This window comes from Paraburkholderia sp. ZP32-5 (assembly GCF_021390495.1).
In the GTDB taxonomy this organism is placed as follows: domain Bacteria; phylum Pseudomonadota; class Gammaproteobacteria; order Burkholderiales; family Burkholderiaceae; genus Paraburkholderia.
Window position 1 is genome coordinate 688,229 of sequence record NZ_JAJEJP010000002.1, and the last position, 56,702, is coordinate 744,930.

Genomic DNA, 56,702 nt, shown 5'->3' on the forward strand with positions numbered 1-56,702 from the left:
CCGGCTTATCCGGATTCGCCTGCGTGCGATAGGGCAATTGCGCTGAATGTACATTGGTAATCGTGTTGTCGATTACCCGTTCGACGTCCGCCGTTTTTGTCAGTTCGGACAGAAAGGTCTTCTTATCGAAACCGGGCGCGACGCACCCTTCGACATAGATAAATCGCCGCTGCAACGTGAGCCATAGCGTCGACTGTTCGCGCCAGTGCAGCGCGGCATTCAGATTCGCGAGCCGCCGTTGCACGCTGTCGGCGATCTCCGCGTCGTATAGATACGCATTCGGCAACCGGCAGCGGCCTTCTATCCAGCAGCTATTGCCGCGCTCGATCCGGTAATGGCTGTCGTCGAGCCATTCCTTTTCAGTCTCGAACGGGCCGAGCGGCGTCGGGCAATTGGCGATCGCTTTGGAGATCTGTATGAATGGATCGTGACCGCGATTGACGCGCGCCGGATCGCTCTGCGCATGAGCCGTCGTGGCGCAGAGCAGCAGGCCGGCGAGGAGTTCGAACAGACGTTTCATGTTCAGGCCGCTCCAGATGTTCGCGCCATTATCGCGCGGCCAGAAATGTCAGCGGCGCGTGCGGCGATGTTCGACCGCAAACTTGATCAATTCCGCCTGACCTTCTATATCGAGTTTGCGCTTCAGATTCAAGCGATGCGTTTCCACTGTGCGCACGGAGAGATCATTGCGCTGCGCGATCTGTTTGCTCGACAGTCCTTCGGCGAGCGCGTCGAGAATATCGAGTTCACGCGGCGTCAGACGTTCGATCGGCGATTGCGTTGCCGATGCCTGAATCAGCCGCGAACTCAATTCCGCGCTAAAGAAAGTTTTGCCGTCGAGTACCGCGCCAATCGCCTGAATGATCTCGATCGCGGGCGAATCTTTCAGCACATAGCCGCTTGCACCTGCACGCACCGCCTGGGTCACGTATTCGAGGTTGTCGTGCATCGACAGCATCAGCACACGAATTGCCGGAAAGCGTTCGTGGAAAAGATTCGCCAATGCGATGCCGTTCATGCCATTCATGCCGACGTCCATCAACGCGAGGTGCGGCGTTTCTTTCTCGGCGAGCGCGAGTGCTTCCTGCGCATTGCCCGCTTCGCCGACCACTTCGAAATGACGCACTGCTTCGAGGCGGGCGCGCAAGCCGTCGCGCACGAGCGGATGATCGTCGACGAGCAGCAGGCGTGCGACAGCAGCGGTGGTGTCGTTCATGAGCGGACTTCCTGCAAGGACGGCAATGGCGTGCCGGTTGTATGCAGCGGGACGCGAGCGCTGACCGCAGTGTGACCCGTTTGCGAACTCAGCGACAGGCTGCCGCCGAGCGCTTCGAGCCGCTCGCGCATGTTGCGCAGACCGACACCGGAGCGTCGGCCGACGAACGCGTCGGTCACGTCGAAGCCACGGCCGTTGTCGGAGATCGTCAGCGTGACCGCGTCGTGCGAGATTTCCAGTGCAAGCGATGCACTCGACGCATGCGCATGACGCACGATATTCGTCAGCGCTTCCTGGGCGATACGAAACAGCACGGTATTGACGGCATCGGGCAACGTCGCCGCATGCGTGTGCGAGATCTGCGTGAAGCCGATAGTGATGCCCGACTCGTCGCCCAGTTCGCGCGTCAATTGTTCGAGCGCGGCAGCCACCCCAAGATCGTCGAGCATCGACGGACGCAGCGCGTGCGAAATACGCCGTACCTCGCGCAGCGTATCGCCGAGCCGCGCAAGCCCGGTCGATAAAGCAGCTTCGGCGGCAGGCTCGCGCGCGTCGCTGCGTTCGAGCCGCGCGAGCGCGGATTCGAGCAGCAGTTTCACCGATACCATCATCTGACTAATGCCGTCGTGCAATTCGCGCGACAGCCGCGCGCGTTCGTGTTCCTGCGACTCGACGACCTGCCGCGCGAGCCGCTTCAGCTTCGCGTCGGCGCTGCGGTATTCGCTCACGTTGAGCACCAGCGCGCACAGCGCGATCACCGCGAGCCCGGCCACCGCAATCGCATCGATCCATTGCATCGTGCGATCGATATTGGCGGCTGCTTCGGCATCGATATGCGCGAGCGCCGCGTCGACGTCGTCGAGATAGATGCCGGTGCCGATCATCCAGCCCCAGCGCTCAAGAGGCACGACGTAGCCGAGTTTCGACGCGACCTTGCCGGTCGACGGCCGATGCCACAAATAGCGCACATAGCCGCCGCCGCGCGCGGCCGCCGCGAGCAGTTGCTGGATCGTCGGCGTGCCCTGGCTATCGCGCAGCGACCACAGATCGCGACCCACCAGATCGGGCTCGCGCGGATGCATCAGCGTGCGGCCATGCATGTCGTAGACGAAAAAGTAGCCGTCCTTGCCGAAATCCATTTTCTCCAGCACGTCGAGCGCGCGTGTGCGCAGCAGCGCATCGTCGCGCGCGTTGTCGCTGCCGGCGTCATACAGCGGTGCAATTGCGGTGGTCGCGAGCTCGACGTAATGCTTGAGTTCGAGTTCCTTGCTCGCCATGTACGCGGCCTGGGTGATCGTGTGCTGGCGCTCGGCGAGCGCGGTGGCTTCGCGGCGCACGCCGGTTTCGATCGTGGCGATCGCGGCCAGAAAGGGCACGATCGCCAGCAGGACAATCTTTGCTTTGAGTTTCATCGTGAGGATAAGCGGCCAGGCTACGTAGTAACACGTAGAACACGTACGTAGTTGCGCGCTTGTGGGGACGCTCGTGAAGGCGAATACTACATCCCCGCGGCGTGGCGCGCTTCGCGGAGCCTCGCGCGTCGCATTTGCGCCAGCCGTTTTTCCGCCTGACCTCAGGCATCCGGACACTCGTATTGGCCAAAAGCCGCGATACGTGGTGTCGATAATATCTAGGAGACGTTCGTGGAGACCTCCCCGTCGGCCGGCCGTTCATGGCTATGGCTTATCTTGTTGATCCCGTATGTCGCGCTGCTGTGGCTGCCGTTCTATAACGACACGCATCCGCCGCTCGCGGGCTTTCCGTTCTTCTACTGGTATCAGTTTTTGTGGGTGCCGTTGACCTCGCTGCTGATTTACATCGTGTATCGAGGTATCAAATGAGCGACCTGAATCCTGTGAACCCGGTTTCGATGTCGGTTTTCATCGCGTTCTTTATCCTCGTGACCGTGATCGGCTTTTTTGCCGCGCGCTGGAAACGCGGTGACCTGACGCAATTGCACGAGTGGGGTCTTGGTGGCCGTCAGTTCGGCACGCTGATTTCGTGGTTTCTGGTCGGCGGCGATTTCTACACGGCCTATACCGTGATCGCGGTGCCCGCGCTCGTGTACTCGGTGGGCGCGTATGGCTTCTTCGCGTTGCCGTACACGATCCTCGTGTATCCGTTCGTGTTTGCCGTAATGCCGAAGCTGTGGAAAGTCGCGCATGCGAAGAATCACATCACCGCGGCAGACTACGTGCATGGCGAGTACGGCGGCAAGTGGTTCCCGGCGGCGGTCGCGCTGACCGGCATCGTCGCGACGATGCCGTATATCGCGCTGCAACTGGTCGGCATGCAGGTCGTGATCAAGGGCCTCGGCGTGGGCGGTGAAATGCCGCTGATCGTCGCGTTCGTGATCCTTGCGCTGTATACGTATGCGAGCGGTCTGCGCGCGCCGGCGATGATCGCTTTCGTCAAGGACATCATGATCTATATCGTCGTGATCGCGGCGGTGTGGCTGATTCCGGTGAAGCTCGGCGGTTATGGGCACGTGTTCGATCTGGCCGATGCGCACTTCCAGGCGAAGGGCGGCGCGACCGGCATTCTGCTGAAGCCGACGCAGTACACCGCGTTCGCATCGCTCGCGCTGGGTTCGGCACTCGCCGGCTTCATGTATCCGCATACGATGACGGCGGTGCTGTCGTCGGCATCGGCGAAGACCGTGCGCAAGAACGCGATCTTTCTGCCGGCGTACACGCTGCTGCTCGGTCTGATCGCGTTGCTCGGCTATATGGCGATTGCCGCCGGCGTGAACGTGAAGTCCGCCAGCGATGTGGTGCCGGTGCTGTTCGGCACGCTGTTCCCGTCGTGGTTCGTCGGCTTCGCGGCTGCTGCGATTGCGATCAGCGCGCTGGTGCCGGCCGCGATCATGTCGATCGGCGCGGCGAACCTGTTCACCCGCAACCTATGGCGTCCGCTGGTGGCGCCGAACATTTCGCCGCAAGCGGAAGCGGCCAATGCGAAGCTCGTGTCGCTGGTCGTGAAGTTCGGCGCGTTGCTGTTCATCGTGTTCCTGCCGACGCAGTACGCGATCGATCTGCAACTGCTCGGCGGTGTGTGGATTCTGCAGATCTTCCCGGCTGTGGTGTTTTCGCTGTACACGCGCCGACTCAATACGCCGGGCCTGTTCCTTGGCTGGCTGGTCGGTATCGTGCTCGGCACGGCGCTCGCGATCTCGCAAGGTCTGAAGCCGGTGTATGGGCTGCATTTCGGCCACGAGAACTATCCGCTGTATATCGGCCTGATCGCGCTGGCGGCGAATATCGTCGTGAGCTTCGTGGTGTCGGCGTTCTCGCCGCGCCGCGCTGCTGTGACGGCCTGATTGCCGATCTGGTTGTTTGATTGAATGAAAAACGCCGCGAAGCGAGTGCTTCGCGGCGTTTTTTTATGGTGTTCTTTACTGGCCACCTTCTAGAACCGTTCGACCCGAAACGGCGCTGGATCGACCAGTGTTTCCTCGCCGGTCATCATTTCGGCGATCAGCCGGCCGGTCACCGGGCCGAGCGTGAGCCCGTGGTGCGCGTGCCCAAATGCGAACCACAAGCCCTGATGATTTGGCGCCGGTCCGATGATCGGCATCATGTCCGGCGTGCACGGGCGGCGGCCCATCCATGGTTCGCTGTCCAGACGCTCGCCGAGCGGGAACAGCGTGCGCGCGATCGGCTCAACCGCATCGAGTTGCACCGGCGTTTTGTCCGCGTCGGGGCGCGCGATTTCGGCGCCCGTGGTCAGCCGGATGCCGCGCGCCATCGGCGCGAGCACATAACCGTGTTCGACGTCGAGAACCGGATGATTGAGCCGGGCCGTCTGGCGCGGCGCATAGTGCATGTGATATCCGCGCTTCACCGCGAGCGGCAGCCGATAGCCGAGCCGTGTGACCAGCCGGTCCGACCACGGCCCGAGCGCCACCACCACCGAGTCGGCTGTCACGGGTTCCTGCTGCGTGTCGACTTGCCAACCCTCGCGCAGCGTCGCCGCATCGCCGAAAAAGAACCGTCCGCCGAGCGTTTCGAAATAGCGCGCGTATGCAGTGACCAATGCGTTCGGATCACTGACGGAATCGGATTGCGGATAGCGCAGACCGCCTTGCAGGCGTTTGTCCAGATCGGGTTCGAGTTGCTGCAGACGCGGCGCGTCGAGCGCTTCGAACTCGACGCCATATTCGCGCTGCCATTGCTCGGCGAGGCGGGTTTCGGCCTCTCTCGCCACGTGGCTGCGAAATACCTTGATCCAGCCGATCGGCCGCAGCAGCGCGCTCGCGCCGGCCGCGGCGGCGAGCGCGCGATGTTCGGTCACGCAATGCTCGATCAGCGTGGCGTACGACTTCGCGATTTCCGCGTGCTTCGCAGGATGAGAATTGCGCCAGTAGCGCCACAAAAACGGTGCGGCTTCAAGCATCGCATCGGCGTGGTAGCGAACGTCGGGCGACTGGTTGCGCGCATAGCGCAGCAAGGTGCCGAGCCCGCGCGGAAACGCGTACGGATAGACCCCTTCGCGCTGGATCAGTCCGGCGTTACCAAACGAGGTTTCATTGCCGGGCAGCTTGCGGTCGATCAGCGCGACGGCGCGCCCGCGTTGCTGAAGATGCGCGGCCACGCACACGCCGACAATGCCGGCGCCGAGCACCACGGTATCGAATTTCATGCTGCCCGCCCTGTATGTGTCACCGCGTTTGACGCTCCGGGTCGCGGCCTCCGTGTAGCGAGGATGCGGATCGAAGCAAGCTTTCATCTTATAAGGGATGAGCGTGCTTATCTATTGGCGAAAAACCGTGTTCAGGAGGACACATGGAAGCGTTGCGGAGGCGGTCGAAACGGCGTTCCCGACACAGCTTGAACCGGTGGACCTCGGCCTCGCGAGCGTCAGCGTGTAAACTGCTGACTTTTTTGCTTCCGGTGGTATGTCGCAAGCCCCTCAGCGCAGCGCTCTCAGCGGGCCCGCGCTCGTTCGTTTACTGGCCCGTCTCGCGGATATCGACGCCGCCGAATCGCGGCAATCGCTGTCGGACCGGCTGAGCCAGTGGCTTGGCTGGACCGACGCGATTGCGCTGTCGTCGGCGTTGGATGGCAAGCCGCCGGCCGTCGCCGCGGGCGCACGATCGTTCGGTCAATCCGATGACGATGAGTGCACGCGGGTGCGCCGCGCGCTCGTCAGCGCGATTGCCGGCGACAGCGTATTTGCCGCCGCGCGGCGGCGCGGGCCAGGCCAGATGTCCGCGCAGCGCGTGGCCGTCGATGCGCCGGCCGACTACGCGCTGTTTCGCCAGCGCTATCTGGCGTTGCAGCAATCGATGGAAACGGCGATTGGCACATTGCGCGGCCGTCTGCGCGCGCTGCTGGCCGCGCGAACGCCGGAACTCGCGCGGCTCGCCGTCGTGGATGCGGTGATGGAGCGCGCTCTCGGCGAACGCGAGCGGACGTTGCTCGCGGGAGTGCCGGGGCTGCTGAGAGGGCATTTCGAGCGGTTGCGCGAGGCTGCGCAGCGAGAAGCGGCTGAAGCTGAAGCCGCGGCTCATGCTGCGGCTCATGTCGCCGCTCATGTCGCCGCTCATGCCGCCGCGCCGACCGAGACACGCACCGCCGACAGGGCTGTCGTAACCCCCGGCCACGCCGCGCCGACTTCGCTCGACGCGGCATGGCTCGACGTATTCCGCAAGGACATGCAGAGCGTTTTGCTCGCCGAACTGGATGTTCGTTTTCAACCGGTCGAAGGGCTGCTCGCGGCTTTTCGCGCCTGCTAACTGGGACCCCATGTCCAGATATCGTATCGATCTCGTCGTGTTTTTCGCTGGGCTGGCCGTGGCATGCTGGATCGCCGCCGGTTATGCCGTCTCCAATCCGCTCGCGTTGGCGGTCACGCTGCTGATCGGCGTGTTCTACATCGCGGGCGCGCTCGAATTGCGCCGCTATGGCGAGGCCACCGCCACGCTGACGCGCGCGCTCGCCGCGCTGTCCGGGCCGCCGCCGAGCGTCGCCGCATTTGTCGAACCCTTGCATCCGAGCCTGCGCAACACGGTGCGTCTGCGTATCGAAGGCGAACGTGTCGCGTTGCCGGGGCCGGCGTTGACGCCGTATCTGGTCGGCCTGCTGGTGTTGCTCGGCATGCTCGGCACGCTGCTCGGCATGGTGATGACGCTGCGCGGTACCGGTGTCGCGCTGGAAAGCGCGAGCGATCTGCAGGCGATCCGCGCATCGCTGGCGGCGCCGGTCAAGGGGCTCGGCTTCGCGTTCGGCACGTCGATCGCCGGGGTTGCGACGTCGGCGATGCTCGGGCTGCTGTCCGCGCTGTGCCGTCGCGAACGTCTCGACGCGGCGCAACAGCTCGACATGAAGATTGCGTCGACGTTGCGCGTTTACTCGCAGAGCCATCAGCGCGACGAAAGCTTCCGGCTGCTGCAGCGCCAGGCCGATGCGATGCCGCAACTGGTCGACCGTTTGCAGACGATGATGGGCGCGATCGAGCAGCAGAGCATCGCGTCGAATGAACGGCAGATCGCGAGTCTCGACGCCTTTTACGGCCGCACCGAAGCCGCGTATCTGCGCCTGGCCGGCGTGATCGAGCAATCGCTGAAGGACAGCGTGACCGGCAGCGCGCGCGCCGCGGGCGAGGCATTGCAGCCGGTCGTGGCGGCGACGATGAGTGGTCTCGCGCGCGAGAGTGCCGCGTTGCACGAATCGGTGACGCAGGCGGTGCAACGGCAGCTCGACGGTATGTCGAGCGGCTTTGCGGCAACCAGCGCGAATATCGCCGGGATTTGCGACACCGCGCTCGCCGGACACCGACAGGCGGGCGATGAACTGGCCGCGCATCAGCGCGCATCGCTCGAGCGTACGGCCGAAGCGTTCGAACAGCGCTCGGCCGTGTTGCTCGAACGTATATCGACGCAGCTCGAAGCGACCGCAAGCGGCATGTCGAAGGCGTGGGGCGACGCGCTGCTGCAGCAGCACAGCACCGGCGACAAGCTCGCGACGGCCAACGAGCAGGCGCTCGCTCGCGCCGCCGCGACGTTCGAGCAGCATTCGGCCGCGCTGCTGGGCACGCTCGGTCAGTCGCATACGGCGTTGCAGTCGGAGTTGGTTGCACGTGATGAGCAGCGCCTGAACGCGTGGGCGGAAACGCTCGGTGCGATGAGCGTGAAGTTGAACGATCAATGGCAACAGACGGGTGAGCAAAGCGCGAACCGTCAGCAGCAGATCTGCGACGCGCTGGCGCAAACCGCACGCGATATCTCGACACAAACGCAGACGCATGCGACTGCAACGATTGGCGAAATCGATCGCCTCGTACAAGCGGCGGCCGAGGCACCGAAGGCTGCGGCGAATCTGCAGGCTGAGCTTGCCGCGCGTGACGAACAGCGCTTCACCGCGTGGACCGAAACGCTCGGCGCAATGACCGCAAAGCTGAACGAGCAATGGCAACAGACGGGCGCGCAAACCGCAGACCGTCAGCAGCAAATCTGCGACGCACTGGCGCAAACCGCGCGCGATATCTCGACACAAACGCAAACGCATGCGACTGCAACGATCGGCGAAATCGATCGCCTCGTGCAGGCGGCGGCCGAAGCACCGAAGGCCGCGGCAAATCTGCAAGCTGAACTCGCCGCGCGTGACGAACAGCGCTTCACCGCGTGGACCGAAACGCTCGGCGCGATGACCGCAAAGCTGAGCGAGCAATGGCAACAGACGGGCGCGCAAACCGCCGACCGTCAGCAGCAAATCTGCGACGCACTGGCACAAACCGCGCGCGATATTTCAGCGCGAACGCAAACGCACGCGAGCGAGACGATCGCCGAAATCGATCGTCTCGTGCAGGCGGCAGCCGAAGCACCAAAGGCCGCTGCAAATCTGCAGGCCGAACTCGCCGCGCGCGATGAACAGCGTTTCACTACATGGACCGGAACGCTCGGTGCAATGACCGCAAAACTCAGCGAGCAATGGCAGCAGACAGGCGCGCAAACCGCCGACCGTCAGCAGCAAATCTGCGACGCACTCGCGCAAACCGCGCGCGATATCTCGACACAAACGCAGACGCATGCAAACGCGACGATCGCCGAAATCGAGCATCTCGTGCAGGCCGCCTCGGAAGCGCCGAAGGCCGCCGCCGAAGTCGTCGCGGAATTGCGTCAGAAGCTCTCCGACAGCATGGTCCGTGATACCGCGATGCTCGACGAGCGCAGCCGTCTGCTCGCGACGCTGGAAACCTTGCTCGACGCGGTGAACCACGCGTCGACCGAACAGCGCACGGCGGTCGACGCGCTCGTCGCGACGTCGGCGGACCTGCTCGAACGCGTCGGCAATCGCTTTACCGATCACCTCGAACACGAAACCGGCAAGCTCGGCGAAGTCGCCGCGCAGGTCACCGGCAGCGCGGTCGAGATTGCGAGCCTCGGCGAAGCATTCAGCGCGGCCGTCAGTGTGTTTGGCGAGTCGAACGACAAACTGGTCGCGCATCTGGAGCGTATCGAAGCGGCGCTCGACAAATCGCTCGCGCGCAGCGACGAACAGTTGGCCTACTACGTCGCGCAGGCGCGTGAAGTGGTCGACCTGAGCGTGATGTCGCAGAAGCAGATCGTCGAAGATCTGCAACTGCTGGCCGCGCAGCGTGCGACCGCTGGAGCCGACGCGGTATGAGCGACGAAATCGACGGCGGCGTGGAGACAGCCGCGCCGATCTGGGCCGCTTTCGGCGATCTGATGTCGGTGCTGCTCGGCGCGTTCGTGCTGATTCTGGTCGGTGTGATCGGTGTGCAGCTCGAGTTGTCGAGCAAGCTGGATCAGGAGGTCAAGCAGCGCCAGGCCGAAACGCAGCGCCGCAAGACGCTCGAACAGGCACTCGCGGGGCCACTGGCGGCAGGGCGCGTGACGCTCGTCAACGGCCGCATCGGCATTAGCGGCAACGTGCTGTTCGCGTTGAATTCCGATCAGTTGCAGCCCGAGGGCCGTGCGCTGCTGAAGAGTCTTGCCGGACCGCTATCCGCGTATCTGCATGCGAGCGATCAGATCCTGATGGTGAGCGGCTTTACCGACGATCAGCGTTTGCGCGAAGGCAATCGCCGTTTCGCCGATAACTGGGAGTTGTCTGCGCAGCGCGCGTTGAAAGTGACCCGCGCGCTGATCGACGAAGGCGTGCCGGCGTCGTCGGTTTTCGCTGCTGCATTCGGTTCGCAACAGCCGGTCGGCTCGAATGCCGACGAGCAGGGGCGCGCAAAAAACCGCCGCGTCGAAATTGCGCCGGTGCCGCGGCCGTCGAGCGGGGCTGCGACTGCGACGGAGAATGCCGGTGCTTGACGATGAGCGCCGCGAAGACGCCGACGGCACCGTGACGAACAATATGAGTGGTCACCCGGCCCGCGCGACGCTCGATGCATGGCGCGCGAGCGGCGCGGACCACGTCGACCCGTTGCGCTTTCATTTCATCGACGCGCTCGCGCGACGCGCGGCGGCTCACGGTGGCGCGGCGCGCCGTGTTCTCGACGACCGATTGTCCGCGCTGCTCGACGAATATGCAGCAATACTCGAAGAAGCTGCCAGGCCGAAGGCCGCAGTTGATAGCGCGCCGCAAGAATCTGCCGCAAGCGCGGCCGATGACGTCACGCTCGCGGCACTGATCGAGCAAATCGCCGCTCATGCGCGCGGCAATAACGACGTCGCCGCCTATCCGGAACTCCCCGCGCTCGATTACTTCAGGGACGTCTGGTCGAAGGTTCGCGCCGAAAAGCAGTTGCGTCAGTCGCTCGCGCCGGTGCCGGGCAACGCGGGGCCGCTCAATTCGAGCAGCCTCGTGCATCGGTCGTTGTCGTTGATGCGCGAATTGTCGCCGGGGTATCTGAAGCAGTTTCTGTCGTATGTCGATACGCTGTCGTGGCTCGAGCAGATGAATGGCGGCATGCCTGCGGGCAAGGAGCGCGCGCGCAACGTGGCGGACGCTTCCGCGCGAAGAAAGTAATTCGCGCGGCTCCTGCCCGCTCAGTGCTCGGTTCAGCGGCTCTCCCGAGCCAGTGCCGTACCAGGCCGTGCGTTTCCAGTGCGTGCTTGCGGCGAGCGCGTGACCAACCAGATGCCGCCGCAAACGAGCACCAGCGCGACCAGATTTTTCAACTCCATGATGTTCTCGTTCAGACATATCGCGGATAACGCGGTACCGAACACGGGCACGAGGAAGTTGAAAACCGTGACCTTGCCCACCTGATTGAACTTCAGCAGAAGACTCCACAGCGTAAACGCCGCCGACGACAGCAGCGCCAGATAGCCGAGCAACGCAATCGATGCCGGCGTAAATGCGCCGGGCGCGCCGCCCGTTGTGTAACCCGCCACCAGCAGCACGGCGCCGCCAAAGCCCAGTTGATAGCCGGTCATCACCATCACGTCCATGCTCTGCGAGATGCGCTTTCCGTAGATCGACGCGGCGGACAGCACGAACGCTGCAATGACGATGAAGCCTTCGCCGAGCAACGTGAACGCGAAATCAAACAGGCCGTCGCCGAAATTGACGACCATGACGCCCACGAATCCAAGCAGACATCCGGCCGCCTTACGCGGAGAAATTCTGTCGTTTTGGTAAATGAAATGGGCGAGCAATACGCTGAAGAACGTGGTCGTCGAATTCAATATGGAGCCGCGCACGCCAGTGGTGTACGCAAGACCGATATAGAAGAACACATATTGAATGGCCGTTTGCGTGAATCCCAATAGCATCAACTGGCCGCCGTTGCGCAGATTCAGTTTGAAAATCGGCTTCTTCAGCAACACCGCGAGTATCAGCAAAAACAGCCCGGCGAGCACGAACCGGTATCCGGCGAAGATCAGCTTTGACGGGATATCTTTTTGCGTAATGTCCAGCAATGCATAGCCGATCTTGATTGCCGGATATGAACTGCCCCAAAGCAGGCAGCATAGCGTCGCCACCATCACCAGCACTTTGGGTTGCGTAAAAAACCACGCGGAATCGCGCGGCCCGGCTGCTTTCGAGGGGACGGTCATGTTTCTGATGAGATGGTTGTTGCGCACAGCGTGGCGTAGTGTGAATTAGCCACGAACGTGCCTCTCTTTATTGCTTTATCGTTTTGCGTTTTTATTTGACAGAAATGCCGCGGCTTTCCATTCGGTAGACGGATTGAAGGGCGAAAAACGAGGTGGTTTCAAATAAATCGGCGGGCGGCAATAATGCGAAGGCTGGCCGAAATTATATATCAATGAAAATGTAATGTCAGGGTGGGCGCGTGAGCATTTCGCGCCGCACCCTGACACCGGCCGGACAACCGTGCCGTTGTCCGAAGCGCGCCGGCATGGTCAATCGAAATCGAACATGTCGAAAATCGAGCGCTTCTTCCTATAGCCGCGCTGGTCCGCGCGACGCTCGTCGTAGTGACGATGTCGCTCGTTTTCATGCGCGCGCGCCGGGTGCCTCGAGTCGTCCATATCCTGCGCGATCAACTTGTCCAACTCGCCGCGGTCGAGCCATACGCCCCGGCAGTCCGGGCAGTAGTCGATCTCGACCGAACGGCGTTCGGTCATCGACAGATCGGTCGTTTTGCAGACAGGGCATTTCATCGTGACACTCCTTTAAGGTCCGCTATTGCATCGCGCGTCAGTGCGCGTCGCCATCCACTTGCTTCGTTTTCGCGCGCCGCGACAGCATGTTCATCGACTCGACGAACGCTGAGAACGCCATCGCCGCGTAGATGTAAGCCTTCGGCACATGCGAGCCGAAACCTTCCGCGATCAGCGTCATGCCGATCACCAGCAGGAAGCTCAGCGCGAGCATCACGATGGTCGGATTGCGATCGATGAAGCGCGCGAGCGGTTGCGCGGCAAACAGCATCACCATGATCGACACGATCACCGCTGCGAACATGATCGGCATGTGCTCGGTCATGCCGACCGCGGTGATGATGCTGTCCACCGAGAACACGATGTCGAGCACGATGATCTGGCCGATCGCCGCGGCGACACTCAACTGGACTGTCGAACTTGCCTTCGCGGGTGCATCGTCTTCGCGCGTCACGTGATGGCGGATTTCACCGGTTGCTTTCCACACGAGAAACAGACCGCCGGCAAGCAGGATCAGATCGCGCCACGAAAAGCCATGGCCGAATACGGTGAACGCGGTTTCGGTCAACTGCACGATCCACGCGACCGTGCCGAGCAACGCGAGCCGCATCAGCAGCGCGAGCAGCAGGCCGGTGCGCTGCGTGCGCACGCGCTGCGCCGGTGGCAGCTTGTTGCTGAGGATCGAGATAAAGATCAGGTTGTCGATGCCGAGCACGATTTCCATCACGATCAGCGTGACGAGCGCGGCCCACGCAGTGGGATTGGTGACGAGTTCGAGCAGATAGTCCATGACGTAACCGGGAAGTGACTCGCCGAAGCAGAAGGAACCGCCATCATCGCTGCGTTCGCGGTTCGGATAAATCAGTGCTACGCTGAATGACATATCGGTTTTTTCGAAGTGTCAAATCAGCATGCTTAACTACCGTCATCTGTACTATTTCTGGATCGTCGTGAAGGAAGGCGGTTTTGCACGGGCGGCCGAAAGGCTCGACATGGCGGTGCAGACCATCAGTGCGCAGGTGCGCGAACTCGAGAAATCGCTCGGACGTCAACTGTTGAAGCCCGCCGGGCGCGGCGTCACGATGACCGAAGCCGGCGAGCAGGCGTTCAATCGCGCGGAGCAGATCTTCCAGCTCGGCGAGGTATTGCTCGACGAGATGCGCGAGGCGGCGGGCGAGCGCGCGGTGCGTTTCGCGGTCGGTCTATCGGATGGATTGTCGAAGCTCGCCGCGCATGCGCTGCTCGCTCCGGTGCTGGCGACGCCATCGCTCAGGCTGCTGTGTCATGAAGGCGAGCCCGCGCAGCTATTGTCGGAACTCGCGCTGCATCGGCTCGATCTGGTGCTTGCCTGTCAGCCGGCGCCGCACGGCGCGGATTTGCGCGTGGTGAGCCAGCGCGTCGCGGGTTCGCCGGTGGACTGGTATGGGCCCGCGCAACTCGTGCGCAAAGCGTCGCGCGCGGGCTTTCCGCAATCTCTGGCGGAACTGCCGGTGTTGTTGCCGACCCATCACGGCGCGTTGCGCGCGCGGCTCGACAGATGGTTCGACACACAAGGGATACGCCCGCGCATCGTCGGTGAATTCGAGGACAGTGCGTTGATGGCGGTGTTCGCGGCGCGCGGGCTCGGCGTGTTTCCACTCGCGGAACTCGGCGCGGAAGAATTGACTTTGCTGCGGGGACTACGCCCGCTTGGTCGCGCGGACGGCGTGATCGAGGAGATTCACGCGGTCCGCTCGCGGCGCGGCCAGCATCATGCGCTGGCATCGCGGGTGATCGCGGCGGCACGACCGTAAGCGCGTACGAGCGCTCACAGTCGCGTGCACCGCGAACGATCAGAACGCGTGGCGCATGCCGACGGTCACCGCAACCTGCGTATTCGTCGACGAAGGCGACAGCGTGTTGATCATCGCGTGCGACAGCACCGAATCCGCCGGCGCGCCGTGCGCGTTCTGGTACACGCCTTCCAGATAGAAGTCGGTGCGTTTGCTGATCGCGTAGTCCGTTTGCAGCATCGCGGTGTTCCAGTCCGGCGACGAACCGTTATACGCGCCATGCGTGTACGTGTACGAGCCCGACACGCTCCATGCCGGCGTCAGCGCGTACTTGGTATTGATCTCGTAGTTGTCGAGACGCAGCGAGCCGCTGAGCGTGCCGGTCGGATCGCCGGCCGCGCCGAGGTAGGTGCCCGTGCCGAACGAGAACACGCCCGACACGTTGTCGATCTGCGTGTGGCTCCACAGCAGCCCGACCGTCGCCGGTCCGAACGTGTAGTTGCCGCCGAGCGACCAGATGCGCTGACGTTCGGCGATGAAGTTCGCGCTCGCGTCGCTGGCGGTCACGGCACCGGTGCCGTTGCCCGCATTGTTGAACTGCAGGTAGCCGGCTGCCAGGTTCAGTGGGCCTTCCGCGTACGACAGCGCGAAGCCGTACGAGCGGTTGTTCGCGAAGTCGCCGGCCTTGTTGCTGAACGAGTACATCGTTTCGAACGTGACGCCGTGGAAGACCGGGCTCGCGTACTTGACCGAGTTGTTGATCACGACCGAGTTCGCGGCGAGGTTGTCGTTCTCGAACGGGTGCGCGGCAAGGCTGCCGCCCCACGTGTTGAAGGTCGACGAGATCGGGCCGACGAGGTCGTTCATCACGTCGAACTGCCGGCCGAACGTCAGCGTGCCGTACGGATCGCTTTGCAGACCGACCCATGCCTGCGAGCCGAAGCCGTCGCCGGAGAATGCCTGCGCGCCGTTGTTCAGCAGGAAGCCCTGCTCGAGCTTGAAGACCGCGTGCAGCCCCCCGCCCAGATCTTCCGAACCCTTCAGGCCGAACACCGTGTTTTGCGTCGAGCTGCTGTTGAGCTGCCAGTTGCTATGGCCGAGCTGGTTGTTGGTGTAGACGATGCCGGTGTCGATCAGGCCGTACAGCGTGACGCTGCTTTGTGCATGCGCGGACATCGTGACGGCACCGCACAGCGCGGCGGCGAGCAGGGTCTTTTTCATAGCGAGTCGTTCCTTGATTAAAGCGATTGTTGTTGAGTGAATGGAGTGCTTTGCGCTATTCGCGGCGACGTTGTTCGTGAATTGCACAGGCGCTATCGCTTTATTGCGAAATTCGAAAAAAATTGCTTAATTCATTGATGGTTCGTTGCGCTTGATGGCGGGCGAAACTTCTTGCATTTGAATTGTCGACGACGCTTGAATGGTTTGGCGGAGCAGATGCAAGCATGCACCGTGCCAGGGCCAGCCAGAAGTGTGTGACAGCCATGTGGCGCAGCAAATAACGCGAGGATTTCGACGAACGGTCTGATGGCGGAAAACGGCTAGGGGGCGAAGCTTACCCTGTTCCGGCGCGCGCCGGGCGGGACCGTGGTGCAATTGGCACGATCGGGGTGCATGCGATGCACGGTGTCGGACGTTCTTGCCGCTTCATCGAGACATGGCATATTGATTGGCACCTGCGATCACCGGGAGTCCCATCATGCGCATCCAGACAGCCTTTCTTTTCGATCTCGACGGCACGCTCGTCGACAGCGTCTACCAGCATGTGCTGGCGTGGAAAGAAGCACTCGACAGCGAAGGGATTTCGCTGTCGGTGTGGCGGATTCATCGCAAGATCGGCATGAGCGGTGGGCTGTTCACGAACCAGCTGCTGCGCGAAACGCACGGCGAAATCAGCGTCGAACGCGGCGAGCGGTTGCGGCAAGCGCATGCGGCCGCGTATCAGCGGATGCGCGCGCAGGTGTGTCCGCTGCCGGGCGCGCGGCAATTGCTCGATGCGCTGACTCAGGCCGGCACGCCGTGGGCCGTCGCGACCAGCGGGCGCATGGAAACGGCCGCGCTGAATCTCGCGGCACTGGGCATCGACCCCGCGACAGCGGTGGTCGTGACGCGCGACGACGTCAAGTACGCGAAGCCCGATCCGGATCTGTTCGTCGCCGCGGCCGAGCGGCTGGGCGTGCCGATCGAACATACGGTCGTGGTCGGCGACAGCATCTGGGACATGCTCGCCGCGCGACGCTGCCGCTCGCTCGGTGTCGGTCTGCTGTCGGGAGGCTACGGCACGGAAGAGCTCGAGCGCGCGGGCGCGCTGCGTGTGTATGACGATCCGGCGGACCTGCTCGAACATCTCGATGAGGTGGCCTCGCGGCCGTGAGCGATCGGCGCGAATGCGCGCGGCGCACGGTTTTCCGTATTGAGCCTCGTCCAGCGTGAGTAGCTGGGCTTTTTTGCGGCGGGCGTCGCGCGAAAATGGCGCTTCCTTACGCGTCGATTTCAGTGCTTCAGAATCGGCGGCTGTTGCTGTTGCATCGGCGGCTGCGGTACGGGCGCCTGTTGTATCGGCGCCACTTTCGAGGATTCCCTCACCAGCTGCTCGGTCATTGCCGATGCGACAGGATTCATCGAGCCGCGGCCGGGCGGCGTTTGGGTTTGTATGCTCGGCAGGCTGGTGCCGGACGGCATCGGCAGCGACGGATCGGGTTTCGATGATTCCCTGACCAGCTGATCCGTCAGCGACGCGGCGACCGGATTCGAGCCGCCCGGATGCGGCGTAGCGGCGTACCGGCGGGTCTTGTCGATACGTGGGCCGGGCTTCGGCTGCGCTTTCTGCTGCGCGGTGGACTGCGCTTTCGGCTTCGCCTGCGCGGCGGGCTGCACCGTAGTGTCGATGCGTCCGGTGGCGATCTGGCCGGAATTGGGCGCCACGCTCGGGGCGGGCACGAGGGCTGTTACCGTTGGCGCTGCGGGGGCGGACGGCGTCGGGGCTGCTGAATTCGCGGCCGATTGCGTGGGCTGCGGTGACACCGCACCCAGCGAGGGTTGCATCGGCTGTTGCGGTATTGCACCCGCCACGGGCTGCATGGCCTGCTGCGGCACCAGGCCCGCCGGGGACTGCCCAGGCTGCTGCGACCCCGAACTCCCGAAAGACTGCGCGGACTGCGCCGGCAAGCCACCCATCTGAGCCCCAGCCTGCGGTGTCGCGGACGGCGGCGCGGATGGCGCCATCGCCACCTTATCGGCCGGGTTCACCGGCGCAGCGGGAACCGCTGGCTTCGACGGAACCTCCGGAATCACGCTGCCGCCGGCGACGCGCACGGAGCCGCTCCGCTCACCCTGCGCGGCCTCGTCGATGCTGCCGACCACTACGCCGCTTGCCGTCGGCGCGCGCTCATCGTCCTTGGGAAAAAGCAGATAACCAGCGACGCCCGCGTCGATCACGAGCAGGCCGATTATCAACAACTTGCCGGTATTCGTCATATCTAAGCAACAATATTCAGGAACTGCGAATGTCGATGATAAACGACAGTCCGGCCGGCGACGCTTTCCACCGGCCACGATGACCTCTCGCGATAGCTGATGTCGGAATAGGCCTGGCACCAAAAAAGCGCATGTGCGATGTCACTACCATTACGCGGACGCCGCCGCAATCCGATGTTTTTTACGCTTGCTTCGCTATTGTTTTTTGCCCAGATTAATCGTCGCGCATTCGCGATGCATGTATGCGACGGCAATGCGACGCAAGTTGCACAGCGAATTGCGCGGAGCCTGTACTATACGAATCAGCGGAGACGACCGGGAGCCACGCTTCGCTTATCTGGCGCGTAAAACTGACCATCAGAGCACGCGCCGGCACGCTGGTAAAAAATGCGTGCGACGCGTGGGGTTGACCGGAAGTGGCGGCAATAACCCATTGACCATGCGAGACCCGCGGGCGAGACATCGCCTGGCATTCCTTGGGCTGTCGTGCGGCGAGCTGCGATACGGATCAGCTGGACCGGAGGGTCGGCAGCGGCGACGTGAGAACCACTTGAAAATATGAACAACTTTATTCGACCACCCGTTTTCTATCCGTCCACGGTTGTGTTCGTGGACGATAACGACAGCTACCTCGACGCGCTGCGCCGGTTCTTCCCGGACACCCATACCAACCTGTTCTTCACGCGGCCACAAACCGCGCTCCACTACATCCGCCAGCACGCGCGCGAGAATTCGCTGGATTTCGCGGCGGCGTCGGCGTGTCTGAGCGAGCCGGGCGTCGAGCGTTTCGTCGAAACCTCGGCGGAGCGCGATATCGTCGCGCGGCCGTCGCGCTTCGAGGAAGTGGCGGCCGTCGTGGTGGATTACGACATGCCCGGTATCGGCGGCGTCGAGTTTCTGGCGTCGATTTCGCATCTGCGTTGCGCGAAGGTGCTGCTCACCGGGGTGGCCGATGAAACCGTCGCGGTCAAGGCGTTCAACGCGGGCATCGTCGATCTGTACCTGCGCAAGACCGATCCCGATTCGGCCAACCGTCTCGTGCACTTCCTGAAGGATGCGAAGAGCCGGCATTGCGGCGAATTGGGCTGGCTCGCGCTCGGTGAAAACGGCATGACCTACTGCGATCCGCGCACGCGCAAGGTGATCGACGAAGTCGTGGCCGCGCAGGGCATCGTCGAGTATTACTGGCGGCCCGAACAGAACGTGATTCTGATGTTCGACGCCGCCGGCAATCCGAGCGTGTTCGTCGCGTGGGCCGAGAACGACTGGATTTCGCAGGGCGAGATCGTCGCCGACGAGGGCGGCCCGTCCGACCTGCTCAAGCAGCTCGCGGTGCGCGAGGTGATGCCGCTGTTCTGGCCGGATCTGGCTTACCGCGCCGGCATGCAGTTCCGCACGCTGACGCCGCGTGGCATCCCCGGCTGGGACGACGGCTTCTACGGCTGGACCCGCATCGAGCCGGGCGAAGTCGGGCTCGATCTGGTGACGTTCGCGCGCTGGCGCAGCGAGCACAATCGTTGAAGCGGGCCGGCGCTACGCCGGCTGCATAGCGCGATCGCGCAGAAAATCGCACACCGTCCGATGCATCGCCTGCACGCCGGGGCTCGTTTCGAGCGCGCGCCAGCATCCATGCACGAGGCCCGTGCCGATCATCAGTTGCGCGTCGCCTCCGGCCGCGCGGATACGCTCGACGAACACGCGCGCGTCATCGCGTAGCGGGTCGTGTTCGGCGCCGATCGCGAGTGTCGGCGGCAAGCCGTCGAAGCGGTTCCCGGCGAGCGGGATGGTCCATGCGGGGCCGTGTGCCGGGCTGCCACCGTGCTGTTTGTTCTCCTCGTTTTTCCCCCAATAGGCGTCGCGAAACGCGTGCACGTCGGCAAGCGTCAGCATCGGCGCCTGCGCTTCGGTATCGCGCGCGGGCGGTTGCGGATCGGTGCCGAGCATCGGATAGACCAGCGCGATACCGCGCACGCCAGCCACACCGTCATCGCGCAAGCGCATCGCGATGCTCGCCGCCAACGTGCCGCCGGCGCTATCGCCGGCGAGTTGCAGCGTGGCATCGGCGGGCATGTCGAACGGCAGGCGTCCGCCTAGCGCGGCGAGCGTGACCGCAAGACAGTCGTCATGAGCGGCCGGCGCGCGATGTTCGGGCGCGAGCCGATAGTCGACCGCGATCACATCGAGGCCGGTGTCCATCGCGAGACGTGCCGTCACCATCTGATGACTATCCAGCGAGCCGAGCACGAAGCCGCCGCCATGGAAATACAGCACGGTGCCGCGGATATCGCCGTGTTCACGCGCCTGTGCCTGGCGGCGATAGAGACGCAGCGCGATCGTATGACCCGCATCGGTCGTCAATCCTGCGTCCCGCACGACGAGGTCGCGCGGCAGCGGTGGTGTCAGCATCGCTGCGTAGCGGTCGTACAGCGCGCGTTGCTCGCGCGGGGTCAGCGCCGCGCGATGCGACGGATAGAGCGTGCTGGCTCTATCGATGAATGCGGCGATTTGCGGCTCAAGCATGTCCCCTCCGTTGCTGTTGCTCCTGCTCTTCCGTTGTTTGCCGTGCGGTGGCCGGCAGGCCGATCACGTGTCCAGCGAAGCGAGCCGGCGGCAACGTTGCATGCGCATGCGCGAGTTCGCGCACACGTGCTTCGATGTCGGCATCGAACGCGATGCCGCGCGGCCCGCTGGTATCGACGTGCAGCAGCATCTGCTCGCTCGCGGCCACGGGTTCGGCGCGGGCGTTATTCAGCGCAAACATTTCGAGGTACAGGTGCAGCCGTTTCGCGTCGTGCGCGAGCACGCGCATGTCGACGCGCACGTGTGCGCCTTCCTTGATTTCATGCAGATAGTTCAGATGCGCTTCGAGCGTATAGATCGAGCGTCGGCGTGCTTGACGCACCGCGTCGGTCAGGCCGATCAGATCGATCACGACGTCGGTGGCCAGACTGAAGATCAGCATGTAGAACGCGTCGCGCATATGGCCGTTGTAATCGACCCATTCGGCGCGCACGGTTTCGCGGTAGCACGGCAGGACAACGGAAGGCGACATGGGCGTGTGTCTCTTCGGTCGAGGGTGAGGGGACGGCGCGGATGGCGCGTCGTGCGCCCAGGCAGTTTAGTGCACGACGGCGCGCCGCGCAGACGCTGCCGTTCGAATGACCGGATCAGACGTTCAATTGGCGCGGCTATCGCAACACTGAATTAAGGCTTTAGGGGTTTTCCCGAGTTCGGGCGACGCATAGACTCCTTTCAACGCCACGAAATACCACCGATAGCGCCTGATAGCCAGGTCGCTGCAGGGTTTCGCGGCAGCCCTAAAAACAAACTCTGGAGGTTGGAAATCATGAAATCGCTTATCGAAGCAGCTGTTGTCGCCGCTCTTATCGCTACGCCGTTTGCGGCTTTCGCTCAATCGAATCAGAACAATCAACCGGTCACACGCGCACAGGTTCGCGCGGATCTGGTGAAGCTCGAAAAGGCCGGCTACGATCCGTCGACGATGAACACCGACAACTATCCGGCGAACATTCAAGCCGCCGAGGCACGAGTCGCCGAGCAAACCCAGGTAGCGCAGACGAGCGGTTATGGTGCGCCGGCGCAGGGTTCATCGAGTGCGGGCAGCCGCGGTGATTTTGCTGCCAGCTCTTATTCGGTGCCGGTGGTGATTTACAAGCATCAATGAGATTGCGGCGCGCATCGATAGCGCGCCATCTATACGACGCTTCACAAACGAATGGCCTGCTTTCACCGGATGGTGAAGCAGGCCATTTTTGCGCATCTGGCGTTTGCCTTCAGAATCAGAAAACAGGATCAATCCATTCATATAAATTCATTTTTCAGCATGAGTGATCGCGCGTAGTCTCTAGCCAGCATCAAGCGTGGCGGCAAGCGGCATCGAGCAGGTTCGAGCGCTTGAGCCATGTTCGCCAACGTCCCGATCATCTACTGAAACGGTCCGTGCAATCACGGCCGCCGTTCTGTTCATCATGAATGACCCAATGAATTTGCCGGTGAGCCGGCTCGACGCGCCCGCGATCCCGCGCCGTCATGTCAGCTACGCGGAGCGCAACGCGCGGTACTGGCAACGCAATCTCGCTGTCTGCGTGTTCGGCTCGTTCACCACGCTGGTGAGCCTTAGCATGCTGCTGCCGTTTCTGCCGCTCTATGTCGAACAGCTTGGCGTGAGTTCGCCGGCCGCGGTGGTGCAGTGGTCCGGCGTCGCGTTCGGCGCGACGTTTCTCGGCACCGCGGTCACCGCGCCGCTGTGGGGTCGTCTCGCCGATCGATATGGGCGCAAGCCGATGCTGGTCCGCGCGGCAGTGGGCATGGCGGTAGTGATGTCGTTGATCGGCATCGCGCACAGCGTGATCGATCTCGTCGTACTTCGTCTCGCGGCCGGGCTGATCGGCGGCTACGCATCGGCGTCGATTGTAATGATCGGCACCCAGGCGCCGCGCGAACGCGCCGGTTGGGCGCTCGGTGTGTTGTCCACCGGCGCGTTGGCGGGCAATCTGATCGGACCGCTGGTGGGCGGCTTCCTTCCGGGATGGGTCGGCATTCGCGGGACCTTCTTCGTTGGCGGGGCGATGATCGCGGTCGCGGCGGCGGCGACGCTGCTGATCGTGCGCGAAGATTTCGATCGCGCCGTCGACGCGCGCAGCCGACGCGCCGCGCAAGCATCGCCGCGTGTGAGCGTGAACCGCGCCGTGATTCCCGTGCTGCTCGTCACCGCGATGATGGTGTTGCTCGCGAACATGTCGATCGAACCGATCATCACCGTATATATCGGTCAACTCGGTGTGCCGCATGAGCATCTCGCGCGTATCGCGGGGATCGTGATGGCCGCGTCGGCGTTTGGCAGCATGCTGACCGCGCCACGGCTCGGTGCGCTCGCGGATAAAGTCGGCGGCTGGAATGTGATTGTCGGCTGTCTGATCGCGACCGCGCTCGTGATGGTGCCGCAGGCTTTCGTCACGCACTGGTGGCAATTGGCCGCATTGCGCGCCGTGATGGGGATGACGGTTGCCGGCTTGCTACCGTCGATTGCGAAGCTGGTGCGTCAGTCGGTCGATGAAAGCCAGTCCGGCACGACGCTCGGTTATCTGCAGTCGGCGCAGTTTTCCGGCCAGGTGGTCGGCCCGTTGATCGGCGGACAGATCGGCGCGCATGTCGGGCTGCAGCCGGTGTTCTTCGTCACTGGCGCGCTGCTGGTGGTGAGCGCGGCGCTTAGTTTTTGGGTTCGCTCGCGTCATCCGCAGGCGGCGCGCGTCGACAGTTGAGAAGAACGCGATTGGCGGACTCAAGCGGTCGCGTTGCGTGGCGAAGCTCGTGCGCCCGGCGTCGGGCACCGTCTGTCAGATCCGGATCAACACCGCGCCGAGCGTGACGAGTGCGCATGCAACGATGCGCCGCGTGGTCAGCTTCTCGCGCATGAAGATGCAGCCGATCAGCACCGCGAAGATCGAACTCAATTCGCGCAGCGCGGAGACCGTGGCGATCGGCAGATAGCGGTAGGCCTCGATGATCAGGCAATACGCGCCGAGCGCGAGCACACCCGACGCGATGCCTTTCATCACAGGCACGCGGCCGATGAAAAGCCCCCTGGCGCCGCCGCGCCAATGCCAGGCCAGCAGGAACTGCGGGATGTTCCAGATCAGATAGACCCACATGACGTAGCTGAGCCCATTGCCGGCGACGCGCGCGCCGATGCCGTCGACGACCGAGTACGTTGCGATGAACAGGCCCGTCAGCAGCGCGAACGGCACGCTTTCGCCGGAAAAGCGCATGCCGCGGCGAAACGCGAGCGACACGATGCCGGTCGACACCAGCGCAACGCCGAACGCGGCGAGCGGCTTCAGTGTTTCGCCCGCGAACACGAGCGCGCCGACGAAGACGAGCATCGGCGACATGCCGCGCGCGATCGGATAGATCTGGCCAAAGTCACCACTGCGGTAGGCGCGGATCAGCGCGAGCAGATAGCCCCATTCGAGCACCGCCGACGCGACGATATACGGCCACGCGGCCGGCGCGGGCATCGGCAGCACGAGCACGCCGATTGCGCTGACCGCGAGATACGGCATCGACATCATGCCGAGCAGCCACACGCGGTCTTCGGATATATGCAGGAACGCGTTCCAGGTCGCGTGAAGCAGCGCGGACAACAGCACCAGCAGGACAACAGAAGTTTCCATCGACAACGCAACGGGGCAGGGAAGGGAAGGCCGCGAGCGGCCGGCAAGCCGGTGATTATTCCAGCAGAACGCCGGAACGGTGGGAGTGGACGACTCGGGCGAAGGGGTTTATGCGGGGAAGCCAGACGTTGTGCGGCGCGGAAAAGACCGCGACGGTTCAGGCGAAAACGCGTATGAAGGGCGGGCGAAGCGGCTTGCCGCTTCACCCGCGTGGCTATTTCGTGGCGGCAGCCGTTAGCTGGCTCCGGGCAGAGGCTATCGCTACCGCTTGCCGGCGACTCCCATCACCCTCAGATCACGCGCTCGCGCAACCACGCGGAACCCAGATCGATCACTGTCACGACGACGATCACCATGATCATGACCGCGGCGGTCTGCGCATAGTCGAACGAGCGGATAGCCTCGTAAAGCACCACGCCGATGCCGCCCGCGCCGACCATGCCGACCACCATCGCCGAGCGCACGTTCGATTCGAAGCGATACAGCGCGTAGGAAATCCACAGCGGCAGCACTTGCGGCAGCACCGCGTAGACGATTTCATCGAGGCGCGTCGCGCCCGTCGCGCGGACCCCTTCGGCCGGACGCGGATCGATTGCCTCGACCGCTTCGGCGAACAGCTTCGCGAGCACGCCGGTCGTGTGCACCCACAGCGCGAGCACGCCGGCGAACGGCCCGAGCCCGACCGCGACGATAAACAGCATCGCGAAGACCATTTCGTTGATCGCGCGGCACGCGTCCATCAGACGGCGCACCGGCTGCACGATCCACATCGGCGCGATGTTATGCGCCGACATCAGCCCGCACGGCACCGCGCACACGAGCGCGAGCGCGGTGCCCCAGACCGCGACCGATAGCGTGACGAGCAGTTCGTTCACATAGCTGCGCCACTCGGTGAAGTCGGGCGGAAAGAAGTCTTTCGCGAACTGGCCCATGTTCGCGGAGTCGCTGATCAGATCGAGCGGGCGCATGTCGGCGCCATGCCATGCGCCGCCAAGCACCGCCAGCACCGCGATCCAGCCGAGCAGCGACAGCCAGCCGCGCTTGCCGGCCCTCGCCATGTCACGGTGTTTTTCCGCTCGTGGTTCGCTCACCACCTGCGCGTGCTGCGTCGCCCGAGCGTCGGACGACTCGCTCGCGCGCGCCGGCGACGCGATCGAATCGGCCGTGTTCATTGCTTCGACTGCTCGCTGTTGAGTGCGCTCAGCTTCGCGTCGAGCGCGGCGAGCTGGGTTTTACGCTCGCTGTCGGACAGATGCGTGTCACTCTCGATCTTCTGCTTCTGCTGAAACAGCACGATCTCGCGAATCGGCTGCAACTGCTTATCCGACGACGCCTCGAAGCCGCTGTATTCGGTGATGCCGGCCATCACCGCTTTTTCGTGCGGATCGGTCTTCGCGTAGTTCAGGAAGAACTTGCTGATCTTGTCCTTGGTCGCTTGCGGCAGATCCTTGCGCCACACGAGCGGGTCCGACGGAATTAGCGGCGAGGTCCACAGCACGCGCACCTGCGCGAACTTGTCCGGATGCTCGCGCTTCAGGTTTGCCATCTCCATGCTGTTGTTGGTCGCGATGTCGATCTTGTTGTTGACGACCGCAAGCAGATTCGCCTCGTGGCTCGACGGCAGCACGCTCTTGAACGATGTATTGACCGGCGTGTTGTGCTTTGCGAACAGGTAGTAGCCCGGCACCAGTGTGCCCGACGTCGAGTTCGGATCGCCGAAGCCGAGCGTTACGTCCTTGGTATCTTTGAATACATCGTCGAGCGTCTTGAAGCGGCTGTTCACATTGGTGATCAGCAGAGAGTAGTAGCCGCTGTCGCCGTTCGCGTGCTGCGCCTTCGCGAACACTTCGCCATTCGCGCGGTCGACCGCCTCGATCGCCGACGCATTGCCGAAATAGCCGACCTGTACCTTGTTGAAGCGCATGCCTTCGATGATGCCGGCGTAGTCGGTGGCGAAAAACGCCTTCACGTTCAGGCCGGTCTGCTTCTTCATGTCGTCGATCAACGGTTCCCAACGTTGTTTCAGCACCGCCGACGAATCGGTCGAGATGATGCCGAGGTTGAGGTCCTCGGCATGAGCCACGGTGACGCAGGCGAAGGCGGCCGCGCCGGCGGCGAGCGTGATCAGTGAGCGCAGGAATTTCATCGGTTGTGGAGTCCGGTTGGGTGGACGGGGTGGGTGAAATAAGTCGAACAGCGCTGCCTGGCTCAGTTCGAGTGCGCGGGCTTGAGCGCGAACGGATAGTGCGCGGCGCTGGCGCCGGCCGCGTCTCGCGCGGGGATCGTGACAGTTTCGTGCGTATCGTGCGTGTGGTGCGGCGCTTGCGCGGTATTGCCGGCGTCGAGCAGTTCGCGCGCGTCGTCGCCGTAGAGTTGCTTCAACAGAACCGGCGTGAGCGCGCCGGAGGGGCCGTCGTAGACCACCTTGCCGCGGCGCAGCGCGATCGTGCGCGCGCAGTACTTCATTGCAATGTCGACCTGATGCAGCGACACGAGCACCGTGATCCGATGTTCGAGATTCAGCGCGCGCAGCATATCCATCACGCGGCGCGACGATTCGGGATCGAGCGACGCGATCGGCTCGTCGGCGAGCACGATGCGCGCGCGTTGCACCAGCGCCCGCGCGAGGGCCGCGCGTTGCTGCTGGCCGCCCGACAGATTCGCCGCGCGCTCGCGCGCATGTTCGCCGATGCCCACTTCATCGAGCGCGGCGAGCGACAGCGCACGCTCCGCGCGCGAAAAGCAGCCGGTCAGACGCCGCCACCACGGCAGGCGCGACAGCGCGCCGATCAGCACGTTGGTTTCGACGGAAAGCCGGTTTACCAGATTGAATTGCTGGAATACGAAGCCGATATCGCGACGAATGCGGCGCACTTCCCTGACGATGCGGCCGTTCTGCTGGATTGGCCGGCCGAGAATCTCGATCTGCGAAGGCTGCGCGTCCGACGCTGTAAAGCCGGCGATATGACGCAGCAGCGTCGATTTTCCCGAGCCCGACGCACCGATCAGCGCGACCATTTCACCAGGCGCGATGCGCAGATCGATTTCGTCGAGCGCCTTGCGGCCATTGCCGAAGGTCTTGCTTAGGCGTTCGATGCGAATAGCTTCACGGATCGCTTCCATCAGATTTCCTTCGATGCCCCGGCCACTACCGGCATGTGTGGGGCATTCTAGGAAGCGTCTGTGACGGTTAAGTGAAGGCGTCGCAACGTCTAGACGACTACATCTATAAGTGGCGCTATATGTCGTCAGGATGGCGGATCAAAGTCGTTCTGAAGTCGTTTTCAGGTCAGCGGACTGAACGAAATATGACGTGCGTATGACGTGTTCGAAGATGCCGTTACTCCAGCAGCGTGACCGGCACGGGGCACAGCTGTTTGAGACGCGCGAGCAGCCGCCATTTGCGTAGGAATCCGAGCCCATTGGTATCCACGAGGACGATATCCGCGTCGCCCGCTACGACGCACGCCGCGATCACGCGAGCCGGCGCTCCGGCGACACTTCGGCATGTATAAGGCACGCCGGCGTCGTCGAGGATTGCGCACACCTGCTGCAACGCGGACGGGGTCCAGTTTTTGCGTGTCTTCGGCCAGCCACGGCGTGTGTGTGCGGCGACGGCGTTTTCGTGCTGGACTTTCAACACCTCGGCGACTTCGACCATCGATACGCAGCGCTCGGCAAACAGGAAAGCACTATGACGGGCCGCTTCGGTCGCGCGGTGATGGTCGAGGATCGGGATCAGCAGTTTGAGCATGATCAGGCCTCGACGATCAGCGGCACTAGCGCCGCGACCCAGATCGCGAGGCCCGCTATCGGCGCGCCGAGCGCAATCGCTGCGATCGCGGCAGCGGAGCCTGCCAGCGCGACGATGTCGAGGCGCCGATGTACCGTGCGCCTGCGATCGAAGGCGGCCTCGCGTGCACCGACCTCGCGTGCCGCGCTTGCGTACGCAATGGGCGAATCGCAAGGACGTCGCACGGAAATGACTGACATGAATCCCCCGCAAAATTGGCATTGATCCGAACGGGAAAATGCTATCGATTCGCGGGTAAACGACATGAAGGATTTGCGAGCGAGGCGGTAAACAACGTGTATATGCCGAACGGAACGAGACGTTCGTACTGTGTTCATGTCCGGAAGCCGTTGCATTTTTTACGGTAGATTTACGCGCACCGCGCTACGCTAGCCAGCACCAACACAACGCACGAAACACGTGCCCGACTGCATGGCTTACGTCTATTCCTTCGCCGCAAATGGCCCTCTCGCCAGCGGCCTTCCTCCATCGGAAACGGTCCCGCCGTTCCGTTCATCGAGCGTCGCGCTCGAGGTCGTCGTGGGTGGCAGAACAGCGGACGATACGCGCGCTCATCTTGCAAGGCTGATCCATTCTCCGCTCGGCGTGTGCGTGACGCGTACGTACGAAAGCGGCAACTCAGCCGTCGTTCATCTCGACATGGCGCCGGACGATTTCGGCTTCATGCTGGATACGCTGTTCGCGCTGGTACCCGAAGCGACGGTCCGGGCGTTGCGTCCGCACGCGGATAGAGAGGGGGATTGATATGTTCGAAGGAATCTGGCTTCCTCTCGTTACGCCGTTGCGCTCGGGCGTGGTCGATACCATCGCTTTGCGGGCGTTGACCGAGCACTACGTGAATAGCGGAATCAACGGACTCGTTGCATTGGGGACGACCGCCGAGGCCGCGCTGCTCGATGGCCGCGAGCGCTCGCGAGTGCTGCGCACGATCACCGAGACCGTCGCGGGACGCGTGCCGGTGATTGCGGGCGTCGGCGGGGTCGATACTCGCGCGTTCGTCGACGAGATCCATCGACTCGATGCGTGGAATCTGGACGGCTATCTGGTTTCCGCGCCGGCTTATCTGTGCCCGGATCAGACCGGCGTGATCTGGCATTTCGAGCAGGTCGCGCAGGCGACCGGGCGGGCGATCGTGCTCTATGACGTGCCGCATCGTACCGGCGTCGCGCTGACGGAAGCGAGCGTCGGCACACTCGCGCAAATCGCCAATATCAAGGCGATCAAGGCCTGCGCGCGCGAGCGCTTCGAAGCATTCGCCGCGCTGCCGATCGCGCTGCTGTGCGGCAACGACGACGCGTTTCTCGACTGTCTGCGCGCGGGCGGGACTGGCGGCATTCTTGCGAGCGCGCACGTATGCGCCGACTTGCTGGCCGAGGTGCAAACGCTGATGAGCACGGGCCAGGATGTCGCCGCGAGCGAACTGTTCGAGCGGCTCACGCCGGTATTGCGCATCCTGTTCGCGGCGCCGAACCCCAGCGCGATCAAGGCGATGATGGCGCTCGACGGCGGCTTGTCGGCCGAAACACGCATGCCGATCGCGCCTGCGTCGAAAGCATTGGTCAGCCGTCTGGAACTGGCGCGTGCTGTGCTCGACGAGTTGCGCGAGTCGACGTTTGGGGAGCGCGGGGTGGCGGCAGTCAATTCGACGCGTCGCGGCAGAGCTCAGTCTGTCGCTGGGTGAGGACCTGGGACAGCGGTTCGATGTGTCGGGCCGCGGGTTAAGTTCTTCGGCGGCGGTGGCCGCCGAAGTCTGACAGACGAAGAGAACCGGTCCCGCACTCCGTGAGTAAGCGAACGGGTTTGCGCGGGGCCGCAAAGGCAGATTCGCAACTGTTTGACACGTTTCTGAGGCGGCAATCGCCACGTGAAAAGATGGAACCTGGTCGCTTGCGTTTTGCGCGGCGCAATCGTGCTTCCGTTGCACGCTAGCCGATGGAGTTTGCCCTCGTCTTTAACGGCTGAAACTCCCCGTGGGATCTGCCGGACATCCTGATTTCGATCGACGGGGCTGTCAGCGCGTTTAATCTCACTCGCCATCAACTGTTCACCGCCGTTGCACTCCATCGTCAATCGCTCTTAAAGCCGGTTATCTCAAATTAAAGCCGTTGACCACGATTCGTTTGGATGGTTAATTTGCCCGACGTTTTCTGAAATCAGAAGAGGTCGGGTGAAACAACAGGAACACGCAAACACCGCAGCGGTTATGTCGGGCGAACAGGAATGTCTGCTTTGCCGTGTGACCTATTCAATATTTTCCGCTTTCCCGGTAATGCCGTCCGCGCTGACGATGAACGTCGAAACGGGTGAGTTCTTTCCGCTGGACAGGCTTCGGTCGTATTCAACTGGTTACGAGATGGCCGACGCCCTAGGTTACGCATGGGCTTGCAACTGCGGCGACCGCGCGCAACGAGCGGACGACGGCATGGCAAGCTTGCTGTCCGGCGGCAACGTACAGGCGTTTAAATACGGCGGGGACGGTCCGCCGTATGTTGGAGAGGCGGACGAGCTAGCCGGAACGACCAATGAGAAATACGCCCGGAAAATGTTTGGCTACGACCGCCCCACTTTCAGTGAAATGATCCACAGATTCAAAGAGGAACATAGGATCGGAGCGGCCGATAATCTTGAGTTTGAGAAAAATGGAGACGTGTATTTCCGTGGAATCTACCTTGACAATTTTCATGACTACGGCGATTAAGGAGTGTAAATGACATACGTACGTGTTGCATCGGCGAGTCTCACGATATCGGGTGATCACGTCTTGCCAGAATGGTGGACACGGTATTTCGGCGTGACGCCGGATATAGCAGTAACCAAGGGAGAGCCGCTTCGTGATCACACCGGACAGGGCCGTAAGCTGGTGCGACGAACGGGTGTGTGGGGGCTTCGTAGCGAAAAAATGATACGCAGCGAGCGCCTGGAGCCGCATCTGCGCTACCTGATCCAGCAATTGGCGTTGCCCCGGCCGGATTTAAAGCAATGCGTCGAAAGCGTGGGTGCCACGATGCGGTTTTTCTGCTACTGGGTCAACGAGTCCGGAGACCGTGTGCCGGATATTCCGGAGGATATCCGCGTGATGATGGAAGCCCTTGGCGGGACCATCGAGATCGACGAATACCGCGATTGACCGATGCTTGCGCAATCAACGCAGGGAGAAACCCGAAAGCACTAACAGCGGAGCGCGCGGCAATCCTCAAAAGCTGCCTGGTTCCGTGCAGCGCCCAACACTCCGAATTCGCAGCCGTCACGGGAAGCGGCTATATTGGCGGGCAGCGCAGCCCGCCGTTTCCCGAACGCGGCCTTTCCATCGACCGATCGACGCCCCATGCAGGCTCTGAGCTTTCTGCCCGACAGCTTTGAGGAATACGAGGATCTGCGGGCGTTGCTCGACGAGGGCGCGCGCTGGTTCGACACGCGCAGCCTCGCGAGTGTCGAGGTGCGCGGACGCAAGTTCGACATCTATATGGCGTCGGTCGGCTCGACTGATCCGCGCGCGCCGGCGGTGGCCTTCTTCGGCGGCATCCACGGGCTGGAGCGAATCGGCTCGCGGCTCGTGCTCGAATACATGCGCTCGCTGATCTCCCGCCTCGCGTGGGACGATCTTCTGATTCAACTTCTTGATTCCGTTAGGATTTATTGCTGCCCGATCGTCAATCCGGGCGGCATGTGGGCGGCCACGCGGGCGAATCCGCGTGGCGTCGATCTGATGCGCAACGCGCCACAGAATGCCGACGCCCGCGTGCCGCTGCTCGCGGGCGGCCAGCGCGTCGGCGCATGGCTGCCGTGGTATCGCGGGCGCGCGGGCGAGCCGATGGAGCCCGAGGCCGCCGCGTTGCTGCGGGTGGTCGAAACGCAACTGGCCGCGCGGCCGCTCAGCTTCGCGCTCGATTGCCATTCGGGCTACGGCTGGAGCGACAGCATCTGGTTTCCGTATGCACGAACCCGCAAGCAGATGCCTCATCTGCCCGAGATGTACGCGCTCAAAAACATGTTCGAACACGCGCATCCGCATCACGGCTATACGTTCGAGCCGCAAAGCCACCAGTATCTGTTGCACGGCGATCTGTGGGACTACGCGTACGACCACACACCGTCGCCGAACGTCTTTCTGCCGATGACCCTCGAACTCGGCTCGTGGCTGTGGATCAAGAAGAATCCGCGTCAACTGTTTTCGCGCCAGGGCATGTTCAATCCGGTCAAGGCGCATCGCACCGCGCGCGTGCTGCGCCGGCACGCGAATCTGCTCGACTTTCTCGCGCACGCGGCGTTTTCGTCGTCGCGCTGGCTGCCGCGCGGCAACGGTCGCGAGCTGTTGCTGCAAAGCGCGCTCGATCACTGGTACCGGCCGGAGCGCGCATGAGCACCTGGATCCTGCTGCGCGGGCTCACGCGCGAGACGCGGCATTGGGGCTGTCTGCCGGACCTGCTGCGCGACACGTTCACTGGCATCTCGTGCGAGCGTTTGCGCGATGCAGCAGCAAGCAGCCCGACGGGCGTCCATGTGCTGCTGATCGATCTGCCCGGCAACGGCGAATTCGCGCGGCTGCGCGCGCCGGCCGATGTCGCGCGGATGGTCGAGTTCGTGCGCCACGCGGCGTCGCAAACGGGCGTGCCCGGCCCCTACAGCGTGCTGGCGATGTCGCTCGGCGGGATGGTCGCGACCGCGTGGGCCCAGCGCTATCCGGACGAAATCAGGCGGCTCGTGCTGATCAATACCAGCATGCGGCCGTTCAGCCGGCTGCACGAGCGGCTGCGGCCATCGGCGTGGCCGGGGCTGCTCGGCGTCGCCGCGCACTGGAGCGACGCGGCCGATGCCGAGAGCGGCATCCATCGGCTCACTTGCAATAACGTCGAAACATTAGCCGCCGATATTGACAGGTGGACCGCGATTCGCCACAACGCGCCGGTGAGCCGAGCGAACGCGCTGCGGCAACTGTGGGCCGCCGCGCGCTTTACCGCCGCGCACGCCGCGCCGTCATGCCCGCTGTTGATCCTGTCGTCGCGGGCCGATGGGCTCGTCAATCCGGTCTGTTCTGAGAGGCTGGCGGCCGAGTGGGGCGCCGAGCATCGCAGGCATCCGTGGGCCGGCCACGATCTGCCGCACGACGATCCGGCGTGGACTGCCGCGCAGGTGCGTGTATGGCTCGAGCGGCAGCGGGAAGAACAGGCCAAGGCCGTGGCGCCGCGCCGGCCCGTCGCGGCGAAACCCGCGCACTGAATGCTCGCGCGGGTTGCCGCGCCGCAGCGAAACAACGAGAAACAGCGCATGTGCCACGAGTGCGTCACGAGCCGGTCACGAGGTCGTCAAGAATCTTTAGCGGGTATTACCTGACTGCGCGGACCGGTCGTAGCGGCGGCGGCAGGCGCATAATTCCCGTTCAGATGTTGCCTGCGAATCACGCGATACTCACCATTGCCGCCAGCCAGGGGAGTCGATCATGCAAGCAAAGAACGAAGAAGCCGTCACGCATCTGCTGAACGATGTCGTCGAATTTGCACGGGGGCGATTGCCCGAACCCACCTTCAATATCGTCGAACCCTTCCTGCGGCATTACTACGATTTCGTCGATGCCGGCGATCTGCAAAGCCGCTCGATCGCCGATCTGTACGGCGCCGCGCTCGCGCACTGGCAAACCGCGCAACGCTTCGTGCCGGGCCAGCAAAGACTGCGCGTCTATAACCCGATCCTCGAACAGCACGGTTGGCATTCCGATCACACGGTGGTCGAGATCGTCAACGACGATATGCCGTTCCTCGTCGATTCTGTATCGATGGCGGTCAACCGTCAGGGCCTCGCGTTGCACTCGGTCGTGCATCCGGTGTTTCGCATCTGGCGCGCGCCGGACGGCAGCATCGCGCGCGTGAGCCAAGGGGCCGAGGAAGCCGGCGACACGCGCTCGCATTTGACCTCGTGCATTCACTTCGAAGTCGACCGTTGCGGCGATGCCGCCAAACTCGACGCCTTGCGCGACGACATCGCCCACGTGCTCGGCGACGTGCGCGCGGCGGTGGAGGACTGGCCGAAGCTGATCGAGCGCGCGAAGGAAACGATCCAGGACATGAAGGCGCGCGAGACCGGCGCCGAAGGCGTCGAAGCGCGCGCGTTCGTCGAATGGATGGTCGCCGATCACTTCACGTTCCTCGGCCAGCGCGACTATGAACTCGTGCAGCAGGACAACGGCTACGGTCTGCGCGCGGTGCCCGGCTCCGGGCTCGGCATTCTGCGCGATGCGCTGCGGCCCGCCGGCGCCGCCGAGGTCACGACGCTGCCGCCGGCCGCGGCCGGGATCATCACCGGTTCGTCGCCGATCTTTCTGACCAAGGCCAATTCGCGCGCGACCGTGCATCGGCCCGGCTACCTCGACTATGTCGGCATCAAGCTGACCGGCGCGGACGGCAAGGTGAGCGGCGAGCGGCGCTTCATCGGGCTGTATACGTCCACTGCGTATTTCGTGTCGGCCGCGGAAATTCCGATCGTGCGGCGCAAATGCGCGAATATCGTGCGGCGCGCCGGGTTCCTGGCGAAAGGGCATCTGGCGAAATCGCTGGTGACGGTGCTCGAAACCTATCCACGCGACGAACTGTTCCAGGCCGACGAAGATCAGCTCTACGACACCGCGCTCGGCGTGCTGCGTTTGCAGGAGCATCAGCGCACGCGTCTGTTCGTGCGGCGCGATCGCTTCGACCGTTTCGTGTCGTGCCTCGTATTCGTGTCGCGCGATAAATACAACACCGATCTGCGGCAGCGTATCGCGAATCTGCTGGCCGATGCATTCAATGGCGAGAACGTCGAATTCACGCCGCTGCTATCGGAGTCGACGCTCGCGCGGATTCATTTCGTCGTGCATGCGAAGCCGGGCGGCATGCCCGACGTCGATACGCGCGAACTGGAAGCGCGGCTCGTGCACGTGTCGCGCCGCTGGCAGGACGACCTCGCCGATGCGTTGCTCGACGCGTACGGCGAAGAACACGGCAACCGGCTGCTGCAGCACTATGGCGCATCGTTTCCGGCCGGCTATCGCGACGACTATCCGGCACGCACGGCGGTGCGCGATATCGAACTGATCGAACGCGTGCAGGGCTCCGAGCGTCTCGCGATGAACCTGTACCGGCCGATCGAATCGGGACCGCGCGCGTTCCGCTTCAAGGTCTATCGCGCGGGTCAGCCGATCGCGTTGTCGCGCAGCTTGCCGATGCTCGAACACCTGGGTGTGCGCGTCGACGAAGAGCGGCCTTATCTGATCGAAGCACCCGGCGCCACGCCTGCGTGGATTCACGACTTCGGCCTCGAACTCGCTGACGATGCCGAGTTCGATATCGAACGCGTGAAGGATCTGTTCGAGCAGGCATTCGAGCAGGTGTGGACCGGCACGATCGAAAGCGACGACTTCAATCGTCTCGTGTTGCGCGCGCAACTGAATGCGCGCGAGGTGACGATTCTGCGCGCGTACGCGAAGTATCTGCGCCAGGTGGGCTCGACGTTCAGCGACGCGTATATCGAGCGCGCGGTGACCGGCAATCCGGCGATCGCGCGCATGCTTGTCGAACTGTTTATCGCGCGCTTCGATCCGGCGCTCGGCAGCGTGCGCGACGCGCGCGTCGACAGTTGTCTGAAGGCGATCGACAGCGCGCTCGACCAGGTGCCGAATCTCGACGAGGACCGCATCCTGCGACAGTTTCTCGGCGTCATCAAGGCGACGAAGCGCACCAACTATTATCGCTTCGCCACCGACGGCACGCCGAAGCCGTATCTGTCGTTCAAGTTCGATCCCGCGCAAGTGCCCGGTCTGCCCGAGCCGAAGCCGATGTTCGAAATCTGGGTGTATTCGCCGCGTGTGGAAGGCGTGCATCTGCGCGGCGGCCGCGTCGCGCGTGGCGGTTTGCGCTGGTCGGACCGGCGCGAGGATTTCCGCACTGAAGTGCTGGGACTGATGAAAGCGCAGATGGTGAAGAACGTCGTGATCGTGCCGGTCGGCTCGAAGGGCGGCTTCGTCGTCAAGAATCCGCCGCCGCAGAGCGAGCGCGATGCGTGGTTGCGTGAAGGCGTCGCGTGTTATCAGACGTTCCTGCGCGGGCTGCTCGATGTGACCGACAATCTGGCCGGCACCGACATCGTGCCGCCGCCCGACGTGGTGCGTCACGATCCCGACGATCCGTATCTGGTGGTCGCCGCCGACAAGGGCACCGCGACGTTCTCCGACTACGCGAACGCGATCTCGCAGGAATACGGCTTCTGGCTCGACGACGCGTTCGCGTCGGGCGGCTCGGTCGGCTACGACCACAAGAAGATGGGCATCACCGCGCGCGGCGCGTGGGAGTCGGTCAAACGGCACTTCCGCGAAATGGGCGTCGACACGCAGAGCATGGACTTCACGGTGGTCGGCGTCGGCGATATGTCGGGCGACGTGTTCGGCAACGGCATGCTGCTGTCGCCGCATATCAAGCTGCTCGCCGCGTTCGACCATCGTCATATCTTCCTCGATCCGAGTCCCGATCCGGCCGCGAGTATGGCGGAGCGCGCCCGGCTTTTCATGCTCGACCGTTCGAGCTGGGCCGACTACGACCCGTCGCTGATCTCGGCGGGCGGCGGAGTGTTCGCGCGCAGCGCGAAGACGATTCCGCTGTCGACGGCAGTGCAAACGGCGCTCGGCATCAACGCGGCGGCGTTGTCGCCGGCCGAATTGATGCGCGCGATCCTGCAGGCACCGGTCGATCTGCTGTACAACGGCGGCATCGGCACCTATGTGAAGGCGAGCCGCGAAACGCATCTGCAGGTCGGCGATCGCGCCAACGACGCGATTCGCGTGAGCGGCTCGGAGCTGCGCTGCAAGGTCGTGGCCGAGGGCGGCAATCTCGGTCTGACGCAACTCGGCCGCATCGAATTCGCGCAGCGCGGCGGCCGTATCAATACCGATGCGATCGACAATTCGGCCGGTGTCGATTGTTCTGACCATGAAGTCAACATCAAGATTCTGCTGGGCCTCGTCGTCGCCGATGGCGAGATGACCGAGAAACAGCGCAACGCGTTGCTCGCGGAAATGACCGATGAAGTCGGCTTGCTGGTGCTGACGGACAACTACTACCAGACCCAGGCATTGTCGATTGCCGGACGCTACGGTGTCGAACTGCTCGATGCGGAGGCGCGCCTGATGCGCTATCTGGAACGCGCGGGGCGGCTCAATCGCGTGATCGAGTTTCTGCCGACCGACGAGGAAATCGCCGAGCGCGCGGCGGCGAAGCAGGGGCTCACGACACCCGAGCGCGCGGTGCTGCTCGCATACAGCAAGATGTGGCTGTACGACGCGCTGCTCGAATCGTCGATGCCGGAAGATCCGCTCGTCAGCGACATGTTGATCGAGTACTTCCCGAAGCCGTTGCGGCAGCGTTTCCGCGAACCGATGCAGCGCCATCCGCTGCGCCGCGAAATCCTCGCGACGCATCTGACCAATGCGCTCGTGAACCGCGTCGGCTGCGAGTTCGTGCATCGGCTGATGGAGGAGACCGACGCGAAGCCCGGCGATATCGTGCGCGCGTGCATCATGGCGCGCGACGTGTTCGACCTCGACGAGATCTGGCGCAACATCGATGCGCTCGATAACCGCGTCGCCGACGACATCCAGGCGCGCATGTTCGCCGAAGTCGCGCGGCTCGTCGAACGCTCGGCGCTATGGTTCCTGCGGCATCTGCAATCGGGCGCGGCCGGTGACGACGTGACCGGTCTGCTCGCGCGCTGCCGCGACGCCGCGCAGCGGCTCGCACCGCAATGGCCGCAACTGTTGCCGGCCGCGGATCTGGAAGCGTTGTCCGAGCGTCAGCGCGTATTCGTCGACGCCGGTGTCGACAGCGATCTGGCGGTGCGCATCGCGAGCGGCGAGATTTCGGCGGCGCTGCTCGATATCGCCGAAGTAGCATCGACGTGCGGGCGCAATCTCGAACAGGTGGCCGGCGTGTACTTCGAACTCGGCACGCTGCTGAACTACAGCTGGATCAGCGAACGCGCGGCGTCGTTGCCGGCGCCGACGCATTGGGACATGCTTGCGCGCGCATCCGCGCTGGCTGAACTCGCGCGGCTCAAACGCGCGCTGACCACGAGCGCGCTGGCGGACGCGGACGACGCATCGACGCCCGAGACGCTCGTGCAGGCGTGGCGTGAAAAGCGCGCCGCGCAACTCGAGCGTTATACGCGGCTGCTGACCGATCTGCGTGCGACGGGCGGCGCGAGTCTATCGGTGCTGCTGGTGGTCGTGCGCGAGATGGCGGTGCTGGAACGCGCGTAGCGGCGCAGTTCGCGGCAAGCGTGGCGGGCGACGCACGGATGGAGCCGGGGAGGGCGGCGGAGGGCGGCGGAGCACGGGTTGCGCGCTGACGACCCGGCGCGTCGGCCATAATACGGCGTCGTGCCGATCGTCTTGCCGATCGGCGACGCCCTGCAAACTTCACGGACGCCCTCCCGACGATGAAAGAAGAATCGCCGAAAGCCATTTTCTACGCACTCGCCGCCAACCTCGGCATCGCCATCTTCAAGTACGCGGCGGCGGCGTTCACGGGCTCCGGTTCGATGTTCGCCGAAGCGATTCACTCGACCGCCGATTGCGGCAATCAACTGCTGCTGCTATTCGGCTTGCGCGAAGCGCGCAAGCCGGTCAGCGCGTTGCATCCGATGGGCAGCGGTCGCGAAGTCAATTTCTATTCGCTGCTGGTGGCGCTGCTGCTGTTCTTCGTCGGCGGCGCGTTTTCCGTCTATGAAGGCGTGCATCGGCTGATTGCCCGCGAGCCGTTGCAGTTTGCGTTTGTCGCGTTGGCGGTGCTCGGTGTGTCGGTGGTGCTTGAGGCACTGTCGCTGTGGGGCGCTCTCAAGGAGATTCGCAAGACGCATCCGGACAAGAACTTGTGGCGCTGGTTTCGCGAGACGCGCGAATCCGATCTGCTGGTCGTGGCCGGCGAGGATATCGCGGCACTGTTCGGTCTCGCGATTGCGTTCGTCGCGGTGCTGCTGACGATGCTGACCGGCAATCCGGTGTATGACGCGCTCGGTTCGGTCGGTGTGGGCTTTCTGCTGATGACCATCGCGTGGCTCGTCGCGCGCGAGGTGAAATCGATGCTCGTCGGTGAATCGGCGAGCCCGGAAGTGCGTCGCGCGATCGAAGCGCATCTGCGCGCGCGTCCGGAGATTCGCAGCATCATCAATATGATCACGCTGCAATGGGGACGTCACGTCGTCGTGGCGGTGCAGGCCGAAATGATCGACTATGCGAGCGGCCGTGCGATGGTGGATGCGATCAACGTGATCGAAGCCGATTTGCAGGCGACGTTTCCGCAGGTACGTTGGGTGTTTTTCGAACCGGACGTGCCGCGGAGTTAAACGCGATTCATACTTGCGGTTCAGATTGCGACGAAGGGCGGAATGAAGCGTGATTTGCCACGCTCCATTCCGCCCTTCGTCATTTCATTCCACTACGCGGCGCTTACTGGAAGCCGGACACCGCATGCGGCACATACAGTTCTTCGAGCCGGCGGATCTCGTCTTCAGTCAGCTTCAGCGACAGCGCCGCAACCGCATCGTCGAGGTGATGCAGCTTGGTCGCACCGACGATCGGCGCGGTAATCGGCTGCTTCTGCAACACCCACGCTAGCGCGACCTGTGCGCGCGGCACGCCGCGTTCCTTCGCAATCTCGCTGACGCGTTCGACGATGCGCCGGTCCGCGTCCTGAGTCTGCGCGTAAAGCGTGCGGCCGAATGCGTCGGTTTCCGAGCGCGCGCTTTCGGTGTCCCAGTCGCGCGTCAAACGGCCGCGCGCAAGCGGACTCCACGGAATCACGCCGATGCCTTCGCTTTCGCACAGCGGCAGCATTTCGCGCTCTTCCTCGCGATACAGCAGATTCACATAGTTCTGCATCGTCACGAAACGCGTCCAGCCGTTGCTTTCGGCCACGTGCAGCGCCTTTGCGAACTGCCATGCGTACATCGACGATGCGCCGATATAACGCGCCTTGCCAGCCTTCACGACATCGTGCAGCGCTTCCATGGTTTCTTCGATCGGCGTGCCGTAGTCCCAGCGATGGATCTGGTACAGATCCACGTAGTCCGTGCCGAGACGCCGCAGGCTGTGATCGATTTCCGCCATGATCGCCTTGCGCGACAGGCCCGCGCCGTTCGGGCCCGGACGCATGCGGCTATTGACCTTGGTGGCCAGCACGATTTCATCGCGCTTGGCAAAATCCTTGAGCGCGCGGCCGACGATTTCCTCGCTGGTGCCGTCCGAATAGACGTTCGCAGTATCGAAGAAATTGATGCCGTGATCGAGCGCCTGCTTGATGAACGGGCGCGCGGCTTCGTCGTCGAGCGACCAGGGGTGCGTGCCGCGCGACGGCACACCATAGCTCATGCAACCGAGACAAATCCGCGAGACATCCAGACCGGTGCGGCCGAGTTTCACATAATCCATCGTGATGCTCCTGTGGTGAAGCGCATGAAGACGCTGCGTGGGGAGAACTATCGATTATAGGGAAACATCGGGCGGAACGTCGCCAGCGGCGGCAGTAGCTTTCAAAAGCAATGCGCCCGCGCGGCGATCGCGCGGGCGCATCACGACCAATGCCGCGGCTGACCGGTCGAGCTTAGTGCTGTGTGTTAGTGCTGCGTGGGCCGATACGGCGTCCACACAGGCGTGTCGCTATCCCAGTGATCGAGTTCTGACGGTGCCATGATGTGCTCCTTGATAAAGAGTGTTCAAGCCTTGCCGTAACGACGATTTCTCGTGGAATCCAGTCGTTATGGTGGCGGTGTGCGGATCGATACGTGAGCGGCTTATTGGCCCTTGGCGACGCGCGTCACGTCGTTATCGTTGCCTTCTTGCAGCGCGATGCGGGCGGCTTGCGTTTGCCCGATCAGGCCTTTGTCCGGATACGACGTGCGATTGAGCGCGGGCAACGAGCCGTCGCGATACGCGGCGACCAGTTCCGCTTTGACTTCGGCGCGCGTTTTCGTGCTCGCTGTCGGCGCTGGTTGCGTGTCATACGTGCCGGCGCGGCCAATACCGCCGCCGCCTTGCGCGAATGCGGGAGCACTGACGAGCAGCGAGAGGGCGAGGCCTGCGAGCAGATTGCGTTTCATGATTCACTCCTGTCGATTCGTTGGCAGCGCATCGGGCGCTGCGACAGGGTGAAATGTAGACTTCGGCACAGTGCGGATAAATCGCACTTTCACGAAATGAATTGTCGCGATTCCGGAACAATCGCGGAAAAGGCCTTGCTGGAAGGGGTTATTGCGTTGACGCGGAGGTATTGGCGCGCAACCTGGAATTCATTGTTTCAATTGCTGTACTTCTTTTGCACTACCCGAGTGCGTGTGAATAGGTGCTTCGCACTCGGGTAGCTCATCCGCGGCACGATCTGTTCGATTGCTTATGCAACCCACTCGGTCACCATCGGCGTATCGAGTGCCGGCGCCGACTCGCGCTCTTCGAATGTGCGCTGCGTGCAGGCCGCGTCGAGACTGCCGCGTCCGCTCAACAACGGGCAACGATCGAACACCTCCGCGATCCAGTCTACGAAAACGCGGACTTTCGGCGACAGATGACGGCTGTGCGGATAGACTGCCGAAATTGGCATCGGCATCGGCTTCAACTCGGGCAGTACTTCGACGAGTTGCCCCGAACGCAGATGCGGCAGCACCATGAAACGCGCGGGCTGAATCAGCCCGAAACCTTCGAGTCCGCAGGTCACGTAGGCATCGGCGTCGTTGACCGACACGATGCTTTTCATTTTCACTTCCACCTCTTTGCCTTCGACCATGAACGCCCAATCGAGTGTGCGGCCCGTGCGGCTCGAGAAGTAGTTGACGGCCTTGTGATTGTCGAGGTCTTCGAGTGAAGCGGGCATGCCCGCGCGCTCGATGTAGTCCGGTGCCGCGCAGGTCACGCCTTCGAACAGACCGATGCGGCGCGCGACCAGTGACGAATCCTGCAACGCGCCGACGCGTACCACGCAATCGACGCCTTCCTGCAGCAGATCCACCGGACGATCGGTCAGGCCGAGCTGCAGATCGATGTCCGGATAGCGCGTGTGGAATTCGCACAGCGACGGAATCACGATCAGGCGGCCGATCGAACCGGGCATGTCGATGCGCAGCTTGCCGTGCGGCTTCTTGTTGCCGCTCTGGAAACTGGCCTCGGTTTCTTCGACGTCGGCGAGGATGCGCACGCAGCGCTCGTAGTACGCGGCACCGTCGGGCGTCAGCGACAGACGCCGGGTGGTCCGGTGCATCAGGCGCGTGCCGAGAAACGACTCGAGATTCTGAATGATCGTCGTGACGGACGCGCGCGGCAGATCGAGCGTTTCCGCTGCGCGGGTAAAGCTGTTGGTGTCGACGACACGGGTGAACACTTGCATGGCCTGAAGCCGGTCCATTGCAGACCTCCAGAAAGGACGGGCGCACTGGCGGGAGTGAATCCGCAGAGCAATCGCATCGGATTGTTCAGAGGCACCGAATTGTGTTGCCGGATTATAGGCATTTATTTACGAGTCTGCCGAATGGACAATGCGCAGCATTGAAGTTCTATGCGCATTTGCGCGGCTCGACATGGATGCATTCAAATCGCCGTTCCCGCTGGTTCCCGCGGAAGTCGATTCCACGGACACCGGCGGCACGACACTCGAAGTGACCGAAGTGCGGATCGAAGGGCATGCACAGGAAATCCCGTTGCGGCTCTACCGGCCCGCGAGAAAAACCGCATTGCCGGTACTGCTTTATTTTCACGGCGGCGGCTTTACGAAGGGGTCGGTCGATCAGGCCGACTTTGCCGCGCGCTATTTCGCAGAGCACTTACCGGCGCTAGTCGTGTCGGTCGGCTACTCGCTCGCGCCGAAGTTTCCGTTTCCCGCCGCGCCCGAAGACGCACACCGGGCAGCGTTGTGGGTGCAGATGCGGGCGCGCGCATTTGGCGGCAATAGCAGAAAGATCGGCGTCGCGGGCCATGACGCGGGCGGGCAACTGGCCAATTGCCTCGCGTTCATTGCTCGCGATCGCGGCGACGTGCAGATCGTCGCGCAGGCGTTGTTCGGCCCGATGCTCGACCCGAGCCTCACGCGCCTTGGCGACGAAAAGCGCCTCGGCTCGGACATCACCGCGCGCGAGTGCGCGGCGTGCTATCGCGCGTATCTGCCGCAGGCGTCGCAGCGTATGCACCCGTACGCGGCACCGCTCGAATCGTCGCGGCTGGCGGGGTTGCCGGCCACGTTGATCGCGACCGCGCAGAACGACGTGTTGCACGTGGAGGCCGAGAAATACGCGAGCAGTCTGATCGACGCCGGCGTGCAGACCCAGGTGGTGCGCTTTCCGAGCGTGTCGCATGCGGCGCTCGCCGATCATCCGCCCGCTTTGCAGGAAGCGGTGCGCTTTTTTCAGTGGCGCTTCGACACGCGCGCTCATCGATAAACAGAACTTTAATCAACGATACCGGGAGCTTTATATGACTATCCTTCCTCTTTCCCGCCGCCGCGTGGCGGTCGCGGTGCTAGCCGTCGTCGTCGTCGCCGGGCTCGGCACGTTCGGCGCGATTCGCGTCGACGCGAGCTCGCCGGCCGCGCCGACCATCGTGCCGGAGGTCGACGTCGCCACTGTCGTGCAAAAGACCATCACCGACTGGCAGAGCTATTCGGGCCGGCTCGAAGCGGTCGAAAAAGTGGACGTACGTTCGCAGGTGCCGGGCACGATCGTGTCCGTTAACTTCAAGGACGGCGCGCTCGTGAAGAAGGGCGACACGCTATTCGTGATCGATCCGCGCCCGTACCAGGCCGAAGTAGATCGCGCGGAAGCGCAGCTCGCGGCCGCGCAGGCGCGTACCGGCTATACGCAAAGCGACTGGGAGCGCGCGCAACGACTGCTGCCCGACAACGCGATCGCCAAACGCGATTACGACGAGAAGCAGAACGCCGCGCGCGAAGCCAGCGCGAACCTGAAGGCCGCGCAAGCCGCGCTCGAAACCGCGCGCATTAATCTGGGCTATACGAAGATCGTCGCGCCGGTCGCAGGCCGTATGTCACGCGCGGAAATCACGGTGGGCAACGTCGTATCGGCGGGTGCGGCTTCGACGCCGTTGACCACACTCGTATCGGTATCGCCTATCTACGCATCGTTCGACGCTGACGAACAAACGTATCTGCAATACCTGAGTCGCGAGAAGGATGGCACGAAGGTGCCGGTCGAACTGGGTCTCGCCGATGAAACCGGCTACTCGCGCAGCGGCACGATCGAATCGTTCGACAACCGTCTCGATACGTCGTCGGGCACGATCCGCGTGCGCGCGAAGTTCGATAACGCGGACGGCGCGCTGATTCCGGGCCTTTATGCACGCGTGAAAGTGGGCGGCAGCGCGCCGCATGCGGCGCTGTTGATCGACGATGCCGCGGTCGGCACTGACCAGGACAAGAAGTTCGTGCTGGTGGTCGACCAGGGCAATCACGTCGTGTACCGCGAGATCTCGACGGGTGCGATGCAGGGCAATCTGCGTGTCGTCAAGGACGGGCTGAAGGCGGGCGATCGCATCGTCGTGAACGGTATTCAGCGCGTGCGGCCGGGTGATGCGGTGCGCGCGCACATGGTGCCGATGACGACCGATCAGGACCCGAACAGCGCGCCGCTCGCGCAATCGCGCGCGAAGGCGGCAGCCGGCGCGGCAAAGAATTCGTGAGCCCAGCGCGCCGTGTGTGCCGTGCTTGCAGTCGATGAAAGCGCGGCAAGCGCAACGCGGCGCCTGCTCCAACACTAAGAGCTTCCCATGAACATATCCAAATTCTTCATCGATCGCCCGATCTTTGCAGGCGTGCTATCGGTATTGATCCTGCTCGGGGGCATCATCTCGCTGTTCAAGCTGCCCATTTCCGAATATCCGGAAGTGGTGCCGCCGTCGGTCGTGGTGCATGCGCAGTATCCGGGTGCGAATCCGAAGGTGATCGCCGAGGCGGTCGCCGCGCCGCTCGAGGAACAGATCAACGGCGTCGAGAACATGCTGTATATGCAGTCGCAAGCGAATAGCGACGGCAATCTGACGCTGACCGTCACGTTCAAGCTCGGCACCGATCCGGACCTCGCGACGCAGCTCGTGCAGAACCGCGTGAACCAGGCGCTGCCGCGTTTGCCGGAAGACGTGCAACGCCTCGGCGTGACGACGATCAAGAGTTCGCCGACGCTGACGATGGTCGTGCATCTGATCTCGCCGAACGATCGCTATGACATGACGTATCTGCGCAATTACGCGCTGCTCAACGTGAAGGATCGGCTCGCGCGGATTCAGGGCGTCGGCGAAGTGCAGCTGTGGGGTTCCGGCGATTACTCGATGCGTATCTGGCTCGATCCGCAGAAAGTCGCGCAGCGCGGGCTGACCGCGACCGAAGTCGTGAATGCGATTCGCGAGCAGAACATTCAGGTGGCGGCCGGCGTGATCGGCGCATCGCCGTCGGTGCCGGGCACGCAGTTGCAGTTGTCGGTGAATGCGCGCGGTCGTCTGCAAACCGAAGGCGAGTTCGGCAACATCATCGTGAAGACCGCGCCGGACGGTGGCGTGACCTATCTGCGTGATATCGCACGTATCGAACTCGCGGCGTCGGAGTACGGGCTGCGTTCGCTGCTCGACAACAAGCCTGCCGTTGCAATGGCAATCAATCAGGCGCCGGGTGCGAATTCGCTCGCGATCTCGGAGCAGGTGCGCGCGGCGATGAAGGAATTGTCGGCGGACATGCCGGCCGGTGTCGAATACAAGATCGTGTATGACCCGACGCAGTTCGTGCGTTCGAGTATCGAGGCGGTGATCCATACGCTGCTCGAAGCTATTGCGCTCGTCGTGATCGTCGTGATCGTGTTCCTGCAAACATGGCGTGCGTCGATCATTCCGCTGATCGCGGTGCCGGTGTCGATCGTCGGTACGTTCTCGCTGCTGCTGGCGTTTGGCTTCTCGATCAATGCGTTGTCGCTGTTCGGCATGGTGCTCGCGATCGGGATCGTGGTCGACGATGCGATTGTGGTGGTGGAGAACGTCGAGCGGAACATCGAAAGCGGGCTCAGTGCGCGCGACGCGACCTATAAGGCGATGCGCGAAGTGAGTGGGCCGATCATCGCGATTGCGCTGACGCTGGTCGCGGTGTTCGTGCCGCTCGCGTTCATGACGGGTCTGACGGGCCAGTTCTACAAGCAGTTCGCCATGACGATCGCGATCTCGACGGTGATCTCGGCGTTCAATTCGCTGACGCTGTCGCCTGCCTTGTCCGCGATGTTGCTGCGCAGCCATGGCGAAAAGGAAGACTGGCTGACGCGCGTGATGAACCGCCTGCTCGGTGGCTTCTTCCGCGGCTTCAACAAGGTCTTTCATCGTGGTTCGGAATCGTATAGCCGTGGCGTGACCGGCGTGCTGCGGCGCAAGGGTGCGATGCTGGCGGTGTACGCGATCCTGCTTGGCGCGGCCGTGCTGATGGCACGCGTGGTGCCCGGCGGCTTCGTACCCGCGCAGGACAAGGAGTATCTGATTGCATTCGCGCAACTGCCGAACGGCGCGTCGCTCGATCGCACGGAAAAAGTGATTCGCGATATGAGCGCGATCGCGCTGAAGCAGCCGGGCGTCGAAAGCGCAGTGGCGTTCCCCGGTTTGTCGGTGAACGGCTTCACGAATAGCTCGAGCGCGGGCATCGTGTTCGTCACGCTGAAGCCGTTCAAGGAGCGCGGCAACAAGAAGCTGTCGGCCGGTGCGATTGCCGGTGCGCTGAACCAGCAATATGGCGCGATTAAGGATTCGTTCGTCGCGGTGTTCCCGCCGCCTCCGGTGCTGGGTCTCGGTACGCTCGGCGGCTTCAAGATGCAGCTGGAAGATCACGGCGCGGTCGGTTACGCGGAGTTGAACAGGGCCGCTGAAGCATTCGTGAAGCGCGCGGCGCAAACGCCTGAACTGGGCCCGACGTTTTCCAGCTATCAGATCAACGTGCCACAACTGAACGTCGATCTGGATCGCGTGAAGGCGAAGCAACTCGGTGTGCCGGTCACGGATGTGTTCGACACGATGCAGATTTATCTGGGCTCGCTGTATGTGAACGACTTCAACCGCTTCGGCCGCGTGTATCAGGTGCGTGTGCAAGCAGATGCGCCGTTCCGTCAACGCGCCGACGACATCCTGCAACTGAAGACGCGTAACGCGGCTGGCGACATGGTGCCGTTGTCGTCGCTCGTCACGGTCACGCCGACGTATGGTCCGGAAATGGTGGTGCGCTACAACGGCTACACCGCGGCCGACATCAACGGTGGCCCGGCACCTGGTTATTCGTCGGGCCAGGCGCAGGCCGCGGCCGAACGCGTGGCTGCCGAGGTGCTGCCGCACGGCGTGAAGCTCGAATGGACCGACCTGACGTATCAGCAGATCATCGCCGGCAACGCGGGTATGTGGGTGTTCCCGATCAGCGTGCTGCTGGTGTTCCTCGTGCTCGCCGCGTTGTACGAAAGCCTGACCTTGCCGCTCGCGGTGATCCTGATCGTGCCGATGAGCATGCTGTCCGCGCTGACCGGCGTGTGGCTCACCGGTGGCGACAACAACATCTTCACGCAGATCGGTTTGATGGTGCTGGTGGGCTTGTCGGCGAAGAACGCGATCCTGATCGTCGAATTCGCGCGTGAGCTCGAACACGATGGACGCACGCCGCTCGCGGCGGCAATCGAGGCGAGCCGCATGCGTCTGCGACCGATTCTGATGACGTCGATCGCATTCATCATGGGCGTGGTGCCGCTGGTGCTGTCGAGCGGCGCGGGTTCGGAGATGCGTCACGCGATGGGTATCGCGGTGTTCTTCGGCATGCTCGGCGTCACGCTGTTCGGTTTGATGCTCACGCCGGTGTTCTATGTGGTGTTGCGAACGCTCGCGGGCGGCACGGTGCACGTCGCGCAGAAGGATGCGCCGCACTATGGCCCGGCCGTCACGGACGTATGAAGGAGAAAACAATAATGAATCGCTTTGAATCTGGCATGGGCTCGTTGAGCGGATGGGGCCGCGCGGCGGCCAGCACGTTGCTGGTCGCGCTGCTGGCCGCGTGCTCGGTCGAGCCCGTGTACAAGCGTCCTGATGTCGATACGCCGGCGGCGTTCAAGGAAGCGCCCGCGGCGGCCGCTGCTTCGGCGGCGTCCGGCGCGGCGGCGACGTCGGCACAGAACACCGGTACGTGGAAGGCGGCGCAGCCGAACGACGATGCGCTGCGTGGCGAATGGTGGAAGGTGTTCGGCGACTCGCAGCTCGATGCACTCGAAGAGCAGGCGGCTGCCGCGAACCAGGATCTGAAGGCTGCGGCGGCGCGCGTGCAACAGGCGCGCGCGGTTACGCAGGCCGCGAAGTCCGACTGGTTCCCGAAGCTGGACGCGGGCTTCGGCCCGACGCGTGAGCGCGCGTCGGCGGCATCGCAATTCCAGCCGGATAGCGCGGGCGGTACGACCGGCACGATCTGGCGCGCGCAGGTCGGCGCGTCGTATGAAACGGATCTGTTCGGGCGGGTTAGCTCGAACGTCAATGCGTCGCGCGCGGACGAGCAGCAGAGCGAAGCGTTGTTCCGTTCGGTGCAGTTGTCGTTGCAGGCCGATGTCGCGCAGAACTACTTCCAGTTGCGCGAGCTGGATACGGATCAGGATCTGTACCGCCGTACCGTCGCGTTGCGCGAGGACACGCTGAAGCTCGTCGAGCGGCGTTTCAAGGAAGGCGATATCAGCGAGCTGGATCTGTCGCGTGCCCGCAATGAACTGGCGAGCGCGCGTGCGGATGCGGTCGGCGTCGCGCGCCAGCGCGCGGCATCGGAGCATAGCCTCGCGATTCTGCTCGGCAAGCCGCCCGCGGATTTCTCGTTTGCGGAAGCGCCGCTCGCGCCGGTGACGGTGCGCGTGCCGGCCGGTTTGCCGTCGGCGCTGCTGGAACGGCGGCCCGATATCGCGGCGGCCGAACGCGCGATGCAGGCAGCGAACGCACGCGTCGGACTCGCGAAGTCGGCGTACTTCCCGAAGCTCGATATCACCGGTGCGTTTGGCTTCGAATCGGCGACGCTCGCCGACCTGTTCATGTGGTCGAGCCGCGCGTTTATCCTCGGGCCGTTCGCAGGCACCGCGCTGACCGTGCCGCTGTTCGACGGCGGGCGCCGCAACGCGAATCTCGCGCAAGCTCGCTCGAAGTACGACGAGGACGTCGCGCAGTATCGTCAGCAGGTGCTGGTTGCGTTCCGCGAAGTCGAGGACAACCTCGCCGATCTACGTTTGCTCGACGATCAGATCCGCGAGCAGAACGACGCGGTTCAGGCGTCCGAGCGGGCCGCGCATCTGTCGCGCACGCAGTACACGGAGGGCGCGGTCAGCTATCTGGATGTGATCGACGGCGAGCGGCAGGTGCTGTTGTCGCAATTGCAGGCGAGCCATCTGGCGGGTACGCAGGCGGTGTCGACCGTGAATCTGATTCGCGCGATGGGCGGCGGTTGGGGCGATGTGCAAGCGGGGGGTACGGCGGTTGGGGCGGCTTCGGCAGCGTCGGACGCGACTGCCGCGTCGGCTACTGCGCCTTCCGCTTCGGCGCAACAGCAAGTGGCGAAGCGCTAACGGCTTAGCTACGCCGGCTGAACGGCCGGCTCATCATCGATGTCGTTACTAACGCCGGGCCGCGCGCAAGCGCCGCCCGGCGTTTTTTCGTGCAAATCGCTTTTCGCGCTTTGCTTGTGCGAATCGGTTCGTAGACCGTGATTGCGTGGCTCTCTATGATCGTTTGGATCAAACCAACGACGACAAAGAGCCAGGTCAGTGACTTTCGTGCATGACGGTATCGAGCAACTTCGCGAAGCTCGGCAAACGCAGCCGGCAATCGACTTCTCCGCATTGCTTGCCGCGTTGCATGCGAGCGCCGCGCAACGCGACCGCGAAGGCGGCCATGCGGCGCGGGAAAAACAATGGATTGCCGATGCGGGGCTGCTGAGGCTCGCGGTACCGCGTGAATTCGGCGGCACCGGCGCGAGCTGGGCCGAGATCTACGACACCATTCGCCAGCTTGCGCGAGTCGACAGCGCACTCGCGCATCTGCTCGGCTTCACCTGTCTGCAAGTGGTGAGCATCGACGTGTGGGGCAATCCGCGGCAACGCGAGCGTTATCTGCGCGACACCGTCGAGCATCGCTGGTGGTGGGGCAATGCGGTGAATCCGCTCGACACGCGGCTGGTTGCGACCGCAAGCGCCGATGGCGGTTACGTGCTCGACGGCCAGAAAGGCTTTTGCTCCGGCACGCGCGGCTCGCAGATGATGACCGTGTCCGCGCACGATCCCGCCACCGGCAAGCCGGTGTTCGCGGTCGTGCCGACCACCCGCGACGGCATCACCGTTCACGACGACTGGGATCCGATCGGTCAGCGGCAAACCGATAGCGGCAGCGTGTCGTTTGCCCGGGTCCACGTGGCGCGCGACGAGGTTCTCGTGCGGCCCGACACACCGTATGCAAGTCTGCGCACGCTGATCTCGCAGCAGGTGCTGATCAATCTGTTCGTCGGCATTGCGCAGGGCGCGCTCGAAGAAGCGCGCGTCTATGTGAACGAACACGGCCGGCCGTGGATCAATGCCGACGTGGCGAAGGCCACCGACGATCCCTATCTGATCCAGCGTTTCGGCGAAATGCGCGTGCAGACCGTCAGCGCCGAAGCACTGGCGTTGCGTGCCGCGAATGCACTCGACGATGCATGGCAACGCGGCCTGTCACTCGATGCCGAAACGCGCGCGCAGGTTGCGCTCGCAACGTCCGAAGCGAAGATCGTCGCGCATCGGGCGGCGCTCGATGCCGGCGAAAAACTGTTCGATGCGTGCGGCGCCCGCGCGACACATGCGGCGCTCGCACTCGACCGCTTCTGGCGCAACGCGCGCGTGCACACGCTGCACGATCCGCTCGACTACCGTGTGCGCGACGTCGGCCGCTACGCGCTATGCGGGACATTGCCCGAGGTTTCTTTGTACACTTGAGGCGGCTCGCGACCGCCCGCCCACGGCGTCGCGTCGATTCCCCTCAAGAGATTTCCGGCTTGCTCTTCAAATTACCCACTACCGCCACCGCGCCGTTCTGCCCGTCCGAGGTACAGGGCTCGGTTGCCGTCTCGCCAGGCGCGCCGTTCTGGAAAAAGATCCTGCAGTTCGCGGGGCCTGGTCTGCTGGTGTCGATCGGCTATATGGACCCCGGCAACTGGGCCACCGCGATCGAAGCCGGATCGCGCTACGGCTACAGCCTGCTGTTCGTCGTGCTGCTATCGAGCCTCGCGGCGATGGCGCTGCAATGCCTGAGCATGCGCCTCGGTATCGCCACTGGGCGCGACCTCGCGCAGCTATCTAATGCGCGCTACTCGCCGGGCGTCGCGCGCGTGCAATGGTTGCTCGCGGAACTGTCGATCATCGCGTGCGATCTCGCCGAAGTGCTCGGCGGCGCGCTTGCGTTTCATCTGCTATTCAATTGCTCGCTGACCACCGGCGTGCTGCTGACTGCCTTCGACACGCTGATCGTGCTCGGTCTGAAGGGCAAGAATTTCCGTGATCTCGAAGCGATCATGCTCGGTCTGATCGCGACGATCGGCATTGGCTACATCGTCGAACTCGCGCTCGTGAGGCCGCACTGGCCGTCGGTTGCGCAGGGGCTGATTCCGTCATGGCAGGCGCTGAATTCGCGCGAGCCGCTGTATCTCGCGATCGGCATTCTCGGTGCGACGGTGATGCCGCATAACCTGTATCTGCACTCGTCGATCGTGCAGACCCGCGCGGTGAAGCGCGATTCGGCCAGCATCCGCTCGGCGATCAGCCTGTCGCGCATCGATACGATCGCGTCGCTGGTACTCGCGTTGCTGATCAACATGGCGATCCTGATTCTTGCCGCCGCGGCGTTTTATTCGACCGGGCACAAAGAGGTCACGCAGATCGAGGACGCGTATCGCCTGCTCGCGCCGATCGTCGGCACCGGCTTCGCAGCGGTTCTGTTCGCGATCACGCTGCTGGCGTCGGGGCAAAGCTCGACTTTCACCGGCACCGTGGCGGGGCAGGTGATCATGGAAGGCTTTCTGAGGATGAAGATTCCGTGCTGGCAGCGGCGCTTCATCACACGCGCGCTCGCGCTGATTCCGGCGCTGATCGGCGTACAGATGCTGGGTAACGGCGCGGTCGGCCAGTTGCTCGTCGCAAGCCAGGTGGTGCTGAGCCTGCAACTGCCGTTCGCGCTTTATCCGTTGATCCGCATGACGAGCGACCGCGCGCTGATGGGCGAATTCGCCAACACGCTGCCGACTCGGCTGCTCGCGTGGACGTTGTTCGCCGCGATCAGCGCGGCGAACCTGTGGCTCGTTGCGCAGACGGTGGGGCTCGCCGGTTGATGCGGCGCTTGATGTGACGATTGCCGCAGCGATCGCTGCGGGTCTCGCCATGAAAAACACCTCAAAGGCTGGATCGGTATCCGGCTTTTGAGGTGCGAATTCACTGCGCGAATTTTTTCTTATTGAGCTCTTTGTTGAGCTTCTTATTGAGCTTTGTTCTGGGCCGGCTGCGCGCCCATCTAAATCGATCTTCAGACCGAGCCGGCTTGATTCTGTGTCAATCCACTCAGGCGGCCTGCGCGACCTGCGCTGCTTCGAGTGCTTCCTGGCGGGCTGCGGCTGCCTTCTTCGTCTTGCCGGCGCGCGACGGCGGCTGGCAGGCGCCGCATACGACGTTGTGCTGCAGATCGTGCTTGTGCGCGACGAACTTGCCGGTGCAGCGGCAGCAGCGGGTCAATTGCAGGATGTCGGCATCGAAGAAACGCACCAGTGTCCATGCGCGCGTCAGGTCGAGTACCGGTTCGGTATCGCTGTGCTGGCAATGCTCCAGATACAGCCGATATCCCTTGGTCAGCGCATCCAGATGCGAGCAGCGCGCCTCGTTCTTCAGGAACAGGTACGTGTTATAGAACAGCGACGCGTGGATGTTCGCGAGCCATGTCATATACCAGTCCGCCGAAAACGGCAGCATGCCCTTGGGCGGCGATACGCCCTTGACCTCGCGGTACAGACGGATCATGCGGTCGCGCGACAGCGTCAGTTCGCTTTCGAGCACCTGCATGCGCGCGCCGAGTTCGATCAGCGCGATCGCGCGAAATACTTCCTGCGCGTCTTCGGTCAAGCTTCGCTTGAGCATTGCACTCACCTCGATCAGGCAAACTGCTCGGCGGGCTGGCCTGCAAGCAGGATCGCCGTGTGGGTCGGGGCAACTGCGGTGTGCTTCGTCGTCTGCGTCAATGCCGACAGCATCGAGTGGTCGTTGAAGCGGAAAAAGCACAGAAGCTGATCGGAAGAGGCCAGCTTGACGATCTGCGCGAGCGACAGCCCGGCGAGCAGATCAGCCAGTTCCGACGACAGGCCCAGACGGAACATGCCGACCGGCTTGTCCTCACGCAACATACGTTGCGCAAGCATGATGTAAGACAAATTTATTTCGCGGATTGAATCCAGCGTCTCGCTGCTACGGTCCATTTTTTCTGTTTCCGAAGCCCCGAATTACTCATGTCGGCTTTTCGCCGTTATGTCTTTTCTGCCTCACCGGACTCGATCCCCCGGCTACATGTCACTGCCTGATACAACCAGCGAACTTTGATACAAGGAGTTACATTTCGTAACAGCTTGGGTCGAATTGTATGAAGGGTAAAAACAGAAAGCAATCCCTTGTCGCAAAAATATCTCAGAAAAATGCATCATTTTTCGGTAAGTTTTTCACGCGCCTGTAATAGATGATGCCGGGTGAATTGTCGCCTGACTGAGACTCTCTTCTAATCCTCGAAAACCCTTGTTACACGGGCGTTTGAGGAAATCACCCGATCAATTGGCGGGGCGCCGTTAGCGGCCGCCCAATCAGATTTCGATTTAGAAAGGAAATAGAAAGCAGCACAATAAACGGTAATAAATGCTGTGCCGGGAGGGGGCGTTGGAGGGACAGATTGGAAGTGTAACGGGTAGGTGCGGCCCCAGTTACAAATAGGAGTGTAGCAGGAGCCGCATTTGTAACGACATGTGTAACTTCTAGCAACCGGTCTGGCGGATGCGTTCGACCTCGAGACCGAACAGCGGGCGCAGGCGCGTGCCGAGCACGTTGCCGGCGAAAGCCGCGACCAGCCAGAGCCAGCCGTGCAAGCTGCCTGACACGATGCCGCTGAAATAGGCGCCGATATTGCAACCGTAGGCGAGGCGAGCCCCGTAACCGAGCATCAGGCCGCCGGCCACGGCCGCGATCAACGAACGCGCCGGGACTTTCCAGACCGGCGCGTAACGGCCCGCGAGCGCGGCGGCCGTCATGGCGCCGAGCACGATGCCGAAGTCCATCACCGACGTGACGTCATGTGTAACAGGCGCGGCCAACGAGCCTGCGTTGGCATGTGCGGCCCAGTACGGCCAGTTGGCGACGTCGACGCCGAGTGCGGCGAAAATCTTGGCACCCCACAGCGCGAATGCCGACGTGACGCCCCACGGCCGTCCAGACAGCGCGAGCGTCGCGAAATTGAGCACCGCGAGCGCAATCGCGCCGACGAACAGCGGCCACGGGCCATGCAGCCACGGCGACGCATGCGGTTCGCGCTCGGTCTCGTTGACGAGCTGGCCGTGGCGACGTCGTTCGACCAGCACGGTCAATGCCGCGATCACGGCAAAAATGACCAGATTCAGCGCGATCGCCCAGCCCGCGCCGAACGTCGTCACCATCGAAAGCGGCTTCAGCGACGGCAACGCGGTCCAGAACGGCATGTGCGCGGTGGCGACGACCGAACCGACGATGAACGCCGCGAGCGTGACGAGCATGCGGGTGCTGCCGCCGCCCACCGTGTACAGCGTGCCGGACGCGCAGCCTCCGCCAAGCTGCATGCCGATGCCGAACATGAACGCGCCTACCAGCACGGACGTGCCGGCCGGCGCGACGAGCCCGGTCACCGGATGGCCGAACAGCGTGCCGGCCGCGAGCGCTGGAAAAAACAGCAGCACGCCGAGCGCGAGCATCAGCATCTGCGCGCGCAGTCCGGCGCCGCGGCCGTCGGCGATGAAAACCCGCCACGACGACGTAAAACCGAATGCCGCGTGATAAAGCGACATGCCGAGCAGGGCGCCGACGACATAGAGTGCCGCCTGGCGGCCACTGACGTTTTGCGCGAGATAGACGGCGCCGAGCACGATAAGGACGAGTGCGATGCCGAGCGGTTTCGGATTGATATCGAAACGCCGCGGCAGGCGCGGAAGCGAAGTGGAAAGGTCTGACATGGATAAATTGACTGACAGGCTGCGGGACAAAGGCCGCGATTCAGGTGCTGCGGTTTGCAGACAGTCGGATCGCGGCCGGAAATGTAACAAAAAACCTTAGCACGGATCGTGTGTTTGAGCAGGGTGGTTGCGCCATGGGCGGGGAGGTCAGCGCATGCCGGCGGCCGAGCATGCATGAACCGGCAGCGAGTCGTTGAGCGCTTTGCTGCGATGCTTTTCCATCAATACGGCAGCGCCCATTGAATCTGTTCGATGTTAGCCGGCGGCTTCGCCGCGCTGGCTCTCGGCAAACTCGCGCAGCGCGGCAGCGGTTTGCTGATCCGCTGGAAAGAACGCTTCGATCGCCAGTTCCGACAGCGTGACGTCGACCGGCGTGCCGAATACGGTGGTGGTGCTGAAAAACGACAGTACGCCGAGCGGCGTGCGCAGCCGTAGCGGCACGGCGATCTGATTGAGGCGGGTGTCGTCGGGGTCCGCCGGGCCTGCGTCCGGTGGCGGCGGGTAGGTGGCCAGTTCGTCGCGCAGTGCGCTCAGCGTGTCGTCGCCGCTCACTTCGATTTGCCGTTGCAAGCGTGCCAGCACGTGTTCCCGCCACGCATGCCAGTTGACGATCGACGCCGCGATGCCACGCGGATGCAGACTCAGGCGCAGCGCGTTTACCGGCGGCATCAGCAGCTCGGGGCTCGCTCCGCTCAGTAACGGCGCGAGAGCGTTGTTGGTCGTGACGATGGTCCAGTGCCGGTCGATCGCCAATGCAGGGTAGGGCTCGTGGCCCTTGAGCACGAGTTCGACGGCTTCGCGTGCGGCCGCGAGTTGCGGATCGGACAACGGACGTTCGCGAAAGAGCGGCGCGTAACCCGCCGCGACCAATAGCGCATTGCGTGCGCGCAACGGCACGTCGAGCCGCTCGGCAAGATGCATGACCATCTCCCGGCTAGGCAGCGCGCGGCCGGATTCGACGAAGCTCAGATGCCGGGTCGAAATATCGGCTTCGGTGGCGAGCAGCAACTGGCTCATCCGTCGCCGTTGCCGCCATTCGCGCAGCAGATCGCCAACCGTGCGGCTGGCGACAGGTGAGGGCGAAGAAGCGGCTGGTGCAAGGGAGAGTGAGTTCATGCCATCGATCATAGTCAAAGCGCGCGAGCAATCGATTACCTAGGACGTAATGTTCGAGCGGCTTCAGTGCTCACCACCCGCGAACGACGAACCATCGCACCGGCCTTGACGATTCTTCATGCTTGTGGCGCGGCATCGCGGCGGATGGCGTAAGCCGATCTGACCGACGGCCGGCACGCGGGCCAGGACCGCGTGGCACCGCGACAACGGCTCGACGACAGCACCCCAACGACAGCACCCAGAATCACGCAGCCGCCGCACTGGCCGGCACCGCATTGAGCTTG

General features: G+C 63.2%; 50 protein-coding genes (2 of these 50 running past the window's edge). 25 read left to right on the forward strand and 25 right to left on the reverse strand.

The genetic code is table 11. From position 1 onward, the window contains the following. The 3 genes in view from L0U82_RS21930 to L0U82_RS21940 are tightly spaced (at most 48 nt apart) and all read right to left on the reverse strand, a layout consistent with a single transcriptional unit that may run on beyond the window. Nucleotides 1–520: the 5' portion of a hypothetical protein gene (locus L0U82_RS21930; RefSeq protein ID WP_233834429.1), read on the reverse strand. It extends 20 nt beyond the left edge of the window; 520 of the gene's 540 nt are visible here — the first part of the coding sequence; its start codon is at nt 518–520; its stop codon lies beyond the left edge, outside the window. 48 nt (nt 521–568) lie between these two features. After that, nucleotides 569–1,216: a response regulator gene (locus L0U82_RS21935; RefSeq protein ID WP_233834431.1), complete on the reverse strand. Its 648-nt coding sequence runs from the start codon at nt 1,214–1,216 to the stop codon at nt 569–571. Next, on the reverse strand, nt 1,213–2,628 hold the full coding sequence (locus L0U82_RS21940; protein WP_233834433.1) for a cache domain-containing protein: 1,416 nt from the start codon (nt 2,626–2,628) through the stop codon (nt 1,213–1,215). The genes L0U82_RS21935 and L0U82_RS21940 overlap by 4 nt, the downstream gene beginning before the upstream one ends. 231 nt (nt 2,629–2,859) lie before the next feature. Here L0U82_RS21940 and L0U82_RS21945 point away from each other — a divergent pair, with 231 nt between their 5' ends. Together L0U82_RS21945 and mctP are read left to right on the forward strand one after the other, a co-directional pair. Continuing rightward, nucleotides 2,860–3,057, forward strand: a complete 198-nt coding sequence (locus L0U82_RS21945) for a DUF3311 domain-containing protein (protein ID WP_233834435.1) — start codon at nt 2,860–2,862, stop codon at nt 3,055–3,057. Then, a complete protein-coding gene (gene mctP, locus L0U82_RS21950; RefSeq protein ID WP_233834436.1) occupies nt 3,054–4,535 on the forward strand; it encodes a monocarboxylate uptake permease MctP in 1,482 nt (493 codons plus the stop codon). The genes L0U82_RS21945 and mctP overlap by 4 nt, the downstream gene beginning before the upstream one ends. 89 nt (nt 4,536–4,624) lie before the next feature. On the opposite strand, the gene L0U82_RS21955 is transcribed toward mctP, so the two are convergent. Beyond that, nucleotides 4,625–5,857 (reverse strand): NAD(P)/FAD-dependent oxidoreductase, encoded by a 1,233-nt coding sequence (locus L0U82_RS21955; RefSeq protein ID WP_233834438.1) that lies wholly within the window; start codon nt 5,855–5,857, stop codon nt 4,625–4,627. Nucleotides 5,858–6,113: 256 nt separating this feature from the next. Here L0U82_RS21955 and L0U82_RS21960 point away from each other — a divergent pair, with 256 nt between their 5' ends. Genes L0U82_RS21960 through L0U82_RS21975 form a run of 4 tightly spaced genes read left to right on the forward strand, consistent with a single transcriptional unit; the run spans nt 6,114 to nt 11,157 of the window. Next, the gene (locus L0U82_RS21960) at nt 6,114–6,953 is read left to right on the forward strand and encodes a DUF3348 domain-containing protein (protein WP_233834440.1); all 840 of its coding nucleotides are present in this window, start codon (nt 6,114–6,116) and stop codon (nt 6,951–6,953) included. A 10-nt stretch (nt 6,954–6,963) separates the two neighbouring features. Beyond that, nucleotides 6,964–9,843, forward strand: a complete 2,880-nt coding sequence (locus L0U82_RS21965; RefSeq protein ID WP_233834442.1) for a DUF802 domain-containing protein — start codon at nt 6,964–6,966, stop codon at nt 9,841–9,843. Beyond that, nucleotides 9,840–10,499, forward strand: a complete 660-nt coding sequence (locus tag L0U82_RS21970) for an OmpA family protein (RefSeq protein WP_233834444.1) — start codon at nt 9,840–9,842, stop codon at nt 10,497–10,499. The genes L0U82_RS21965 and L0U82_RS21970 overlap by 4 nt, the downstream gene beginning before the upstream one ends. A gap of 43 nt (nt 10,500–10,542) precedes the next feature. Continuing rightward, complete coding sequence (locus L0U82_RS21975) at nt 10,543–11,157, forward strand: DUF2894 domain-containing protein (protein WP_233837443.1); 615 nt, start codon at nt 10,543–10,545, stop codon at nt 11,155–11,157. 32 nt (nt 11,158–11,189) lie between these two features. On the opposite strand, the gene L0U82_RS21980 is transcribed toward L0U82_RS21975, so the two are convergent. From L0U82_RS21980 to L0U82_RS21990, 3 genes are all read right to left on the reverse strand, one after another. Then, nucleotides 11,190–12,191 carry a DMT family transporter gene (locus tag L0U82_RS21980; RefSeq protein WP_233834446.1) on the reverse strand — a complete coding sequence of 334 codons (1,002 nt, stop codon included), beginning with the start codon at nt 12,189–12,191 and terminating at the stop codon, nt 11,190–11,192. A gap of 309 nt (nt 12,192–12,500) precedes the next feature. Next, on the reverse strand, nt 12,501–12,761 hold the full coding sequence (locus tag L0U82_RS21985) for a TFIIB-type zinc ribbon-containing protein (protein WP_233834448.1): 261 nt from the start codon (nt 12,759–12,761) through the stop codon (nt 12,501–12,503). A 37-nt stretch (nt 12,762–12,798) separates the two neighbouring features. Then, nucleotides 12,799–13,551 (reverse strand): TerC family protein, encoded by a 753-nt coding sequence (locus tag L0U82_RS21990; protein ID WP_233837444.1) that lies wholly within the window; start codon nt 13,549–13,551, stop codon nt 12,799–12,801. A 121-nt stretch (nt 13,552–13,672) separates the two neighbouring features. Between L0U82_RS21990 and L0U82_RS21995 the strand changes: the two genes are divergently transcribed. Further along, on the forward strand, nt 13,673–14,554 hold the full coding sequence (locus L0U82_RS21995) for a LysR family transcriptional regulator (RefSeq protein WP_233834450.1): 882 nt from the start codon (nt 13,673–13,675) through the stop codon (nt 14,552–14,554). Nucleotides 14,555–14,593: 39 nt separating this feature from the next. Here L0U82_RS21995 and L0U82_RS22000 read toward each other — a convergent pair whose 3' ends face one another. Continuing rightward, nucleotides 14,594–15,754, reverse strand: coding sequence for a porin (locus L0U82_RS22000; RefSeq protein WP_233834452.1), 1,161 nt, complete (start codon nt 15,752–15,754; stop codon nt 14,594–14,596). 478 nt (nt 15,755–16,232) lie between these two features. Here L0U82_RS22000 and L0U82_RS22005 point away from each other — a divergent pair, with 478 nt between their 5' ends. After that, entirely contained in the window at nt 16,233–16,907 is a 675-nt protein-coding gene (locus L0U82_RS22005) for an HAD family hydrolase (protein WP_233834453.1), read from the forward strand. A 119-nt stretch (nt 16,908–17,026) separates the two neighbouring features. Here the strand turns inward: L0U82_RS22005 and L0U82_RS22010 are convergent, their stop codons facing one another. Further along, nucleotides 17,027–18,010, reverse strand: coding sequence for a hypothetical protein (locus tag L0U82_RS22010; protein ID WP_233834455.1), 984 nt, complete (start codon nt 18,008–18,010; stop codon nt 17,027–17,029). Nucleotides 18,011–18,568: 558 nt separating this feature from the next. On the opposite strand from L0U82_RS22010, the gene L0U82_RS22015 reads away from it, so the two are divergent. Beyond that, nucleotides 18,569–19,531: a response regulator gene (locus L0U82_RS22015; protein ID WP_233834457.1), complete on the forward strand. Its 963-nt coding sequence runs from the start codon at nt 18,569–18,571 to the stop codon at nt 19,529–19,531. A gap of 12 nt (nt 19,532–19,543) precedes the next feature. Here the strand turns inward: L0U82_RS22015 and L0U82_RS22020 are convergent, their stop codons facing one another. Both L0U82_RS22020 and L0U82_RS22025 read right to left on the reverse strand, forming a co-directional pair. Further along, nucleotides 19,544–20,530 (reverse strand): alpha/beta hydrolase, encoded by a 987-nt coding sequence (locus L0U82_RS22020; RefSeq protein WP_233834459.1) that lies wholly within the window; start codon nt 20,528–20,530, stop codon nt 19,544–19,546. After that, nucleotides 20,523–21,062: a thioesterase family protein gene (locus tag L0U82_RS22025; RefSeq protein WP_233834461.1), complete on the reverse strand. Its 540-nt coding sequence runs from the start codon at nt 21,060–21,062 to the stop codon at nt 20,523–20,525. Before L0U82_RS22025 ends, L0U82_RS22020 begins: the two co-directional genes overlap by 8 nt. Nucleotides 21,063–21,356: 294 nt before the next feature. On the opposite strand from L0U82_RS22025, the gene L0U82_RS22030 reads away from it, so the two are divergent. Then, complete coding sequence (locus L0U82_RS22030) at nt 21,357–21,695, forward strand: DUF4148 domain-containing protein (RefSeq protein ID WP_233834463.1); 339 nt, start codon at nt 21,357–21,359, stop codon at nt 21,693–21,695. A 316-nt stretch (nt 21,696–22,011) separates the two neighbouring features. Beyond that, a complete protein-coding gene (locus L0U82_RS22035; protein WP_233834465.1) occupies nt 22,012–23,292 on the forward strand; it encodes an MFS transporter in 1,281 nt (426 codons plus the stop codon). A gap of 75 nt (nt 23,293–23,367) precedes the next feature. Here the strand turns inward: L0U82_RS22035 and L0U82_RS22040 are convergent, their stop codons facing one another. The 6 genes from L0U82_RS22040 to L0U82_RS22065 form a co-directional block, all read right to left on the reverse strand. After that, a complete protein-coding gene (locus tag L0U82_RS22040; protein ID WP_233834467.1) occupies nt 23,368–24,204 on the reverse strand; it encodes a DMT family transporter in 837 nt (278 codons plus the stop codon). 290 nt (nt 24,205–24,494) lie between these two features. Beyond that, entirely contained in the window at nt 24,495–25,262 is a 768-nt protein-coding gene (gene phnE, locus L0U82_RS22045; protein ID WP_233837445.1) for a phosphonate ABC transporter, permease protein PhnE, read from the reverse strand. A gap of 110 nt (nt 25,263–25,372) precedes the next feature. Beyond that, complete coding sequence (gene phnD / locus L0U82_RS22050) at nt 25,373–26,350, reverse strand: phosphonate ABC transporter substrate-binding protein (RefSeq protein WP_233834469.1); 978 nt, start codon at nt 26,348–26,350, stop codon at nt 25,373–25,375. A 62-nt stretch (nt 26,351–26,412) separates the two neighbouring features. Further along, a complete protein-coding gene (phnC, locus tag L0U82_RS22055; protein ID WP_233834471.1) occupies nt 26,413–27,327 on the reverse strand; it encodes a phosphonate ABC transporter ATP-binding protein in 915 nt (304 codons plus the stop codon). 217 nt (nt 27,328–27,544) lie between these two features. Further along, nucleotides 27,545–27,958, reverse strand: a complete 414-nt coding sequence (locus L0U82_RS22060; protein WP_233834473.1) for a universal stress protein — start codon at nt 27,956–27,958, stop codon at nt 27,545–27,547. A 2-nt stretch (nt 27,959–27,960) separates the two neighbouring features. Continuing rightward, on the reverse strand, nt 27,961–28,197 hold the full coding sequence (locus L0U82_RS22065) for a hypothetical protein (protein WP_233834475.1): 237 nt from the start codon (nt 28,195–28,197) through the stop codon (nt 27,961–27,963). A 340-nt stretch (nt 28,198–28,537) separates the two neighbouring features. Here L0U82_RS22065 and L0U82_RS22070 point away from each other — a divergent pair, with 340 nt between their 5' ends. From L0U82_RS22070 to L0U82_RS22105, 8 genes are all read left to right on the forward strand, one after another. Continuing rightward, nucleotides 28,538–28,762 carry a hypothetical protein gene (locus L0U82_RS22070; protein WP_233834477.1) on the forward strand — a complete coding sequence of 75 codons (225 nt, stop codon included), beginning with the start codon at nt 28,538–28,540 and terminating at the stop codon, nt 28,760–28,762. A 1-nt stretch (nt 28,763) separates the two neighbouring features. Further along, nucleotides 28,764–29,699, forward strand: coding sequence for a dihydrodipicolinate synthase family protein (locus L0U82_RS22075; RefSeq protein WP_233834478.1), 936 nt, complete (start codon nt 28,764–28,766; stop codon nt 29,697–29,699). Between the two features lie 486 nt (nt 29,700–30,185). Next, complete coding sequence (locus L0U82_RS22080; RefSeq protein WP_233834480.1) at nt 30,186–30,716, forward strand: hypothetical protein; 531 nt, start codon at nt 30,186–30,188, stop codon at nt 30,714–30,716. Nucleotides 30,717–30,725: 9 nt separating this feature from the next. Then, entirely contained in the window at nt 30,726–31,145 is a 420-nt protein-coding gene (locus tag L0U82_RS22085; protein WP_233834481.1) for a DUF4279 domain-containing protein, read from the forward strand. A gap of 198 nt (nt 31,146–31,343) precedes the next feature. Then, complete coding sequence (locus L0U82_RS22090) at nt 31,344–32,378, forward strand: M14 family zinc carboxypeptidase (RefSeq protein ID WP_233834483.1); 1,035 nt, start codon at nt 31,344–31,346, stop codon at nt 32,376–32,378. Further along, nucleotides 32,375–33,235 (forward strand): alpha/beta fold hydrolase, encoded by an 861-nt coding sequence (locus tag L0U82_RS22095; protein ID WP_233834484.1) that lies wholly within the window; start codon nt 32,375–32,377, stop codon nt 33,233–33,235. Before L0U82_RS22090 ends, L0U82_RS22095 begins: the two co-directional genes overlap by 4 nt. Nucleotides 33,236–33,455: 220 nt before the next feature. Beyond that, nucleotides 33,456–38,294 carry an NAD-glutamate dehydrogenase gene (locus tag L0U82_RS22100; RefSeq protein ID WP_233834486.1) on the forward strand — a complete coding sequence of 1,613 codons (4,839 nt, stop codon included), beginning with the start codon at nt 33,456–33,458 and terminating at the stop codon, nt 38,292–38,294. 179 nt (nt 38,295–38,473) lie between these two features. After that, nucleotides 38,474–39,379, forward strand: a complete 906-nt coding sequence (locus tag L0U82_RS22105; RefSeq protein ID WP_233834488.1) for a cation diffusion facilitator family transporter — start codon at nt 38,474–38,476, stop codon at nt 39,377–39,379. A 103-nt stretch (nt 39,380–39,482) separates the two neighbouring features. Here the strand turns inward: L0U82_RS22105 and L0U82_RS22110 are convergent, their stop codons facing one another. The 3 genes from L0U82_RS22110 to L0U82_RS22120 all read right to left on the reverse strand — a co-directional run bounded on the left by L0U82_RS22110 (nt 39,483) and on the right by L0U82_RS22120 (nt 42,426). After that, entirely contained in the window at nt 39,483–40,463 is a 981-nt protein-coding gene (locus L0U82_RS22110) for an aldo/keto reductase (protein ID WP_233834489.1), read from the reverse strand. A 362-nt stretch (nt 40,464–40,825) separates the two neighbouring features. Further along, nucleotides 40,826–41,131 (reverse strand): DUF4148 domain-containing protein, encoded by a 306-nt coding sequence (locus tag L0U82_RS22115; RefSeq protein ID WP_233834491.1) that lies wholly within the window; start codon nt 41,129–41,131, stop codon nt 40,826–40,828. 290 nt (nt 41,132–41,421) lie between these two features. Next, nucleotides 41,422–42,426 carry a LysR family transcriptional regulator gene (locus L0U82_RS22120; protein WP_233834492.1) on the reverse strand — a complete coding sequence of 335 codons (1,005 nt, stop codon included), beginning with the start codon at nt 42,424–42,426 and terminating at the stop codon, nt 41,422–41,424. Nucleotides 42,427–42,598: 172 nt separating this feature from the next. On the opposite strand from L0U82_RS22120, the gene L0U82_RS22125 reads away from it, so the two are divergent. The 6 genes from L0U82_RS22125 to L0U82_RS22150 all read left to right on the forward strand — a co-directional run bounded on the left by L0U82_RS22125 (nt 42,599) and on the right by L0U82_RS22150 (nt 52,404). Beyond that, the gene (locus tag L0U82_RS22125; RefSeq protein ID WP_233837446.1) at nt 42,599–43,453 is read left to right on the forward strand and encodes an alpha/beta hydrolase; all 855 of its coding nucleotides are present in this window, start codon (nt 42,599–42,601) and stop codon (nt 43,451–43,453) included. A gap of 34 nt (nt 43,454–43,487) precedes the next feature. Continuing rightward, on the forward strand, nt 43,488–44,708 hold the full coding sequence (locus tag L0U82_RS22130; protein ID WP_233834493.1) for an efflux RND transporter periplasmic adaptor subunit: 1,221 nt from the start codon (nt 43,488–43,490) through the stop codon (nt 44,706–44,708). 87 nt (nt 44,709–44,795) lie between these two features. After that, nucleotides 44,796–47,981 (forward strand): efflux RND transporter permease subunit, encoded by a 3,186-nt coding sequence (locus tag L0U82_RS22135; RefSeq protein ID WP_233834494.1) that lies wholly within the window; start codon nt 44,796–44,798, stop codon nt 47,979–47,981. Between the two features lie 14 nt (nt 47,982–47,995). After that, a complete protein-coding gene (locus tag L0U82_RS22140; RefSeq protein WP_233834495.1) occupies nt 47,996–49,618 on the forward strand; it encodes an efflux transporter outer membrane subunit in 1,623 nt (540 codons plus the stop codon). Nucleotides 49,619–49,837: 219 nt separating this feature from the next. After that, the gene (locus L0U82_RS22145; protein ID WP_442793692.1) at nt 49,838–51,016 is read left to right on the forward strand and encodes an acyl-CoA dehydrogenase family protein; all 1,179 of its coding nucleotides are present in this window, start codon (nt 49,838–49,840) and stop codon (nt 51,014–51,016) included. A gap of 59 nt (nt 51,017–51,075) precedes the next feature. After that, nucleotides 51,076–52,404: an Nramp family divalent metal transporter gene (locus tag L0U82_RS22150; protein ID WP_233834496.1), complete on the forward strand. Its 1,329-nt coding sequence runs from the start codon at nt 51,076–51,078 to the stop codon at nt 52,402–52,404. A gap of 226 nt (nt 52,405–52,630) precedes the next feature. On the opposite strand, the gene flhC is transcribed toward L0U82_RS22150, so the two are convergent. The 5 genes from flhC to L0U82_RS22175 form a co-directional block, all read right to left on the reverse strand. After that, the gene (flhC, locus tag L0U82_RS22155; RefSeq protein ID WP_233834497.1) at nt 52,631–53,200 is read right to left on the reverse strand and encodes a flagellar transcriptional regulator FlhC; all 570 of its coding nucleotides are present in this window, start codon (nt 53,198–53,200) and stop codon (nt 52,631–52,633) included. Nucleotides 53,201–53,214: 14 nt separating this feature from the next. Beyond that, on the reverse strand, nt 53,215–53,535 hold the full coding sequence (gene flhD, locus L0U82_RS22160; RefSeq protein WP_075297569.1) for a flagellar transcriptional regulator FlhD: 321 nt from the start codon (nt 53,533–53,535) through the stop codon (nt 53,215–53,217). Between the two features lie 543 nt (nt 53,536–54,078). After that, a complete protein-coding gene (locus L0U82_RS22165; RefSeq protein WP_233834499.1) occupies nt 54,079–55,302 on the reverse strand; it encodes a YeeE/YedE family protein in 1,224 nt (407 codons plus the stop codon). 255 nt (nt 55,303–55,557) lie between these two features. Beyond that, entirely contained in the window at nt 55,558–56,418 is an 861-nt protein-coding gene (locus L0U82_RS22170; protein ID WP_233834501.1) for a helix-turn-helix domain-containing protein, read from the reverse strand. Nucleotides 56,419–56,662: 244 nt separating this feature from the next. Continuing rightward, nucleotides 56,663–56,702 carry the 3' portion of an addiction module antidote protein gene (locus tag L0U82_RS22175; protein ID WP_233834503.1) on the reverse strand. It continues 263 nt past the right edge of the window, so only the last 40 of its 303 coding nucleotides appear in the window; its start codon lies beyond the right edge, outside the window; the stop codon is at nt 56,663–56,665.

What these genes read in the sequence shown, in the direction of transcription:
- L0U82_RS22140 (WP_233834495.1), top strand. Translation starts at nt 47,996, where the DNA reads ATGAATCGCTTTGAATCTGGCATGGGCTCGTTGAGCGGATGGGGCCGC.
- phnC (WP_233834471.1), bottom strand. Translation starts at nt 27,327, where the DNA reads ATGGAAGCGATCCGTGAAGCTATTCGCATCGAACGCCTAAGCAAGACC.
- L0U82_RS21965 (WP_233834442.1), top strand. Translation starts at nt 6,964, where the DNA reads ATGTCCAGATATCGTATCGATCTCGTCGTGTTTTTCGCTGGGCTGGCC.
- L0U82_RS22135 (WP_233834494.1), top strand. Translation starts at nt 44,796, where the DNA reads ATGAACATATCCAAATTCTTCATCGATCGCCCGATCTTTGCAGGCGTG.
- L0U82_RS22170 (WP_233834501.1), bottom strand. Translation starts at nt 56,418, where the DNA reads ATGAACTCACTCTCCCTTGCACCAGCCGCTTCTTCGCCCTCACCTGTC.
- L0U82_RS22165 (WP_233834499.1), bottom strand. Translation starts at nt 55,302, where the DNA reads ATGTCAGACCTTTCCACTTCGCTTCCGCGCCTGCCGCGGCGTTTCGAT.
- L0U82_RS22085 (WP_233834481.1), top strand. Translation starts at nt 30,726, where the DNA reads ATGACATACGTACGTGTTGCATCGGCGAGTCTCACGATATCGGGTGAT.
- L0U82_RS21995 (WP_233834450.1), top strand. Translation starts at nt 13,673, where the DNA reads ATGCTTAACTACCGTCATCTGTACTATTTCTGGATCGTCGTGAAGGAA.
- L0U82_RS22125 (WP_233837446.1), top strand. Translation starts at nt 42,599, where the DNA reads ATGGATGCATTCAAATCGCCGTTCCCGCTGGTTCCCGCGGAAGTCGAT.
- L0U82_RS21990 (WP_233837444.1), bottom strand. Translation starts at nt 13,551, where the DNA reads ATGGACTATCTGCTCGAACTCGTCACCAATCCCACTGCGTGGGCCGCG.
- L0U82_RS21940 (WP_233834433.1), bottom strand. Translation starts at nt 2,628, where the DNA reads ATGAAACTCAAAGCAAAGATTGTCCTGCTGGCGATCGTGCCCTTTCTG.
- L0U82_RS22020 (WP_233834459.1), bottom strand. Translation starts at nt 20,530, where the DNA reads ATGCTTGAGCCGCAAATCGCCGCATTCATCGATAGAGCCAGCACGCTC.
- L0U82_RS22060 (WP_233834473.1), bottom strand. Translation starts at nt 27,958, where the DNA reads ATGCTCAAACTGCTGATCCCGATCCTCGACCATCACCGCGCGACCGAA.
- L0U82_RS21955 (WP_233834438.1), bottom strand. Translation starts at nt 5,857, where the DNA reads ATGAAATTCGATACCGTGGTGCTCGGCGCCGGCATTGTCGGCGTGTGC.
- L0U82_RS22040 (WP_233834467.1), bottom strand. Translation starts at nt 24,204, where the DNA reads ATGGAAACTTCTGTTGTCCTGCTGGTGCTGTTGTCCGCGCTGCTTCAC.
- L0U82_RS22120 (WP_233834492.1), bottom strand. Translation starts at nt 42,426, where the DNA reads ATGGACCGGCTTCAGGCCATGCAAGTGTTCACCCGTGTCGTCGACACC.
- L0U82_RS22025 (WP_233834461.1), bottom strand. Translation starts at nt 21,062, where the DNA reads ATGTCGCCTTCCGTTGTCCTGCCGTGCTACCGCGAAACCGTGCGCGCC.
- L0U82_RS21960 (WP_233834440.1), top strand. Translation starts at nt 6,114, where the DNA reads ATGTCGCAAGCCCCTCAGCGCAGCGCTCTCAGCGGGCCCGCGCTCGTT.
- L0U82_RS22075 (WP_233834478.1), top strand. Translation starts at nt 28,764, where the DNA reads ATGTTCGAAGGAATCTGGCTTCCTCTCGTTACGCCGTTGCGCTCGGGC.
- flhD (WP_075297569.1), bottom strand. Translation starts at nt 53,535, where the DNA reads ATGGACCGTAGCAGCGAGACGCTGGATTCAATCCGCGAAATAAATTTG.
- L0U82_RS22015 (WP_233834457.1), top strand. Translation starts at nt 18,569, where the DNA reads ATGAACAACTTTATTCGACCACCCGTTTTCTATCCGTCCACGGTTGTG.
- L0U82_RS21975 (WP_233837443.1), top strand. Translation starts at nt 10,543, where the DNA reads ATGAGTGGTCACCCGGCCCGCGCGACGCTCGATGCATGGCGCGCGAGC.
- L0U82_RS22110 (WP_233834489.1), bottom strand. Translation starts at nt 40,463, where the DNA reads ATGGATTATGTGAAACTCGGCCGCACCGGTCTGGATGTCTCGCGGATT.
- L0U82_RS22035 (WP_233834465.1), top strand. Translation starts at nt 22,012, where the DNA reads ATGAATTTGCCGGTGAGCCGGCTCGACGCGCCCGCGATCCCGCGCCGT.
- L0U82_RS21985 (WP_233834448.1), bottom strand. Translation starts at nt 12,761, where the DNA reads ATGAAATGCCCTGTCTGCAAAACGACCGATCTGTCGATGACCGAACGC.
- L0U82_RS21970 (WP_233834444.1), top strand. Translation starts at nt 9,840, where the DNA reads ATGAGCGACGAAATCGACGGCGGCGTGGAGACAGCCGCGCCGATCTGG.
- L0U82_RS22115 (WP_233834491.1), bottom strand. Translation starts at nt 41,131, where the DNA reads ATGAAACGCAATCTGCTCGCAGGCCTCGCCCTCTCGCTGCTCGTCAGT.
- L0U82_RS22130 (WP_233834493.1), top strand. Translation starts at nt 43,488, where the DNA reads ATGACTATCCTTCCTCTTTCCCGCCGCCGCGTGGCGGTCGCGGTGCTA.
- L0U82_RS22000 (WP_233834452.1), bottom strand. Translation starts at nt 15,754, where the DNA reads ATGAAAAAGACCCTGCTCGCCGCCGCGCTGTGCGGTGCCGTCACGATG.
- phnE (WP_233837445.1), bottom strand. Translation starts at nt 25,262, where the DNA reads ATGGCGAGGGCCGGCAAGCGCGGCTGGCTGTCGCTGCTCGGCTGGATC.
- L0U82_RS22065 (WP_233834475.1), bottom strand. Translation starts at nt 28,197, where the DNA reads ATGTCAGTCATTTCCGTGCGACGTCCTTGCGATTCGCCCATTGCGTAC.
- phnD (WP_233834469.1), bottom strand. Translation starts at nt 26,350, where the DNA reads ATGAAATTCCTGCGCTCACTGATCACGCTCGCCGCCGGCGCGGCCGCC.
- L0U82_RS22030 (WP_233834463.1), top strand. Translation starts at nt 21,357, where the DNA reads ATGAAATCGCTTATCGAAGCAGCTGTTGTCGCCGCTCTTATCGCTACG.
- L0U82_RS22010 (WP_233834455.1), bottom strand. Translation starts at nt 18,010, where the DNA reads ATGACGAATACCGGCAAGTTGTTGATAATCGGCCTGCTCGTGATCGAC.
- mctP (WP_233834436.1), top strand. Translation starts at nt 3,054, where the DNA reads ATGAGCGACCTGAATCCTGTGAACCCGGTTTCGATGTCGGTTTTCATC.
- L0U82_RS21935 (WP_233834431.1), bottom strand. Translation starts at nt 1,216, where the DNA reads ATGAACGACACCACCGCTGCTGTCGCACGCCTGCTGCTCGTCGACGAT.
- L0U82_RS22105 (WP_233834488.1), top strand. Translation starts at nt 38,474, where the DNA reads ATGAAAGAAGAATCGCCGAAAGCCATTTTCTACGCACTCGCCGCCAAC.
- L0U82_RS22090 (WP_233834483.1), top strand. Translation starts at nt 31,344, where the DNA reads ATGCAGGCTCTGAGCTTTCTGCCCGACAGCTTTGAGGAATACGAGGAT.
- L0U82_RS22005 (WP_233834453.1), top strand. Translation starts at nt 16,233, where the DNA reads ATGCGCATCCAGACAGCCTTTCTTTTCGATCTCGACGGCACGCTCGTC.
- L0U82_RS22100 (WP_233834486.1), top strand. Translation starts at nt 33,456, where the DNA reads ATGCAAGCAAAGAACGAAGAAGCCGTCACGCATCTGCTGAACGATGTC.
- L0U82_RS21980 (WP_233834446.1), bottom strand. Translation starts at nt 12,191, where the DNA reads ATGACCGTCCCCTCGAAAGCAGCCGGGCCGCGCGATTCCGCGTGGTTT.
- flhC (WP_233834497.1), bottom strand. Translation starts at nt 53,200, where the DNA reads ATGCTCAAGCGAAGCTTGACCGAAGACGCGCAGGAAGTATTTCGCGCG.
- L0U82_RS22095 (WP_233834484.1), top strand. Translation starts at nt 32,375, where the DNA reads ATGAGCACCTGGATCCTGCTGCGCGGGCTCACGCGCGAGACGCGGCAT.